The organism is Actinomadura sp. NTSP31, assembly GCF_041951385.1.
In the GTDB taxonomy this organism is placed as follows: domain Bacteria; phylum Actinomycetota; class Actinomycetes; order Streptosporangiales; family Streptosporangiaceae; genus Spirillospora; species Spirillospora napierensis.
This window is the reverse complement of the sequence record NZ_JBGNUT010000006.1, coordinates 235,740-290,388: the sequence shown is the minus strand read 5'-3', so window position 1 is coordinate 290,388 and position 54,649 is coordinate 235,740. Positions and strand designations below refer to the sequence as shown.

The 54,649-nt window shown below is 71.6% G+C and carries 58 protein-coding genes (2 of these 58 only partly in view); 16 read left to right on the top strand and 42 right to left on the bottom strand.

Going from position 1 to position 54,649, the window contains the following annotated elements; genetic code table 11:
* The 9 genes in view from ACA514_RS13265 to ACA514_RS13225 are tightly spaced (at most 10 nt apart) and all read right to left on the bottom strand, a layout consistent with a single transcriptional unit that may run on beyond the window.
* Positions 1 to 67: the 5' portion of a hypothetical protein gene (locus ACA514_RS13265; protein ID WP_375041383.1), read on the bottom strand. It extends 863 nt beyond the left edge of the window; the window shows 67 of its 930 coding nt (coding positions 1–67); its start codon is at positions 65 to 67; the stop codon falls past the left edge of the window.
* The gene (locus ACA514_RS13260) at positions 64 to 1,356 is read right to left on the bottom strand and encodes an MCE family protein (protein WP_375041382.1); all 1,293 of its coding nucleotides are present in this window, start codon (positions 1,354 to 1,356) and stop codon (positions 64 to 66) included. The genes ACA514_RS13265 and ACA514_RS13260 overlap by 4 nt, the downstream gene beginning before the upstream one ends.
* On the bottom strand, positions 1,353 to 2,381 hold the full coding sequence (locus tag ACA514_RS13255) for an MCE family protein (protein ID WP_375041381.1): 1,029 nt from the start codon (positions 2,379 to 2,381) through the stop codon (positions 1,353 to 1,355). The genes ACA514_RS13260 and ACA514_RS13255 overlap by 4 nt, the downstream gene beginning before the upstream one ends.
* Positions 2,382 to 2,389: 8 nt before the next feature.
* Positions 2,390 to 3,430, bottom strand: a complete 1,041-nt coding sequence (locus ACA514_RS13250) for an MCE family protein (protein ID WP_375041380.1) — start codon at positions 3,428 to 3,430, stop codon at positions 2,390 to 2,392.
* Positions 3,427 to 4,506, bottom strand: coding sequence for an MCE family protein (locus ACA514_RS13245; protein WP_375041379.1), 1,080 nt, complete (start codon positions 4,504 to 4,506; stop codon positions 3,427 to 3,429). Before ACA514_RS13245 ends, ACA514_RS13250 begins: the two co-directional genes overlap by 4 nt.
* Complete coding sequence (locus tag ACA514_RS13240) at positions 4,503 to 5,654, bottom strand: MCE family protein (RefSeq protein ID WP_375041378.1); 1,152 nt, start codon at positions 5,652 to 5,654, stop codon at positions 4,503 to 4,505. The genes ACA514_RS13245 and ACA514_RS13240 overlap by 4 nt, the downstream gene beginning before the upstream one ends.
* On the bottom strand, positions 5,654 to 6,718 hold the full coding sequence (locus ACA514_RS13235; RefSeq protein WP_375041377.1) for an MlaD family protein: 1,065 nt from the start codon (positions 6,716 to 6,718) through the stop codon (positions 5,654 to 5,656). The genes ACA514_RS13240 and ACA514_RS13235 overlap by 1 nt, the downstream gene beginning before the upstream one ends.
* A complete protein-coding gene (locus ACA514_RS13230; RefSeq protein WP_375041376.1) occupies positions 6,715 to 7,569 on the bottom strand; it encodes an ABC transporter permease in 855 nt (284 codons plus the stop codon). The genes ACA514_RS13235 and ACA514_RS13230 overlap by 4 nt, the downstream gene beginning before the upstream one ends.
* 10 nt (positions 7,570 to 7,579) lie before the next feature.
* Complete coding sequence (locus ACA514_RS13225; protein ID WP_375041375.1) at positions 7,580 to 8,407, bottom strand: MlaE family ABC transporter permease; 828 nt, start codon at positions 8,405 to 8,407, stop codon at positions 7,580 to 7,582.
* A gap of 474 nt (positions 8,408 to 8,881) precedes the next feature.
* Between ACA514_RS13225 and ACA514_RS13220 the strand changes: the two genes are divergently transcribed.
* Complete coding sequence (locus ACA514_RS13220) at positions 8,882 to 9,520, top strand: TetR/AcrR family transcriptional regulator (protein WP_375041374.1); 639 nt, start codon at positions 8,882 to 8,884, stop codon at positions 9,518 to 9,520.
* Between the two features lie 27 nt (positions 9,521 to 9,547).
* Here the strand turns inward: ACA514_RS13220 and ACA514_RS13215 are convergent, their stop codons facing one another.
* The 12 genes from ACA514_RS13215 to ACA514_RS13160 form a co-directional block, all read right to left on the bottom strand.
* Positions 9,548 to 10,741, bottom strand: coding sequence for a cytochrome P450 (locus ACA514_RS13215; protein WP_375041373.1), 1,194 nt, complete (start codon positions 10,739 to 10,741; stop codon positions 9,548 to 9,550).
* 70 nt (positions 10,742 to 10,811) lie between these two features.
* Complete coding sequence (locus ACA514_RS13210; protein WP_375041372.1) at positions 10,812 to 11,648, bottom strand: mycofactocin-coupled SDR family oxidoreductase; 837 nt, start codon at positions 11,646 to 11,648, stop codon at positions 10,812 to 10,814.
* A gap of 27 nt (positions 11,649 to 11,675) precedes the next feature.
* Entirely contained in the window at positions 11,676 to 12,365 is a 690-nt protein-coding gene (locus ACA514_RS13205; RefSeq protein ID WP_375041371.1) for an SRPBCC family protein, read from the bottom strand.
* Entirely contained in the window at positions 12,362 to 12,865 is a 504-nt protein-coding gene (locus ACA514_RS13200) for a (2Fe-2S)-binding protein (protein ID WP_375041370.1), read from the bottom strand. The genes ACA514_RS13205 and ACA514_RS13200 overlap by 4 nt, the downstream gene beginning before the upstream one ends.
* On the bottom strand, positions 12,858 to 13,733 hold the full coding sequence (locus ACA514_RS13195; RefSeq protein ID WP_375041369.1) for an FAD binding domain-containing protein: 876 nt from the start codon (positions 13,731 to 13,733) through the stop codon (positions 12,858 to 12,860). Before ACA514_RS13195 ends, ACA514_RS13200 begins: the two co-directional genes overlap by 8 nt.
* Positions 13,730 to 16,066, bottom strand: coding sequence for a xanthine dehydrogenase family protein molybdopterin-binding subunit (locus ACA514_RS13190; RefSeq protein WP_375041368.1), 2,337 nt, complete (start codon positions 16,064 to 16,066; stop codon positions 13,730 to 13,732). Before ACA514_RS13190 ends, ACA514_RS13195 begins: the two co-directional genes overlap by 4 nt.
* Positions 16,067 to 16,776: 710 nt before the next feature.
* On the bottom strand, positions 16,777 to 17,097 hold the full coding sequence (locus ACA514_RS13185) for a hypothetical protein (protein WP_375041367.1): 321 nt from the start codon (positions 17,095 to 17,097) through the stop codon (positions 16,777 to 16,779).
* Positions 17,079 to 18,362: an amidohydrolase family protein gene (locus ACA514_RS13180; protein ID WP_375041366.1), complete on the bottom strand. Its 1,284-nt coding sequence runs from the start codon at positions 18,360 to 18,362 to the stop codon at positions 17,079 to 17,081. The genes ACA514_RS13185 and ACA514_RS13180 overlap by 19 nt, the downstream gene beginning before the upstream one ends.
* Positions 18,359 to 18,691 carry a hypothetical protein gene (locus tag ACA514_RS13175; RefSeq protein WP_375041365.1) on the bottom strand — a complete coding sequence of 111 codons (333 nt, stop codon included), beginning with the start codon at positions 18,689 to 18,691 and terminating at the stop codon, positions 18,359 to 18,361. Before ACA514_RS13175 ends, ACA514_RS13180 begins: the two co-directional genes overlap by 4 nt.
* A complete protein-coding gene (locus ACA514_RS13170; protein WP_375041364.1) occupies positions 18,688 to 19,947 on the bottom strand; it encodes an aromatic ring-hydroxylating dioxygenase subunit alpha in 1,260 nt (419 codons plus the stop codon). The genes ACA514_RS13175 and ACA514_RS13170 overlap by 4 nt, the downstream gene beginning before the upstream one ends.
* Positions 19,948 to 19,973: 26 nt before the next feature.
* Positions 19,974 to 20,558, bottom strand: coding sequence for a carboxymuconolactone decarboxylase family protein (locus ACA514_RS13165; RefSeq protein WP_375041363.1), 585 nt, complete (start codon positions 20,556 to 20,558; stop codon positions 19,974 to 19,976).
* Between the two features lie 35 nt (positions 20,559 to 20,593).
* On the bottom strand, positions 20,594 to 21,358 hold the full coding sequence (locus tag ACA514_RS13160; RefSeq protein ID WP_375041362.1) for an SDR family NAD(P)-dependent oxidoreductase: 765 nt from the start codon (positions 21,356 to 21,358) through the stop codon (positions 20,594 to 20,596).
* A 205-nt stretch (positions 21,359 to 21,563) separates the two neighbouring features.
* On the opposite strand from ACA514_RS13160, the gene ACA514_RS13155 reads away from it, so the two are divergent.
* Positions 21,564 to 22,184 carry a TetR/AcrR family transcriptional regulator gene (locus ACA514_RS13155; protein ID WP_375041361.1) on the top strand — a complete coding sequence of 207 codons (621 nt, stop codon included), beginning with the start codon at positions 21,564 to 21,566 and terminating at the stop codon, positions 22,182 to 22,184.
* A gap of 7 nt (positions 22,185 to 22,191) precedes the next feature.
* Here the strand turns inward: ACA514_RS13155 and ACA514_RS13150 are convergent, their stop codons facing one another.
* Genes ACA514_RS13150 through ACA514_RS13140 form a run of 3 tightly spaced genes read right to left on the bottom strand, consistent with a single transcriptional unit; the run spans position 22,192 to position 24,655 of the window.
* Positions 22,192 to 23,037, bottom strand: coding sequence for a TauD/TfdA dioxygenase family protein (locus ACA514_RS13150; protein ID WP_375041360.1), 846 nt, complete (start codon positions 23,035 to 23,037; stop codon positions 22,192 to 22,194).
* On the bottom strand, positions 23,034 to 23,369 hold the full coding sequence (locus tag ACA514_RS13145; RefSeq protein WP_375041359.1) for a hypothetical protein: 336 nt from the start codon (positions 23,367 to 23,369) through the stop codon (positions 23,034 to 23,036). The genes ACA514_RS13150 and ACA514_RS13145 overlap by 4 nt, the downstream gene beginning before the upstream one ends.
* A complete protein-coding gene (locus ACA514_RS13140) occupies positions 23,366 to 24,655 on the bottom strand; it encodes an aromatic ring-hydroxylating dioxygenase subunit alpha (protein WP_375041358.1) in 1,290 nt (429 codons plus the stop codon). The genes ACA514_RS13145 and ACA514_RS13140 overlap by 4 nt, the downstream gene beginning before the upstream one ends.
* Positions 24,656 to 24,792: 137 nt before the next feature.
* On the opposite strand from ACA514_RS13140, the gene ACA514_RS13135 reads away from it, so the two are divergent.
* On the top strand, positions 24,793 to 26,256 hold the full coding sequence (locus ACA514_RS13135) for an aldehyde dehydrogenase (RefSeq protein ID WP_375041357.1): 1,464 nt from the start codon (positions 24,793 to 24,795) through the stop codon (positions 26,254 to 26,256).
* On the opposite strand, the gene ACA514_RS13130 is transcribed toward ACA514_RS13135, so the two are convergent.
* The 5 genes from ACA514_RS13130 to ACA514_RS13110 form a co-directional block, all read right to left on the bottom strand.
* A complete protein-coding gene (locus tag ACA514_RS13130) occupies positions 26,243 to 26,845 on the bottom strand; it encodes a TetR/AcrR family transcriptional regulator (protein WP_375041356.1) in 603 nt (200 codons plus the stop codon). The genes ACA514_RS13135 and ACA514_RS13130 overlap by 14 nt on opposite strands.
* Before the next feature lie 150 nt (positions 26,846 to 26,995).
* Positions 26,996 to 28,693, bottom strand: coding sequence for a nitric oxide reductase activation protein NorD (locus tag ACA514_RS13125; protein WP_375041355.1), 1,698 nt, complete (start codon positions 28,691 to 28,693; stop codon positions 26,996 to 26,998).
* On the bottom strand, positions 28,690 to 29,514 hold the full coding sequence (locus tag ACA514_RS13120; RefSeq protein WP_375041354.1) for a CbbQ/NirQ/NorQ/GpvN family protein: 825 nt from the start codon (positions 29,512 to 29,514) through the stop codon (positions 28,690 to 28,692). Before ACA514_RS13120 ends, ACA514_RS13125 begins: the two co-directional genes overlap by 4 nt.
* Position 29,515: 1 nt before the next feature.
* Positions 29,516 to 30,688 carry a spirocyclase AveC family protein gene (locus ACA514_RS13115; RefSeq protein ID WP_375041353.1) on the bottom strand — a complete coding sequence of 391 codons (1,173 nt, stop codon included), beginning with the start codon at positions 30,686 to 30,688 and terminating at the stop codon, positions 29,516 to 29,518.
* A 136-nt stretch (positions 30,689 to 30,824) separates the two neighbouring features.
* Positions 30,825 to 31,781 (bottom strand): esterase/lipase family protein, encoded by a 957-nt coding sequence (locus ACA514_RS13110; protein ID WP_375041352.1) that lies wholly within the window; start codon positions 31,779 to 31,781, stop codon positions 30,825 to 30,827.
* Between the two features lie 251 nt (positions 31,782 to 32,032).
* On the opposite strand from ACA514_RS13110, the gene ACA514_RS13105 reads away from it, so the two are divergent.
* Together ACA514_RS13105 and ACA514_RS13100 are read left to right on the top strand one after the other, a co-directional pair.
* On the top strand, positions 32,033 to 32,362 hold the full coding sequence (locus tag ACA514_RS13105) for a DUF3040 domain-containing protein (protein ID WP_375041351.1): 330 nt from the start codon (positions 32,033 to 32,035) through the stop codon (positions 32,360 to 32,362).
* 166 nt (positions 32,363 to 32,528) lie between these two features.
* Positions 32,529 to 33,944 carry a GDSL-type esterase/lipase family protein gene (locus tag ACA514_RS13100; protein WP_375041350.1) on the top strand — a complete coding sequence of 472 codons (1,416 nt, stop codon included), beginning with the start codon at positions 32,529 to 32,531 and terminating at the stop codon, positions 33,942 to 33,944.
* Positions 33,945 to 33,967: 23 nt separating this feature from the next.
* Here ACA514_RS13100 and ACA514_RS13095 read toward each other — a convergent pair whose 3' ends face one another.
* Genes ACA514_RS13095 through ACA514_RS13085 form a run of 3 tightly spaced genes read right to left on the bottom strand, consistent with a single transcriptional unit; the run spans position 33,968 to position 36,107 of the window.
* Positions 33,968 to 34,780: a maleylpyruvate isomerase family mycothiol-dependent enzyme gene (locus tag ACA514_RS13095; RefSeq protein WP_375041349.1), complete on the bottom strand. Its 813-nt coding sequence runs from the start codon at positions 34,778 to 34,780 to the stop codon at positions 33,968 to 33,970.
* Complete coding sequence (locus ACA514_RS13090) at positions 34,777 to 35,484, bottom strand: DsbA family protein (RefSeq protein WP_375041348.1); 708 nt, start codon at positions 35,482 to 35,484, stop codon at positions 34,777 to 34,779. Before ACA514_RS13090 ends, ACA514_RS13095 begins: the two co-directional genes overlap by 4 nt.
* Positions 35,481 to 36,107 carry a TetR/AcrR family transcriptional regulator gene (locus ACA514_RS13085; RefSeq protein ID WP_375041347.1) on the bottom strand — a complete coding sequence of 209 codons (627 nt, stop codon included), beginning with the start codon at positions 36,105 to 36,107 and terminating at the stop codon, positions 35,481 to 35,483. The genes ACA514_RS13090 and ACA514_RS13085 overlap by 4 nt, the downstream gene beginning before the upstream one ends.
* A 92-nt stretch (positions 36,108 to 36,199) precedes the next feature.
* Between ACA514_RS13085 and ACA514_RS13080 the strand changes: the two genes are divergently transcribed.
* Together ACA514_RS13080 and ACA514_RS13075 are read left to right on the top strand one after the other, a co-directional pair.
* Complete coding sequence (locus tag ACA514_RS13080; RefSeq protein ID WP_375041346.1) at positions 36,200 to 36,697, top strand: MarR family winged helix-turn-helix transcriptional regulator; 498 nt, start codon at positions 36,200 to 36,202, stop codon at positions 36,695 to 36,697.
* The gene (locus tag ACA514_RS13075) at positions 36,660 to 37,874 is read left to right on the top strand and encodes an epoxide hydrolase family protein (protein WP_375041345.1); all 1,215 of its coding nucleotides are present in this window, start codon (positions 36,660 to 36,662) and stop codon (positions 37,872 to 37,874) included. The genes ACA514_RS13080 and ACA514_RS13075 overlap by 38 nt, the downstream gene beginning before the upstream one ends.
* A 26-nt stretch (positions 37,875 to 37,900) precedes the next feature.
* Here the strand turns inward: ACA514_RS13075 and ACA514_RS13070 are convergent, their stop codons facing one another.
* A complete protein-coding gene (locus ACA514_RS13070; RefSeq protein ID WP_375041344.1) occupies positions 37,901 to 38,512 on the bottom strand; it encodes a TetR/AcrR family transcriptional regulator in 612 nt (203 codons plus the stop codon).
* 231 nt (positions 38,513 to 38,743) lie between these two features.
* Between ACA514_RS13070 and ACA514_RS13065 the strand changes: the two genes are divergently transcribed.
* Positions 38,744 to 40,324: a GMC oxidoreductase gene (locus ACA514_RS13065; protein WP_375041343.1), complete on the top strand. Its 1,581-nt coding sequence runs from the start codon at positions 38,744 to 38,746 to the stop codon at positions 40,322 to 40,324.
* Positions 40,325 to 40,440: 116 nt separating this feature from the next.
* On the top strand, positions 40,441 to 40,725 hold the full coding sequence (locus tag ACA514_RS13060) for a hypothetical protein (RefSeq protein WP_344260392.1): 285 nt from the start codon (positions 40,441 to 40,443) through the stop codon (positions 40,723 to 40,725).
* Between the two features lie 53 nt (positions 40,726 to 40,778).
* On the opposite strand, the gene hpnH is transcribed toward ACA514_RS13060, so the two are convergent.
* Complete coding sequence (gene hpnH / locus ACA514_RS13055) at positions 40,779 to 41,795, bottom strand: adenosyl-hopene transferase HpnH (protein ID WP_375041342.1); 1,017 nt, start codon at positions 41,793 to 41,795, stop codon at positions 40,779 to 40,781.
* A 105-nt stretch (positions 41,796 to 41,900) separates the two neighbouring features.
* Between hpnH and ACA514_RS13050 the strand changes: the two genes are divergently transcribed.
* The gene (locus ACA514_RS13050) at positions 41,901 to 42,515 is read left to right on the top strand and encodes a TetR/AcrR family transcriptional regulator (protein WP_375041341.1); all 615 of its coding nucleotides are present in this window, start codon (positions 41,901 to 41,903) and stop codon (positions 42,513 to 42,515) included.
* Positions 42,516 to 42,524: 9 nt separating this feature from the next.
* On the opposite strand, the gene ACA514_RS13045 is transcribed toward ACA514_RS13050, so the two are convergent.
* Both ACA514_RS13045 and ACA514_RS13040 read right to left on the bottom strand, forming a co-directional pair.
* Entirely contained in the window at positions 42,525 to 42,725 is a 201-nt protein-coding gene (locus ACA514_RS13045; RefSeq protein ID WP_375041340.1) for a hypothetical protein, read from the bottom strand.
* A gap of 158 nt (positions 42,726 to 42,883) precedes the next feature.
* A complete protein-coding gene (locus ACA514_RS13040; protein ID WP_375041339.1) occupies positions 42,884 to 43,828 on the bottom strand; it encodes an alpha/beta hydrolase family protein in 945 nt (314 codons plus the stop codon).
* A gap of 180 nt (positions 43,829 to 44,008) precedes the next feature.
* Between ACA514_RS13040 and ACA514_RS13035 the strand changes: the two genes are divergently transcribed.
* From ACA514_RS13035 to ACA514_RS13020, 4 genes are all read left to right on the top strand, one after another.
* Entirely contained in the window at positions 44,009 to 44,386 is a 378-nt protein-coding gene (locus tag ACA514_RS13035; protein WP_375041338.1) for a MerR family transcriptional regulator, read from the top strand.
* Positions 44,387 to 44,444: 58 nt separating this feature from the next.
* Positions 44,445 to 46,040 (top strand): class I adenylate-forming enzyme family protein, encoded by a 1,596-nt coding sequence (locus ACA514_RS13030; protein ID WP_375041337.1) that lies wholly within the window; start codon positions 44,445 to 44,447, stop codon positions 46,038 to 46,040.
* 176 nt (positions 46,041 to 46,216) lie between these two features.
* Positions 46,217 to 46,894, top strand: a complete 678-nt coding sequence (locus ACA514_RS13025; RefSeq protein ID WP_375041336.1) for a phosphodiester glycosidase family protein — start codon at positions 46,217 to 46,219, stop codon at positions 46,892 to 46,894.
* A gap of 254 nt (positions 46,895 to 47,148) precedes the next feature.
* Entirely contained in the window at positions 47,149 to 48,663 is a 1,515-nt protein-coding gene (locus tag ACA514_RS13020; protein WP_375041335.1) for an acyl-CoA dehydrogenase family protein, read from the top strand.
* On the opposite strand, the gene ACA514_RS13015 is transcribed toward ACA514_RS13020, so the two are convergent.
* The 5 genes from ACA514_RS13015 to ACA514_RS12995 are packed head-to-tail and all read right to left on the bottom strand — an operon-like array spanning position 48,660 to position 52,320.
* Entirely contained in the window at positions 48,660 to 49,241 is a 582-nt protein-coding gene (locus ACA514_RS13015) for a GAF domain-containing protein (RefSeq protein ID WP_375041334.1), read from the bottom strand. The two genes, ACA514_RS13020 and ACA514_RS13015, sit on opposite strands and share 4 nt — an antisense overlap.
* A 25-nt stretch (positions 49,242 to 49,266) precedes the next feature.
* Positions 49,267 to 49,851 carry an ATP/GTP-binding protein gene (locus ACA514_RS13010; RefSeq protein ID WP_375041333.1) on the bottom strand — a complete coding sequence of 195 codons (585 nt, stop codon included), beginning with the start codon at positions 49,849 to 49,851 and terminating at the stop codon, positions 49,267 to 49,269.
* Positions 49,832 to 50,197 (bottom strand): DUF742 domain-containing protein, encoded by a 366-nt coding sequence (locus ACA514_RS13005; protein WP_375041332.1) that lies wholly within the window; start codon positions 50,195 to 50,197, stop codon positions 49,832 to 49,834. The genes ACA514_RS13010 and ACA514_RS13005 overlap by 20 nt, the downstream gene beginning before the upstream one ends.
* Positions 50,194 to 50,628 carry a roadblock/LC7 domain-containing protein gene (locus ACA514_RS13000; protein ID WP_375041331.1) on the bottom strand — a complete coding sequence of 145 codons (435 nt, stop codon included), beginning with the start codon at positions 50,626 to 50,628 and terminating at the stop codon, positions 50,194 to 50,196. The genes ACA514_RS13005 and ACA514_RS13000 overlap by 4 nt, the downstream gene beginning before the upstream one ends.
* A 30-nt stretch (positions 50,629 to 50,658) precedes the next feature.
* Positions 50,659 to 52,320 carry a sensor histidine kinase gene (locus ACA514_RS12995; RefSeq protein WP_375041330.1) on the bottom strand — a complete coding sequence of 554 codons (1,662 nt, stop codon included), beginning with the start codon at positions 52,318 to 52,320 and terminating at the stop codon, positions 50,659 to 50,661.
* Between ACA514_RS12995 and ACA514_RS12990 the strand changes: the two genes are divergently transcribed.
* Complete coding sequence (locus ACA514_RS12990; RefSeq protein ID WP_375041329.1) at positions 52,313 to 52,495, top strand: hypothetical protein; 183 nt, start codon at positions 52,313 to 52,315, stop codon at positions 52,493 to 52,495. The genes ACA514_RS12995 and ACA514_RS12990 overlap by 8 nt on opposite strands.
* A gap of 183 nt (positions 52,496 to 52,678) precedes the next feature.
* On the opposite strand, the gene ACA514_RS12985 is transcribed toward ACA514_RS12990, so the two are convergent.
* On the bottom strand, positions 52,679 to 53,395 hold the full coding sequence (locus ACA514_RS12985) for a TIGR02206 family membrane protein (RefSeq protein WP_375041328.1): 717 nt from the start codon (positions 53,393 to 53,395) through the stop codon (positions 52,679 to 52,681).
* A 90-nt stretch (positions 53,396 to 53,485) separates the two neighbouring features.
* On the opposite strand from ACA514_RS12985, the gene ACA514_RS12980 reads away from it, so the two are divergent.
* Positions 53,486 to 54,649, top strand: the beginning of a protein-coding gene (locus ACA514_RS12980) for a DUF4132 domain-containing protein (RefSeq protein WP_375041327.1). 1,452 nt of this gene lie beyond the right edge of the window; the window shows 1,164 of its 2,616 coding nt (coding positions 1–1,164); it begins with the start codon at positions 53,486 to 53,488; its stop codon lies beyond the right edge, outside the window.

The following is a 54,649-nucleotide window of genomic DNA, read 5'->3' as shown; positions in this document are numbered from 1 at the left end:
GGTCGTATTCGACGACGGCGGGGGCGTCGTCGTCGGCCGTCCGGATGCCGGATGCCTTGGCTGTCATTGGCCTTTCCTCCTCCAGGTCGGGCGCCATGCCACGCCGAGCATGTTCATCAGGACGCGCAGCAGGATCAGGGCCGCCACGAGCGGCGGTATGTAGATGAGCCACATCTTCGGGTCGTGGTGGGAGGCATTCGCGGCGTTGCGCGCCGGCACGGCGGCCGGCGTCGTGGCCCCGGCGGTCGTCTTCGCGCCCGCCTCGTCGGCCGACTTCGTCTTCTTCAGCGGGGGGATCTGCTGCTTCGGCAGGTCCACGCCAGGGCAGGTCGGGATCTTCGGGATCGAGGGCAGCGGGGTCAGGTTGCGGTTCTCGACCGCGCTCTTCACCGGCGTCAGCGTGAGGATGAACTTGATGTTGAGGTTCGGCTCGCCGTTGACGAAGGTGATGACGCCCCGCATCGCGGACGCGAGCTGCGGCGACCACTGCAGGCCCCGGGACAGGGCGTCGACGTTGCCCGTCGTCAGCAGCGCGGGCAATGCCCCGCTCAGCGCGCCGAGCATGCACTGCACGGCGGGCTTGGACTCGCGCAGCACCTTCGCGGTCCTCGCCAGCAGGTCGGGGGTGGTGTCGCGGATCTGCTTCAACGAGTCGTCGACCTCGGCGAGCGAGGACGTCAGGTCGGCGATGCCGGCGATGCCCGTGCCCAGCTCCTCCCGCTTGCCCGCGAGGACGCCGGTGAGGGTGCTCAGATTGGTGATCAGGCTGTCGAGGGTGTCGGTGTGGGCGGCGAACGTGCCGGCGAGCTGGGACGCGCCGTCCACGCTGAGCCGCAGCGTGTCGCCGCGCCCGTCCAGCCCCCGCGCCAGCTCGTGGGTGACGATCTTGAGGTTCTTCGGGTCGAGCCCGTTGATCGCCTTCGTCACGGACGCGAACAGGTCGCCGTAGCTCTCGCTGACGCTGGTGCGCGACAGCGGGATGACGTCGCCGGGCCGCATCGGCGGCGCGCCGGCCCCGCCGTTCGCCGGCTCCAGGTCCACGTACGGCTCGCCGATCGCGGACTTGAGCGCGGCGGCGGCGGTCACGCCCTGCGGGATCCGCCGCCCCTTGTCGATGTCCAGCCGGACGACGACGTCGCGGCCCTTCAGCCGCACCGAGTGGATCTTCCCGACGGCGACGCCGAGGTAGGTGACGTCGAAGTTGGGCTGAAGCCCCGGCGAACCGGAGAAGTGCGCGGTGATCCGGTAGGGGCGCGAGAACGGGTCGAACCCGAACACGCTGCGCACCGACCACACCGTCAGGACGACGGCGAGCAGCACGAACGCGGCCACGTTGATGCTGATGCGGCGGGTCATCCCTGCGGTCCCAGCATGCGGACGAGCGATGCGAGCGAGGTGGGCGACTTCCCGCCGCCCCGGGTGGCCGACCCGTTGAAGTCCATCACCGGGTAGGTGAGCAGCTGCCCGTTGTAGACCTGCCGGGGCATCCGGGTCACGAACTCCTGGACGCGGTTGATGAGGGTGCCGAGCTTGGTCTTGTCGGACGCCAGCACCTGCATCGTGGGGCCCATCTGGTCGATGAGCCGGCGGAGCTGGTCGGTGTGGCCGATCAGGACGGTGTCGTTCACCGTCTTGGCCAGCTCCGACAGCGAGTGCACCGCGGTGAGGATCTTCTGCCGGTCGTCGGCGAGCAGCTGGGTGGCGTCGGCGAGCCGTCCGGGCAGCCGCTTCAGCGAGCCCTCATGGGCGGCGAGCTTGCGGCCCAGGTCCGCGAGGTCGTCGACGGCCCGGCCGAGCTGCTCGCGGCGCCGGCCGAAGGTCTTCAGCAGCGTGTCCGCGTTGGCGATCATCGCGTTGAGCTGCGGGCCGCGGCCCGCGAACGCCGTGCTCGCGGTGTGCACCAGGCCGGGGGCGTCGCCGTCGGCGAGGGCGCCGACCAGCGGGGCCGCCTTGCCGACGATGTCCTCGAAGCCGGGGCTGGTGGTGGTCTGCGCGATCCGGGCGTGGTCGGCGAGGAACGGCCCCTGGTTCAGCGCCCGGCCGGCGGGCGGCAGGAGCTGCACGTAGTTCTCGCCGAGCAGCGACGTCGTGGTGACCTTGGCCGTCGACCCGGTGGGGACGTGCACCCCCTTCTTGATCGACATGACGACCCGGGACCGGTAGCCGTTCCCCGCGTCCACCAGCTCGATCCTCGTGACCGAGCCGACCTCGACGTCCGCCACCTTCACGCTGTGCCCGGCGACGAGGTTCTGCACGTCGGTGAAGTCGGCGGTGAGGGTGAGCGGCCCCTTGGGCGCGTGCAGCGTCTGGACCGAGCAGCCGGACAGCACCGCGCAGACGCAGAGCGCCAGCGTCCCGGCGAGCAGGAGAGGTCGTCTCACGGTGGCTCCTACTGGCAGTTGGAGTAGGGGGGCGGCAGCGGGCACGGCACGTTCTCGTTGATCGTGGGCTCCTTCAGCAGCGCGGCCAGGTAGGAGCGCGCGAAGTTGTCGAGGGTGACCCGCAGGACGATCGCCTTGTTCTTCGGTTCGTAGGCGTTGACGAACTGGAAGCCGAAGTTCGGCAGCGCCTGCAGCACGCCGCCGAGCGTGTTCGCGCTGCCCTTGAGCATCAGGCTGACCTGCGCGGTCCGCTCCAGGTCGGCGGGGATGGTGTCCTGGTGCATCTTGATCAGGACGTCGCCGCGCTTGGCCAGGTCGGCGATCGACTCCACCAGCGTGCGGATGTTCTGCCGCTCGTCCGACAGCATCCTGGACGCCGTGGAGAAGTCGCTGACCAGCGTCCCGAGCGTCTTCTCCCTGCCCTTGACGATGCCGGCGAGCCGGTCGAGGTTCTTCGCGACCGCCAGCAGCTGCTCGTCCTGCCCGGCCAGGTTGTTCACCAGCTGCCCGGCCTGCTGGAACGCCTGGTTGAAGGCGGTGCCGTTGCCGTTGAGGCTGCCCGCGGCGGTGCCGAGGGCGGTGTCGGCCTTGGTGGGGTCGAAGTTGTCCAGCAGCTTGCCGAACGACTTGAGGGCGTCGTTGACCTCGACCGGCACCTGCGTCCGGTCGGTGCGCAGCACGGCGCCGTCCGCCATCTTGGGCAGGCCGGGATGCCAGGCCGGGCTGAACGTCAGCGTGCGCTCGCCGATCAGGCTCAGCGGCACGATCGCGGCGCCGGCCGACGCGGGCAGCGGCACGTCGCCGTCGATCGAGGCGACGACCCGGACCTGCCCGTTGACCGGGGTGACCGAGTCGACCTTGCCGACGTTGACCCCCATGACCTGGACCTGTGAGCCGGGATAGAAGGACACGGCCCGCGTGAAGTAGGCGGTGACGCGGTAGGACGACCCCGACGACAGCGGGCCGCCGAGCACCGAGCAGGCGCTGAGCGCGACGCCGAGGAGGACCGCCGCGAGCGCGGCCGCCGGCCGGCGGAGCGGGCGCCTCATCCGATCTGTCCCGTCGGGACGAGCGGGTAGTTCGGCGGGTTGAAGTTCGGCTGCGGCCCGACCACACCGGGCTGGACCGGGCCGAACCCGACGAAGCCGCCCTCCATCCAGCGGCCCTCGCGGCTGCCGGCGGTGCCCAGCCCGTAGAAGGCGGGGCCGAACCAGGCGAGGGCGACGTTCATGGACGGCAGGTTCTCGCCGGCCAGCGTCTGCGTGGCGAGGTGGAAGTCGTTGAGCACGGTGTTCAGCTGCTTCTGGTGCTTGGCGAGGGTGTCGTCGAGGCTCTTCACGACCCGGCTGCCGCTGCCGAGCGCGGCGGCGAGGTCGTCACGGCGGCGCACCAGCTCCTTCAGCAGGCTGTCGCCGTAGTCGAGCAGTTGCGTGAGCTGCCGGTCCTTGGACGCGAGGGCGCCGCTCAGCTTCCCGCTGTTGGCGATGATCGCGGCGACCTGCGGGAACGAGTCGTTCAGCGCCGCGCTGACCTTCCGCAGGTCGGCCAGCATCTTCGCCGTCTCCCGCTGCGAGGGCAGCTTCACCTTCGCGGCCTCGCCGAGCAGCCGGTCGACCGACTTCGCGTCCAGCTTGCCGGCGATGGTCGCCGCGGAGCCGAGCGTGTTGCTCAGCGTGTACGGGATGCTGGTGCGCTCCAGCGGGATCCGGCGCCGGCCGTCCGGCAGCGTTTTCAGGTAGGGCGCGGCGACCGGTCCCGACAGCCGGACGTACTGGCCGCCCAGCAGGTTGGACAGCCGGATGTCGGCGTGCATCCGCGGCCCGAGCCTGACCCCGGAGTCGACCTTCCAGGTGACGACGACGTGGCCGTTGCGGAAGTCCGGCTCGATCCCGCTGACCTTGCCGACCTTGACGCCCGCGAGCTGCACCTCGGCGCCCTTCTGCAGGCCGCCGGTGCCGGTGAAGACGCCGCTCACGGTGTAGCCGCCCTGGAACAGGCCGAGCGAGCCGTAGGCGTACGCCGCGAGCACCAGCGCCGCCAGCACCGGGATCGACACCGCGGCGATCGCCACGGGATTGCGGTCGCGGAACGACCGCGCGAATCCGTCCTTGATCCGGCCCATCATCGGCCCCCGTTCTGGCCGCCGAGGAACGCCATCTTGACCATGGCCTGGAACACCTGCTGCTGGGCCGGGGTCAGCCTCGCGTCGTTGGAGGTCACCGCGGGACCGCTGGATCCGCCGCCCGAACCGCTCACGGGCGGTGGCGGGAGGTTCTCGGGGAACGGGCAGGTGTCGGAGTAGACGACGTTCATGCACAAGGCGTTGCCGCGCACGAACTTGCCGCCGTCCATCAGGGTCAGCAGCGCCTGCAGCGCCGACGGCAGGCTCTTCACCATCTTGTCGAGGTCGCGCATCCTGCGGTGCGCGATCTCCATCAGGTCGGCGGTGCCGCCGACCAGCCGGCCGAGCTGCGGAGCGGAGCCGCCGAGGACCGTGTCGAGGTTGGTGGCGAGGTCGCCGAGGCGGGTGCTCGCGGTGCCGAGGGCCGCGCGGTCCTGGGCGAACGCCCGGGTGAGGTCGGTGAGGTTGGTGATGGTCTGGGCGATCTGCCGGTCGCGGGCGGCCAGCGCGTCGGTGACCGTCTTGTAGTTGCCGATCATCTGGCGGATGGTGTCGCTGCGGGCGCCGAGCGTCTGCAGCAGCGCGCCCAGGTTCGTCGCCATCTGGTTGACCTTGTCCTGGTTCCCGTCCAGCGCGGTGGCGAACGACTGCAGGATCTTGTTGATCTCGTTGGGGTCGATGCCGCCGACCAGCGGGCCCAGGTCGTTGATGAGCGCGCCGAGGTCGGCGGCCGAGCGGGTGCGGCTGAGGCGCTGCCCGTCCTTCAGCCTGGTGGCGCTGGTCCCGGTCTCCAGATAGATCTCGCGCTTGCCGATGAGGTCCTTCCACCGGATGACCGCCGAGGAGTCGGCCGGGATGTGCAGCGAATCGTCGATCTTCATCGCCACGACGGCGCGCCCGTCCGCCACCTTCACCGAGGTCACCCGACCGACCGGGGTGCCGGCGACCTTGACCTGGTCGCCCGAGCGCAGCCCGCTGACGTCGTCGAAGGTGGCCCGCAGGTGCAGGCCCGCGCCCCAGTTCGTGCCGACGATCCGGAACGCCATGTAGACGGTGAGCAGGGTCGTGACGATGCCGAACACCACGAACTTGCGCGCCGAACGCATGTCCAGGCCCTGCGTGCGCAGCTTGAACCTGTGGGGGCGGGGCATCAGTTCGCCCCCTTCGGCGGGCTGGGCCGGTTGGGCACCGCTGGCTCGATCGGCGCGCAGACGCCGGGCAGCGAGTCGCACAGCGCGGTGCTCGGGTTGATGTGGATGGTGACCCGCGACAGCAGCGTGCCGTGCGGGCCCGGGATGTTGGCGATGCCGGTGAGCTGCGTCAGGATCAGCCCGCTGCTGCTGATCAGGTCGGGGAAGTAGCCGCGGTACCTGTACAGGACGTCGCCGGCGGGCGTGACCGCGTCGATCACCTTCCCGGCGGCCTTCGGGTTCGCGGCGAGGATCTGGGTGAGGGTGCGGGACGACTCGTCCAGGCCGCCGAGCAGCTTGTCGAACTGGGCGGGGTCCCCGGTGATGGCCGGCGCGACCAGGTTCAGGTCGTCGGCGATCCCGCCGATCTGGTCGCCGTGCCGGGCGGCCGTGCCGGCGAGCGCGCCGCCGTCGGTGACGAGGGAGCCGAGGTCGCCGCTGCGCCGCGCGGTCAACCCGAGCAGCTTCGCCGAGTCGTCGACCAGGCCCGCGAGCTCGGTGCCCCGGCCGTCCAGCCCGGCGCCGAGCGTCCGCATGACCGTGGCGATGTCGCTCGGGCCGAGCGCGTCGAGGAGGTCGACGGTGGGCGCGGCGACGTCGGTGAGGTCCTGCGGGTCGATGGTCTTGGCGATGGTGCCGCCGTCGTGCAGGTACGGTCCGCTGCCCTCGCCCTGGCCGGGCCGCAGGTCGACGTATTTGGGGCCGAACGCCGACAGCGGCGAGATCGCCGCCGCGGAGGTGGTGGGGGCGTGGACGCCGTGGTTCAGCCGGACGGTGACGAGGGCGCGGCCCTGGGCGGTGAGCTTCACCGAGGCGACCTGGCCGACCTTGACGCCGCGGATCTTGACGTCGGAGCGGTCGTCCAGGCCCTCGCCGGCCCGGCCGAAGGTCGCCTTCAGGTACGTCGAGCCGGGGTGGGTGTCGCGCGCCGCCAGGTAGGACGCCAGCGCGGAGCCGGCCACGAGGGCCGCCCCGATGGCGCCGAACCGGCGGCGGGTGCGCGGGGTGAGGTCGACGGTTCTCATCCGGTCAGGCTCACTGTTCCGCCGTTGCCCCAGAAGATGTAGGACAGCAGCAGGTTGACCATGACGATCGCCACCATGGACTCGCGGATCGCCTGCCCGGTCGCCAGGCCCACCCCCACCGGCCCGCCGCTGGCGTTGTAGCCGCGGTAGCAGTGCACCAGCACGATGATCACCGTGAACACCACCACCTTCAGGACGCTGTAGAACACGTCTATCGGCGGCAGGTACAGGTGGAAGTAGTAGTCGTAGATGCCGGGCGAGATGCCGAAGAAGTCGATGGAGATGATCCGGGTCGCGAAGAAGCTGGCGAACAGCGCCAGCAGGTACAGCGGCACCAGCGTGATCAGGGCCGCCGCCAGCCGGGTGCACACGAGGTAGGCCAGCGAGTTGATGCCCATGACCTCCAGGGCGTCGATCTCCTCGGAGATCCGCATCGCCCCGAGTTCGGCGGTGAACTGGCCGCCGAGCTGGAACACCATCGCCACCCCGGCGATGATCGGGGTCACCTCGCGCACGTTGGCGTAGCTGGCGATGATCCCGGCGAGGGACTGCACGCCGACCCGCTGCAGGCCGGGGATGGCCTGCAGGCCGACGGTGGTGCCGGTGAAGAACGACATGAAGAAGATGACGACGACCATGCCGAGGCCCATCACGACCGCGCCGACGCCGGCGCTGATGTCGGAGACCTGGCGGATCACGGCCTTCAGGTGCCTGCCCCGCGCGATGTCGACCACCATGTGGTGCAGGACCATGCCGGAGAAGACCAGGAACTCGGTGAACTCGGGGGCGCGCGGACGCCATCGGCGCCTGCGCAGCAGCACGGCCGCGCGGTAGGGGACGATGGAGTTCATCGGCTCTCCGTCAGATCCGGGGCGGGAAGAGGCTGTAGGCCAGCGTCGACAGCACGTAGTTCGCCGCGAACACCAGCATCGCCGCGACGACCGCCGACTGGTTGACCGCGCGCCCGACGCCGCTGGCGCCGTACCGGCAGGTCATGCCCTTCCAGCAGGCCACCGCGGCGGCGATGAAGCCGAACACCCACGCCTTGAACAGGGTGATCAGCAGGTCGGAGAGCTGCAGGAGCGACGTCGCCCCGTCGAAGTAGGAGCCGGGCGTCACCCCTTCCCGGACGACGTTGAAGAAGAAGCCGCCGGCGATGCCCGCCAGGATGATCAGCGAGCAGAGCATCACCCCGACCGTGCTGGCCGCCCACAGCCGCGGCGTGACCAGCCGGTGCACCGGGTTGATGCCCATCACCTCCATCGCGTCCAGCTCGTCGCGGATGCGCCGCGAGCCGATGTCGGAGGTGATCGCCGACCCGCCCGCCCCGGAGATCAGCAGGGCCGCCGCCATCGGCGCCACCTGCGTCACCAGGGCCTGCACGACCGTGGCGCCGGTGCCGGACTCGGCGCCGATCTGCCGGACGATCTGCCCGACCTGCAGCGCGATCGTGCCGCCCAGCGGCAGCGCGATCAGCATCACCGGCAGCGTCGTGACGCGGGCGATGAACCAGCACTGCTCGATCCACTCGGCCCACCAGCGCCGCACGTCCCAGGTCTTGCGGAACCCCTCGAGGGTGATGGCGAACAGCAGGCCGGCCTGCTCCAGCCAGCCGAACAGGAACCGCCGCAGCGGACCGGTCCACGCGGGGCGGGGCCGGCGCAGCCGGGTCTCCACGGCCGCGTTCATGGACCGGCCCCTTGCCGTGCTCGCATCCTGCCTCCCTCTTTCCGGATCCGGTGCGGGCCGCCGGCGCCGCGCCGGCCCAGATCGGACCGGGCCGCCGTCGCCCGCGGTCCGCGGCGCCCGCCATGGCGAGGGCGGCGGCCCCGTGCCGCCGCGAGAATCATCATCGTCGACAATGAGATTGGGATTCTTGTTGCCTGCGAACAAAAATATGCAGGTTTCTCATATGTGACTTACATCTCAGAGAGCGACAGTACACACTCGCGCACACAGTATTGTCAAGTACTCGTCCCGGACGGGCCGGTCACGGTGCGTGGCCGCGGCTTCCCGCGACCGACCGGAGCCCGAGGGCGCGCGGCCCCGGGCGGGCGCGGCGCCGGCCCGCGCTCGTACGGTCGAGGGGCCCGGTGATCGGCCCCGATATCATGGGCGGGTCGGGCAGTGCACCATCCCGGGTGCGGGTCGGAGGCGAGACGCATGGCAACGCGCCGCCGGATCGGTGCGCCGGACGCCAGGAACCGGGGCGTCCTGCTCGACGCCGCCGAGCGCCTCATGCTGGAGGAGGGGTACGCCGCGGTGACCTCGCGGCGCGTCGCCGAGGAGGCCGGCCTCAAACATCAGCTCGTGCATTACTACTTCCGGACGATGGACGAGTTGTTCCTCGAGCTCTTCCGGCGCCGTGCCGAGCAGGGGCTCGACGCGCAGGCGCGCGCGCTGGCCTCCGCACGGCCGCTGCGGGCCCTGTGGGAGTACAGCACCGACCCGGCCACGGTGGCGCTGACGATGGAGTTCGTCGCGCTGGCCAACCACCGCAAGGAACTGCGCGCGGAGATCGCCCGCTACGCCGACCGTTTCCGGCAGGCGCAGGCCGAGGCCATCGCCGGCCTCGCCGGCCGGTACGGGATCGACGTCGAGGAGTTCCCTCCGCTGGCGCTGTCGGTGCTCATGACGAGCGTGTCGCGGGTACTCGTCATGGAACGGGCGGGCCTCGGGATGTCCGCCGGCCACGCCGAGACCGTCGAATTCGTCGAACGCTGCCTCCGGCGCTACGAGGGCGACCCGGGAGCCGTGCTGGACACGGCCCCCGGACCACCGGAGCCGCAGGAGTCGCGTTAGCGCCCCGCCTCGCCGACTCCACCGCGATCAGCCGAGGACGAGCGGCAGGGTCTCCCATCCGCGGACGGTGGACGTCTGCGCCAGCTTGGCGTTGTCCCAGTCCACGTCCCACCGGGGCCAGCGCCGCAGCATCTCCTCCAGCGCCACCCGTCCCTCCAGCCGGGCCAGCGCGGCGCCCAGGCAGTAGTGGATGCCGACGCCGAACCCCATGTGCTGCCCGATGCTGCGATGGATGTCGAAGCGGTCCGGGTCGGGGTAGCGCCGCTCGTCGCGGTTCGCGGAGGCGACGATGAACATCAAGGCGCTGCCCTCGGGCACCGTCCGGCCGTGGAACTCCACGTCCCGGGTGACGTGCCGGGCGATGTAGGGGCCCGGCCCCTCCAGCCGCAGGACCTCCTCGACGGCGTTGGTGATCAGGGACGGGTCGTCGACGAGCTCCTGGCGCTGGTCGGGGTTCTGGGCCAGGACCGATCCGATCCATGCGATGAGCCGCCCGGTCGTCTCGTTGCCGGCGCCCGCGACGACCGTCACGTAGGTGAGCACCTCGTCGCGGGTGAGCGTGCGCCGCTCGCCGTTCTCGTCCTCGAACTCGGTGGTCAGCAGCTGCGTCATGAGGTCGTCGGACGGGTTCTTCATCCGCCAGTCGATGTAGTCGCCGAACATCTCGTTGCTGAGGATGGCGCCTTCCTTGAGGTCCATCTGCCCGCCGGCCTCGGTGCGCAGGCTCTCGTCGGCCGAGTCGCGCAGCGCGGGCAGGTCGGCCTCCGGGATCCCGAAGAGCATGCCGATCACGCGCATCGGCATCTGGGCGCCGACCTCGGCGGCGAGGTCGAAGCGGTCCAGGCCCACCAGCGGGTCGAGGGTGCGGACGCAGAACTCGCGTACCCGCGGCTCCAGCTCGGCGATGCGGCGGGGGGTGAAGACGCGGACCAGCAGCCGGCGGTGCACGGTGTGGATCTCGGGGTCCTCGAAGATGAGGGTGCCCGGCGGCAGCTCGATGCCCGCCTTGACGAACTCCAGGATGTTGCCGCGGGCCGAGGAGAACGTCTGCCAGTCCGGCAGGCCCCGGTCCATGTCGGCGTACCGGCTGACGGCGTAGAAGTCGTGTTTCTCGTTGTGGTACAGCGGCGCCTCGTCCCTGAGCCGGCGGTAGGTCGGGTAGGGGTCCGCGGTGAACCTCGGGTCGTAGGGGTCCCAGTACAACGAATCGTCGGTGGTCACGTGCGTTCCTCCCGGTCGTGCTTCTGCGTGAGGGGACGGCGGCCCGCCCGCCGGGCTCGGATCGGTCGGGTCACTTGAGCATCGAGCCGGCGTCGATCGGGAGCGGCACACCGGTGATGTAGCGGCTGTCGTCCGACACCAGGAACAGGACCGCGTTGCTGATATCCTCCGCCTCGACCCAGGGCACCGGCAGCAGGTTCATCATCTGGGAGATCGGCGCCATGTCCTCCTGGGTCGGGTTCTCCAGGTCCGGGCGGAACATCCGGTAGGTGAGGTCGTTCATCAGCATGGGCGTGTTCACCTGCGTGGGGTGGACGGAGTTGACGCGGATGCTGTGCTGCGCGAGCTCCACCGCCAGGGAGCGCATCAGGCCGACGACGCCGTGCTTGCCGGCGATGTAGTTGGCGACGTTCGGGTGCGCCTTGAGGCCCCCGACGGAGCTGGTCAGCACGATGGAGCCGCCGCGCCCGCCCTCGATGAGGTGCGGGACGGCGGCCTTGGCGGTCTGCCAGGCGCCGGTCAGGTTGACGTCGATCGAGTCGCGCCACAGCTTCTCGTCCAGGTCCTGGACGGGGGCGCCGTCGGCGGCGAGGCCGGCGTTGGCGACGACGATGTCCAGCCTGCCGAACTGGGTCACGCCGTCGTCGACGACGGCCTTCAGCGCGTCGTAGTCGCGGACGTCGGCCTGGGCCGCGATGATGCGCCGGCCCGTCTCCTTGACCTGGGCGACGGTCTCGTCCAGGTCCTCGGGAGTGGACATGGGGATCGGCACGCTGTCGAGCTGCTTGCAGATGTCGATGGCGATGATGTCCGCGCCCTCCTGCGCGAGACGCACGGCGTGGCTGCGTCCCTGGCCGCGGGCCGCACCGGTGATGAACGCGACTTTTCCTTCGACTCGTCCGGGCATCGCTTCCTCTTCTCTGTGGTCGGTTCGCTACGGGCGTGCGGCCTTCCGGCGGCGCCGGACGGCCAGGAGGAGCATCAGCAGGGCGGCGGCCGCCGCGATCGGGACGGCGCGCCGGACGGTCTCGGGGCCGCCCGGCCGCAGCAGGTCGATGGGCTCGGCCGGCCGCCGGGCGGGCGGCGGCGCGGCTGGCGGCGCGGCTGGCGGCGCGGAAGCCGCGGGGGGTGGTGCGTCCTCTGCCTCAGAGGAGGCTTCCGGGGCAGAGGACGCCGCCTCGGCGGGCGCGATCTCGTCCGCGAGGTTCGCGGCGAACCGGCCGATGATGGCGGCGGCGACCTCGGCGAGGGCGCCGCGGCCGAACTGCGCGGGCTTGCCGGTGATGGCGAGGTCCGTCTCGACCCGGACGTCGGTGGCGTCCCCGGCGCCGATGAGCCGGCAGGTGACGACCGCCTTCGCGGTGCCGCCGCCGCGCGTCTCCCGACCGGCGGCCTCCATGACGGCGACCTTCGCCGTCTCGTCGAGGGACACGAACGCGACGGACCCGCTGTAGGTCAGGCCGATGGGCCCGAGTTTGACCTTGACCTTCCCGTGGTAGCGGTCGCCGTCGCGCCCGGTGAGCGTCGCGCCCGGCACGCACGGCGCGATCCGCTCGATGTCGAGCAGGACGCGCCACGCCTCGTCCGCGGGCACCGGGATGCTGAGGGTGTTCTCGAGTCTCATCCGGACTCCTCCGATCCGGACGCTTCGGAGGGCGCCGTCCGCGCCGCCGCCCGGACGGCGTTGAGGATGCCCTGGTATCCGGTGCAGCGGCACAGGTTGCCCGACATGGCGTCGCGGATCTGCTCGTCGGTGGGGCCGGGGTTGTCGCGCAGGAACGCGGTGGCCGAGACGACGAACCCGGGCGTGCAGAATCCGCACTGCAGGCCGTGGTGGTCGCGGAACGCCGCCTGCACCGGGGACAGCTCGCCGTCGGGCGCGGCGATCCCCTCCACGGTGGTGATCTCGGCGCCGTCGGCCTGGACCGCGAGGACGAGGCAGGCGCGGACGGCCTCCCCGTCGACGAGGATCGTGCAGGCGCCGCACACGCCGTGCTCGCAGCCGAGGTGGGTCCCGGTGAGCCCGCACCGCTCGCGCAGGAAGTCGGCGAGGGTGAGCCGGGGCGGGACGGTCGCGCGCCGCGGCGCGCCGTTGACCAGCATCTGGACGGTGACATCAGGCATGTTCGGCCTCCCGGGCGGCGCGCCGCCACGCCTGCGCCACGACGGCGGCGCCGACGTGCGCGCGGTAGTCGGTGGACGCGTGCAGATCGGACGGGACCGATTCGAGGGCCGCCATGGCGGTGCGTCCCAGCTCGCCGGGGTCGACGTCCGCGAGCGCGCGGCCGGTCGCGGCCGCCTCCGCCGCCGCGGAGCGCAGCGCCGTCGAGCCGAGCCCGAACAGCCCGATGCCGCAGCGGCGAATCCGGTCGTCGCCGTCCAGCTCGACGGCGACGGCCGCGCCCGCGATGGCGAAGTCGCCGCCGCGCCGGGCGAACTCCTCGATCGCGAACCCGCTGCGCCCCTGCCATGCCGGGAACGTGACGGCGGTCAGGAGCTCGTCCTCGTCGAGCGCGGTGCTCCACAGGCCGGTGAAGAACCGGCCGGCCGGGATGGTCCGTTCCCCGCGCGGCGACACCGTCTCCATCCGCGCGTCGAGCGCGAGGGCGACCGCGGGGTACTCGGCCGCGGCGTCGGCGTGGGCCAGCGATCCGCCGATGGTGCCGCGGTTGCGAATCTGGAAGTGGCCGATCAGCGGCGTGGCACGGGCGAGCAGCGGGACGGCCCGCGCCACCGTCGCGGACCGCTGGACGGCGGCCTGGGTGGTGCACGCGCCGATCCGGACGGATCCGTCGCTCTCCTCGACGCGGCGCAGGCCGTCCAGGCGGCGCAGGTCGACCAGGTGCTCGGGCGCGGCCAGGCGGAGGGCGAGCATCGGCACCAGGCTCTGCCCGCCGGCGATGGCCTTGGCGTCGTCGCCGAGGTCGGCGAGCATGCCGACGGCCTCGCCGACGTCGCCCGGGACGTGGTACTCGAACGACGGCGGCTTCATCGCGGCACCGCCCCGTCCGCGCCGCGGGCCAGCGCGACGACCGTCTCGGGGGTCAGCGGCAGCCGGGTGATCTCCGCGCCGAACGGGGACAGCGCGTCGGCGACGGCGTTCGCCACCGCGGGCGGCGCCCCGATCGCGCCGCCCTCGCCGACCCCCTTGTAGCCGCCCGGGCCGGGCGAGGGGGTCTCGATGTGGCCGTACTCGATGTCGGGTATCTCGGCCGCCGTGGGCAGGAGGTAGTCCATGAAGGTGGTGGCGACGGGGTTGCCTTCGGGGTCGTAGGCCAGATGCTCGTACAGGGCGCCCCCGATGCCCTGGACGACGCCGCCCGCGATCTGCCCCTCCACCACGTTCGGGTTGATCATCGGGCCGCAGTCCTCGCTGACGATGTAGCGCAGCAGCCGCACCCGGCCGGTCGTGACGTCGACCTCGCAGGTGCACAGATGCGTGGCGTTGGCCCAGATGAGCGGGCTCTCCGGCCGGTACCGGCCGCTGGCCTCCAGCCCCGCCGGCACGCCGGGCGGCAGCGTCTCGGGCTGGAAGTAGGAGGCGGCGGCGATCTCGGCCAGCGAGATCCCCACCTCGGGGACGCCGCGCACGCGGGCGTGCCCGCCGGCGAGCTCGATGTCGTCCGGGGCCGCCTCCAGCCGGTGCGCCGCGATGGCGGCGATCCGCTCGCGCAGCACCGACGCCGTCTCGGCGATGGCTCCGGCGGTCATCGAGCCCGACCGGCTGCCGGCCGCGCCGCCGCCGAACGGGGTGATCGCCGTGTCGCCCTGGATGGTGCTGACGTCGGCGATGTCCACGCCCAGCGCGTCGGCGGTGAGCTGGACGACCGTGGTCTCGATGCTGTTGCCGCTCGACCCGCCCGACACGTACACGTTGACCTTGCCGGACGGCTCGATCCGGATCGTCGCGCCCTCCGTGGCGTGCAGCGCCATCGCCGCCGTGGTGGGCTCGACGTAGGTGCAGGTGCCCACGCCCAGGTGGCGGCCTTCCGCGCGGGCCTGCTCCTGCTCGTGCCGGAACGCCTCGTAGTCGAGCATCTTCAGTGCCTGCTCGAACGTCTCCAGCGGCGTGATGTCGCTGTAGGGCATGCCGTTGGGGTTGGTGTACGGCAGCTCGTCGCGGCGCAGCAGGTTCTTGCGGCGCAGCTCGGCCGGGTCCATGCCGAGGCGGCGCGCCGCGGCGTCCAGCAGCAGCTCGCGCGCCACCGACTCGAACTGCCAGGGCCCGCGGTAGGCCGTCCGCCCGACGGTGTTGGAGAACACCGACGTCGTCGACCACGCGGCCTTCGGGACGCGGTAGGGGCCGGGGAAGAACATGCCCACGGCCGCGGACGTCCCGACCGGCCACGGCACCGGGTACGCGCCCACGTCCTGGACGTGGTCGATCGCGGCGGCCAGGATCGTCCCGTCGGTGTCGAACGCGATCCGGGCGTCGGCGTGCTCGTGCCGCGACATCCCGGCCGACATCAGGTTCTCGCGCCGGTCCTCGATCCACTTCAGCGGCCCGGGCACCTTCCGCGCGGCCAGCATGACGCACATGTCCTCGCGCTGCGGGACGACCTTCTGGCCGAACCCGCCGCCGGTGTCGCGCATCACCACCCGCACCCGCTGCTCGGGCAGCCCCAGCAGCCGGGAGCAGAACAGCCGCACTTCGTGCGGCGACTGCGTCGCCGCCCAGATCGTCAGCTCGCCGGCGGGCGCCGACCATTCCGCGACGAGCCCGCGCGTCTCGATCGGCACCTGCGAGCACGCCTGCTGGTGGATCGTCCGCCGCACGGCCAGCGGCGCCTCGTCGAAGACCGCCGCGTCGAGCGGGGCCGAGGCCATCTCCCCCGCGACGTTGGCCGGGTAGCCGTCGTGGATCAGCTCGCCGGACTCCCGCGCGGCGGTGTAGTCCGCGACCGGAGGCAGCGGCTCGTACTCCACGAGCACGAGCTCGGCGGCGTCCTCGGCGATGTAGCGGTCGTCGGCGACCACCATCGCCACCGGGTCGCCGACGAACTCGACCTCGCCCCCGGCGAGCGGCGGGCGCGGCGTGTCCGGGACGTCCCGGCCGATCAGCGTGTACCACTGCTCGCGCACGTCCGGATTGAGGTCGCCGGCCAGGAACACCGCGTGGACGCCCTCGACGGCGAGCGCCTCGGCCGCGTCGACGCTCACGATCCGCGCGCGGGCCAGGGGGCTGCGGACGAAGCAGACGTGCAGCATGCCGGGCCGCACCACGTCGTCGACGTAGGTTCCGTGACCGGTCAGCAGCCGCGGGTCCTCGACGCGCGCCACGCGGGTCCCGGCGTAGCGCGCCGCGGCCGGTTTCAGGCCGTTCACCCGTGCACCGGCCCCGGCGCCCTCGCATCGGCGCGGGACGGGTCGAACGGAAACAACTCACCCAACGTAAGGCCTCCCTGTGCCATGTGCGCGGCGCCCGCACCCGTCGCCGCGTCGCGCTATCCGTGGTGCTGGTCAGTCGCCCAGCAAATGCTAGGCAACTGCTTAGCAGCCGCTTTCGAACCGGGTCAATACCGCTCCGAGCAGGGCATATCCCGCTCCATTCGTGAATGACGGCATGCCGACATGGCCTCCCCGCGCGTCCTGCGGGAACGCCCGACCGGGGCCGGCCGCACAGAATGCGGACGAGTTCCGGATCAGTTCGTCACGGCCACCCGCTCCCACTCGAACGTGTGGCACTGGCCGAGAAGTGCAACTCTTTCCACAGCAGTAGCGTTCTACTTATTCGGTAATGTGCTTACCGACGGAGGTCACAGGTCGGCCGGCACTCGGCTTGGGGGTCCGGGCGCGACCAGGGGCCGCGCTCGCTCGACTGAACAAAACAGAAAAACCTGTACGGTCTCACTGTGAGTTCACCTCATCGGCGGGCGAAACGCAAGAGGTGAGCGGCCGCGCTCTTGCGCGAGCCACTAGAACACGCTCTGACCAGCGGAAACAGCGGACGCCAGACGTCCGAGGCCGCCGCGCCGGGGGCGCGGCGGCCTCGGGTGTGCGTCAGCCGCGGGGCGGCGAAGCAGGGCGACGAGACGTCAGGCGTCCTCGCCCGCCGCACCGAGCAGGCGGAGGTAGCGGACGCTCGGCGGCGGGTCGAGCAGAACCCCCTCCGGTCGCGACAATGCTCCGGACGACTGCGCCTCGCGGAGCGCCGCCTGAGCCTTCTCCAGGTCGCCTTCGATCTCATAGATGACGACGAAGGTGTCTCCGCCGAGAGGCTCAAGGCGCCGCGCGGAGACGAATCCTTCCAGTTTCAGGATTTCGGGGATGTGCTTGTTGTCGTACCAGTCGTGGTAAGCCGGGGCCTCCTCGGCGGAGGCGGGACGCGATTCGACGATCATGACGCCGCTGGCCATGCCTGATCCTTTCCCTGCTGGTCGGACATCTTGTGGACGCGCCCTTCCTTCATGACGAACCGCACGTCCTGGGTGACGGAGATGTCCTGGGACGGGTCGCCGGGCACGGCGATGATGTCGGCGATGTCGCCTTCTCTCAGCCGGCCGAGTTCGTGGTCCAGTTCGACCAGTTCCGCGCTGGTGAGCGTCGCCGCCCGCAGCGCCTGCATCGGCGTCATTCCGCGCGACACGAGGGCGAGGAGTTCCTTGGCGTTGTCGCCGTGCGGGACGGCGGGCGCGTCGGTTCCGCAAGCGATCCTGACCCCGGCGGCGATCGCCTTGGGCAGCATGGACCTGGCCTGCGGAAAGACCTCGGCCGCCTTCTTCTGCAGTTCCGGCGCGGCCCGCCCGATGTCCATGGCGTCGGTCAGATAGGTCGTCGAAACGAGGAACGTCCCGTGCTCGGCCATCATCCGGAGGGTCTCCTCGGTCGCCAGGAAGCCGTGTTCGACGCAGTCGATGCCGGCCCGGACGCAGGCCCGGACCGCCCGGTCCCCCACCGCGTGCGCCGCCACCCGGATGCCGGACCGGTGCGCCTCGTCGGCGATCGCCGCGAGCTCCTCGTCGGAGTACTGCTGGGAGCCGGGGCCGGTGCTGTGCGACATGACCCCGCCCGACGCCGACACCTTGATCACCTTGGCGCCGTGGCGGATCTGGTACCGGACGCAGGCGCGCACCTCCCCCACCCCGTTGGCGATGCCCTCCCCGATGCTCAGCGGCATGATCCCCGGTGCCAGCCGCTGGAAGACGGTGGGGTCGAGGTGGCCGCCGTACGGGGTGATCGCATGGCCCGCCGGGATGATGCGGGGTCCCTCCACCCACCCCTGGTCGATGGCGCGCTGCACCGCGACGTCCAGGAGGTAGCCGCCCGTCTTGACCATCAGGCCGAGGTTGCGGACGGTCGTGAAGCCGGCGAGCAGCGTCTTGCGGGCGTTGAGCGTCGCGCGGATCGTGCGGTACGCCGGATCGTCCTGGACGCCGTGCATCGGCAGGGGCAGGCCCGTCGGGGTCTCCGGGCCGCCGATCAGGAGGTTGAGCTCCATGTCCATCAAGCCGGGCAGCAGCGTCACATCGCCCAGGTCGATCTCGGTCGCCCCGGCGGGGAACTCGGCGGGGTTCATCGCGGTGATGCGGTCGCCCTCCACCACGATCGCCGCCGGGGACCGGACCTCCCCCGCGTCGACGTCCGCCCAGCGCCGGGCCCGCAGGACGATCGGCGCCGTCACGGCACGGGCTCGACGACGCAGTCGAAGCTCGACGACCCGCTGTCGGGAACGCGCGGCTGGCGCCACACCTCGACCGGGAACGACACCTGGATCATCGAGTACAGCAGGTGCAGCAGGTTCACCGCGTCGTCGGGCAGGGCGTCGAACGGGAGCCCGTCGAGGTAGGACATGGCCTCCTCGGCGCGGGGCACGACCGCGTCGTAGAACGCCTGCATCTCCTCGGTGGTGCTGGCCAGCCGGGAACCGTACCGCTCGTGCTCCGTGGGAAGGCACCATTTCTCGGCGAACGGCTCGAGCTCGGCGAATTCCTTGGGCAGCAGCGCGCTCACTTGTGCGCCCCCTCGTAGTCGTCGACCCAGTCGCCGACGGCCTTGTGCAGGTGCCGGCAAAGGATCTCCTGGTCGTTGAGGTGGAAGCGGTCGACGTACCGGTTCTCCAGCATCATCTGCGTGGCTTCGAGCGTGTTGGAGTCCTGCAGCGCGAACTCCTTGAACGTCACGGCCGCCATTTCCTGGGCGATGCGCTCGCGGACGTTGGTGGCCGGCATGAAGTAGACGCTGCCCTCGAAGATGTGCGTGTTGTACGACGTGGGCCAGTAGTGGTAGGTGAGATACCAGCCCTGGCTCCAGATGAGGATCACGAAGTTCGGGAACAGCTGGAAGGAGTCCAGCCCCCACGGGTCGCATTTGGCCGGGTTGACGCCGGGCGGCATCTCCCCGAGGTCGACCTCGTCCCAGGGCCCGAACAGCCCGCTGCGGGTCAGGATCTCCATGGGCTTGACCAGTTCGGAGTCCATTTCCCAGAAGCGGACGCCGGACGTGCTCACCATCCGGTGCGGCCCGTCGATCTGGTAGTGCGGCGCCTCGAAACCGGCCTGCTGGGCGGCCGATGAGTACTTCTCCGGCGACTGCTTCGCGTGCAGGACCGGAGCGTGGTAGAACTCGGCGAACGCGTCCATGTACAACTTCCAGTTGGCATGGATCGTGGTGCTGTAGCCGAAACGCGCGGTCTGCTTCTCGAACGGGTAGCCGTCAAGGGCGGTCACCATCGGGCCGAGGAAGTCGTGCAGCGACTGCTCGGGTTCCGGGGCGAAGTTGACGAAAATGAATCCGGCCCAGACGTCGCAGTGCACCGGCGCGAGGCCGTTGCGGCTCTTGTCGACGTCGAAGAACTCGCCCTCCTGCTGGATGAAGGTCAGCGAGCCGTCGAGATCGTAGCGCCAGCCGTGGTATTTGCACGTGAACTGCCGGCAGAAGCCCGCGGTGTCCTTCTTGGGGTCGTCGGTCCAGGCGAGCTTGTTGCCGCGGTGGCGGCAGACGTTGTGGAAGGCGCGGACCTGGCCCTGCTTGTCGCGCACCACGAGGATTGCGGCGTGGGCGGCGGCGACGTCCTTGGTGAAGTAGCTGCCCTTGCGCGGAAGCTGCTCCACCCGGCCGACGTTGAGCCAGGCGCGCTTGAAGATCGCTTCCTTCTCGCGTTCGTAGAATTCCGGTGTGATCGAGTCCTCGTAGGACACCGGGTCCGTGCCGAGTTCGGGGTAGTGCTGGGTCCAGCTGCCTTCCGGTGGCTTGGGGAAGCGCGGCATGGTCCTCCTCCTTCGGGGTGGTGGGGTCACTGGGCGGGCGGTCCCGCGGGGCCGGGAACGGGCACGGTCTCCGGGTCGGGCCCACCGGCGGGCTCCAGCCCGACGCTGTTGAGCACAATGGCCAGGCACGTGTAGCCGCCCACGGCGAAGAGCAGTTCGAGGAGCCGGCGCTCGTCGAAGTGGCCGGCGAGGCGCTCCCAGGTGGCGTCGTCGACGGTGTGCCCGTCCACGAGCTGGTCCACGGCGCGCAGGATGTCGCGGTCGCGCTCGGTCCAGATCTCGGCCGCGGCGCCCTCGGGGACGGCGGCGACCTGCTCGGGCGCCAGCCCGGCGGCCTGCGCCATGCCGACGTGCTGCGCCCACTGGTAGCGGCAGCGCGTCCGCCAGCCGACCCGCAGGATCAGCAGTTCGCGGTCGCGGGGGTCGAGGGTGCCGTCGTCGAGCAGCATGCCGCTGAACGCCAGCCAGGACGCGCCCAGCCGGGGGTGCCGCGCGAACAGGCCGAGGATGGACGGCAGCGGGGGCGCGTCGGCGTCTCCGGTGAGGTACCGGTCGGCGCGGGCCATGTTGCCGCGGAGCAGTTCGCGTTCCTCCTCCGCCCACTCGGCCACCGGCAGGGGCGCCATCCTGGCCGCGGCCGCCGGCGTCACAGGACCGACCCGCCGTTGACGCCGAGGACCTGGCCGGTGATGAAGCCGGCCTCCTCGGAGGCGAGGAAGGCCGCCGCCGCGGCGATGTCGTCCGGAGTCCCGAGGCGGCCGAGCGGGATCGTCGCGGCGATGGTCTCGTTGGAGGGCAGGTCCCCCTCGGCCTGGGACCGGTGCTGCATCGGTGTCTCGATCCCCGATGGCGGAATGCTGTTGACCGTGATGCCGTGGGACGCGTAGGCGCGGGCCAGCGACTTGGTCAGCACGATCACTCCGCCTTTGGCCGCCGCGTAGTGCGCCATGTCCGGCGAGCCGCGCTGGGCGCTGGACGAGGCGATGGTGACGATGCGGCCCCACCGCGCCGCGACCATGTCGGGCACGGCCAGCTGGCAGCAGTTGAAGGTGCCGGTGAGGTTCACGTCGATGAGGCGGTTCCAGCGTTCGGGCGTGATCTGCTCGAACTGCTCGAACGCGACGAGGCCGGCGCTGGTCACGAGGATCTCCGTCGGCCCGAGCGTCGTCCGGACCGCGGCGAAGGCCGCTTCGAGGCCGGGACGGTCGGCGACGTCTGCGGCGAGCCCGAGCGCCTCGGCCCCGTCCGACCGCAGCTCCTTGGCGACCCGGTCGGCGCCGTCGCCGTCGAGGTCGAGCACGGCGACGCGATGGCCCCGCCCGGCCAGGTGGCGGCAGGTGGCCTCGCCGATGCCCGAGGCTCCGCCGGTGACCACGGCCACCCGGGACCTGCTTCCCCTGTCATGCGGCATCGCTCCGTCCTTCCTCGTGGTGCTGATGGTGCTGGTGGTGATCGATGGCGAAGCGGTCCGGGCACGGTCCCGGCGGGATGCTAGTCAATCGACTAACATCCTTTGTGCACATGACTAACACGGCCCCCGGGCCGAGGGCAAGACCGGGGTCCGGCGGACTGCGGCCATACTGGGGAGGCATCCGAAGCCGAAAGGAAGGACGCGCATGCCGGCACGGCGAAGCCCGGTCGACGACTCGGCCACCCGCACCGCGCTGCTCGACGCCACCGCGGAGCTCATGCTCGAGGAGGGCTACGCCGCCGTCACCACCCGCCGGCTCGGCGCGAAGGCCGGGCTCAACAACGCGCTGGTCTTCTACTACTTCGGGACGATGGACAACCTGTTCACCGAGCTCTTCCGCCGGGGCGCCGAGCGGAGCCTGGAGCGGCTCAAGCGGGCGCTGCGGTCGCCCCAGCCGCTGTGGGCCGTCTGGGAACTGACCCACGACTACTCGAGCAACGCGCTCACCATGGAGTTCATCGCGCTGGCCAACCACCGCAAGGCCATCCGTTCCGAGATCGCCGCGTATTCGCGGAAGTTCCGGATGCTCCAGCTCGAAACGCTCTCGGACGTCCTCGAAGGCTACGGCGTCGATCCGCAGCGGTGGCCGCCCGTCACGCTGATCCTGTTCATGGCCGGCATCTCCCGCTTCCTGCACATCGAAGAGGGGTTCGACCTCGACATCGGGCACGCCGAGGCGGTCGCGGTCATCGAGCGGGAGATCCGCGCCCTGGAGGGCGACCGGCGGCCGGCGCAGGACGAGGCCGTCGCCGGCCCCGCCGAGTGAGCGGCCCTCAGCGGATCGGCTCGTCCCCGAAGACGGTCGTGCGGAGCAGCTCGCGGGGCGAGTCCGGCGGATAGGGCGCGGCGCGATGCACCACGCCGGTGTTGTCCCAGATGACGGTGTCCCCCACCGACCACCGGTGACGGTAGACGCGACCGGGCGCCGTCGTCCGGTCGAGCAGTTCCGCGAGCAGCGTCCGGCCCTCGCCGGTGCCCATCCCGACGACGTGGTCGGCATGGGCGCCGACGACGAGCGACCTGCGGCCGGTGCGGCGCCTCCAGACCAGCGGATGGGTCGAGGAGGGCCGCTTGCGCCACCGTTCGAGCTGCTCGGGCGCGGGATCGGGATGGACCCGCCGCTGGGACGCCTCGAGCGTGTGCACGACGTGCAGGGACCCGAGCCGTTCCTTCTCCTCGTCGCCGAGCAGGTCGTAGGCGGCGTAGGTGCTGGCGAACTCCGTCTCCCCGCCGCTGGCGGCGACCTGCTTGGCGCTGAGGACGGTGGCCTTCTGCGGCGGCTCGCCGTGGAGCGGCGTGCAGCCGTCCATGTGCCACTCGAAGGTGGCCTTCAGGTAGTCGGCGGAGGAGTTCTTGGCCTTGTCGAGGGTCACGCGGTAGATCCCGCGGACGGGATGGTGCCCGGGTTCGTAGTCGATCTCGCCGAGCCGCCGCGCGAAGGCGACCTGGTCCTCCGGGCCGAGGTGGAGGCCGCGGAAGACCAGGACGCCGTACTGCTCGAGCGCCTCCATGACGGCCCCGGCCACCGCGTCGTCCCGGGCCAGCCGGCCGGCGTCGAGGCCGCCGACCTCGGCGCCGACGGTGGCGGCGAGGGGCCGGCAGGCGAGCGTCGCCGTCACGGCGCGGGCTCCAGGTAGCGGTCGAAGTAGGCGGTGCCGGAGTCGATGACCTTGGGCTGGTGCCAGACCTCGACGGGCAGCGAGACCATGATCAGCGAGTACACGAGGCGGAGCAGGTTCAGCTCCTGCTCGGGCAGGTCGTGCAGGGAGAACTTGTCGAGGTGCGCCATGGCGTCGCGCACGCGGGGGTACATCGCGTCGTAGAACGCCTGCATCTCCTCCACCGTGCTGTTCAGCCGCTCGGCGTAACGGGCGGGCTCGGTCGCGATGCACCATTTGGCGGCGAAGGGCTCGCATTCGGCGAACTCCTCCGGAAGCATCCGGTCGCTCATGCCGGCACCGTCTTCCCGCCCCGCAGGTAGGACTGCACCCAGTCGTCGACGACCTTGTGCAGGTGCCGGACCGTCACCTCCTGGTCGCACAGCGGGTACTTGTCGATGACCCGCGACTCCAGGCCCATTTGGGTGCCGTCGAGGGTGCCCGCGTCCTGGAGGCCGGCCTCCTTGGACACGACCGCCGTGACCTCGTGGCGGATCCGCTCGCTGGCGTTGCGCGACGGCGGGAAGTAGTACGACATCTCCCACATGTGCGTGTTATGGGACGTCGGCCAGTACTGGTACGTGAGGTACCAGCCCCGCTCGTACACCAGGATCACGAAGTTGGGGAAGATCTGGAAGTTCGAGATCGACCACGGGTCGAGCCCGCCGGGATTGAGCCCGGCCGGCAGGTTCACGGGGTCGAGCTCGGGGATGTCCGGGCGCTCCCACGGGCCCATGAGGCCGGACTCGGTGACATGCTCGATCGGGTACATCTGGTCCGGCGGGGTCATGTGCCGGGGCACGCCCTTCCAGCCGCCGGTGCTCATCAGCCGGTGCGGCCCGTCCATCTGGAAGTGCGGGACCTTGAAGCCGTTCTGGAGGCTCCGCAGGGCCGGGACCTGCTGCTGCGAGTGCAGGATCGGCGCGTGGTAGTACTCCTGGAACGCGTCGAGGAAGATCTTCCAGTTGCTGAGGAGGTCGGCCTTGAACGCGTACCGCTCGGTGAGCAGGTGGAACGGGTAGCCCTCCAGCCCGCGCACCATCGGCCCGAGGAACTCCAGCAGCGACTGGCTCGGCTCGTCGGCCAGGTTGACGAAGATGAAGCCCTCCCAGACCTCGCAGTGCACCGGGACGAGCGGGAACGCGGACTTGTCGAAGTCGAAGTACTCCTCTTCCTGGAGCACGAACTTCAGCGAGCCGTCCAGGCCGTACCGCCAGCCGTGGTACTTGCACATGAACTCGCGGCACACGCCGCTGGTCTCGTCCCGCGGCGTCTCCCCCCACAGCAGCTTGTTGCCGCGGTGGCGGCACACGTTGTGGAAGGCGCGGACCTGGTCGTCGAGGCCCCGCGTGACGATGATGGAGGTCTTGGCGACCTCGAGGTCCTTGGTGAAGAAGCCGCCCTTGCGGCGCAGCTGCTCGACCCGGCCGACGTTGAGCCACGCCCGCCGGAAGATCGCCTCGCGTTCGAGCTCGTAGAACTCCGGCGAGATCGAGTCCTCGTACGACACGAGGCCGGTGCCCATCTCCGGGACCCGTCCGGTCCAACTGGCCTCCGCCGGTGCGTCCGCGCGCGCCATGGCCGATCCTCCCGTTCTGAGGTGCCGTCCGATGACATCTGGTCACGATGTTCATCGACTGACTAACATGACCTGAATAACACGTCGCGGACCGGGACCGCAAGGCGCTGCGAGCCCGGCGGCACGAGGAGCGATCCATGAGCGAGCGGAAAGAACTGTTCATCGGGAGCGAGTGGGTCGCCCCGAGCACCGGCCGGCGCATCGAGGTGATCTCGCCCGTCACCGAGGAGCCGATCGCCCGCGTCGCCGCGGCGGGCGTCGCCGACGTCGACCGCGCCGTCGCCGCGGCCCGGCGGGCGTTCGACGAGGGGCCGTGGCCGCGCACCGAACCCGCCGAGCGGATCGGGGTGATCCGCCGGCTGGCCGCGCTCTACGGCGAGCGGCGCGACGAACTCGCCGAGCTCATCACAGCCGAACTGGGCGCTCCGATCTCCTTCGCCAAGCGCGCGCAGGTCGCCCTGCCCTGGTCGATGATGAGCGCGCTCACCGACATCGCCGAGAAGCATCCGTGGCGGGAGTGCCGGCCCGGCGTGTACGGGCAGGACATCGTCCTGCGCAGGGAGCCCGTCGGCGTCGTCGCCGCGGTGGTCCCGTGGAACATGCCGCAGTTCCTGACGGTCACCAAGGTCGTCCCGGCGCTGCTCGCCGGCTGCACGGTCGTTCTCAAGCCCGCCCCCGAGGCGCCGCTCGACGCGCTGTTCCTCGCGGAGCTGTTCGAGCGGGCCGGCGTCCCGCCGGGCGTCGTGAGCGTCGTCCCGGCCGACCGCGACGTGAGCGCCTACCTCGTCGCCCACCCCGGTGTCGACAAGGTCTCCTTCACCGGCTCGACGGCGGCCGGCCGGCAGGTGGCCGCGGCGTGCGCGGCGAACCTGACCAGGGTCGGCCTCGAGCTCGGCGGGAAGTCGGCGGCCATCGCGCTGGACGACGCCGACCCGGCGGCCGTGGCGACCGCCGTCCGCTTCTCGGGCATGGGCATGGCCGGTCAGATCTGCAACGCCCTCACCCGCGTGCTCGTCCCGGCGCGCCTCATCGACGATCACGCCGAGGCGCTCGCCTCGACGCTGGACGCCATCAGGATCGGGGACCCGGCCGACCCGCGGACCGAGATGGGCCCGCTCGTGACCGAGCGGCAGCGGCTGCGGGTGCGCCGGTACATCGACAGCGGCCTGCGTGAAGGCGCCCGGCTCATCGCCGGCGGCACCGACCTGCCCGAGGGCGTCCGGCGCGGGTGGTACGTGCGCCCGACCGTGTTCAGCGACGTCGACCCCTCGATGACGATCGCGCGGGAGGAGATCTTCGGGCCGGTGATCGCCGTGATCCCGTACCGGGACGAGGACGAGGCCGTCCGCATCGCCAACGACTCCGAGTACGGCCTCGCCGGCGCGGTGTTCACCGCCGACACCGGGCACGGGCTCGACGTGGCCGCCCGGGTGCGCACCGGGACCTTCGGCGTGAACCAGGGGTACTCGATGGACCCGGCGGCGCCCTTCGGCGGCGTCAAGGCCAGCGGCTACGGCCGCGAACTCGGCCATGAGGGCCTCGACGGCTACCTCGACACCAAGTCGATCTCGGTCGCGCCGCCGCCGGTCAGGGCAGTTTGATCACCGACAGGTACATCTCGAGGATCGGCCGGTACAGGTCGACGTCGTCGAGCTGGCTGCCGAGGACGACGGAGTCGCTGGTGGCGATGAGCACGTGCGCGAACGTCGCCGGCGGGATCAGCAGCGTCCCGCCGACGTGGTCGACGCCCTCGACGATGAACCTCGCCAGCTCCTCGACGACCTCCGACCTCTTGCTCTCCACCCGTTCCCGGGCCTCGGGATTGCGGAGCAGGTACAGGGTGAACTCGTGGCCCAGTGCGGCGTGCTCGGCGCCGCGGTCGCGGCTGAGCTCGCGCCACCGCCGCGCGACCTCGTCGAGTTCGCGCGCCCCGACCTCGGTCACCGCCGACACCACTTCGGCGAAATTGTCGAAGTAACGGCGCCAGTGCCGGTCGCTGACCGCCAGGAAAAGGTCTTCCTTCGTGCCGAAATGCTTGTAGATGGCGCCCTTGGTGAAGCCGGCCGCATGAGCGATGTCATCGAGAGTCGCCTGCGTGAAGCCCTTTTCGGCGAACACCTCCTCCGCGGCGTCCACGAGCAGCGAACGGGTGTGGTCGCGGCGCCGCTCCCTCGTCCAACGCTCAACCATGTGGGCAATTATGCCAGCACAGGCGTGCGCGACGCCCACGGTGCGCCGGGGGGCCGGCGCCGGTACGCGGGCACGGACGTCCCGCACGGGCGGGCGGGCCGGGCACCTCCGGACGCGAAGGAGCCCAGGCCCGCCTCCAGGTGCAGATGCTCATGTCCTGGCCTGCGCCACTGGCACGGCGAGTCGCCGGAGGGCGGACAGGAACAACTCGTCCATTCGCGGGCTCAACTCGGCGAGCGCCGCGGCATTGGCGTAGCTCGCGGAGCCGAAGACGCGTTCGAGGGCATCGACGGTCGTGGCGGTGCCGATGGAAAGGCAGAGGCATGCCATGCCGTCGGCGTGGAGTTCTTCTAGCGCCTTGCCGACATCGGCTTCCGCGTAACGCCCTTCGTAGCCGTTGTCATAGGGAAACCCGTCCGAAAGGACGATGAGCAGTCGATTCGGCGTACCGGCCTCCCTTTTGAGGATTTCCCCCGCACCGCGGATACCGGCGCCGAGGCGCGTATAGCCGGAGGGTTGGAGCTGATTGAGCCGGGCGCGCCCGAGAGCGTCGAAACGCTGCCCGAACGCCTTGATGGCCGGGAGATGGACGGCGTTCCGGCCTTGCGAGCGGAACGCGTAGACGGCGACGCGGTCGCCGAGCTGTTCGAGCGTGGCGGCCAGTGTCGCGGCCGCCCGCCGCTGGTGGTCGTGGACGGCGAGGCCGGCCTGGTCGGCGTCGGTGACGGACCCGGAGGCGTCGAGCAGGATGAGGACGCCGAGGTCGCGCGCACGTTTGCGCCGGTCCAGGTAGACGTTCTCGGGCGGCGAGTGTCCGGAGCGCACGTCGACGAACAGCTCGATCAGCGGCTCGATGTCGATCTCGTCGCCGTCGGGACGGCGGCGCAGGACCTTGGGGCCGAGACCGAGGCGGGACAGGCGCCGCCGGAGCACGTCGTCCTGCGGAACACCGGCGGCGGCGATGTCGGCCGCGACGGTCAACGGGAAGTCGAGGACGCGGCACCAGTCGGGCCGATACCGATTCTTGTGCACGTCCCATTCCGGATGCAGGGCTCCACCGACCCCGATGGCGGCTCCGGGCTTGCCGTCATCGGTGAAGTGGATCCGCGTGGGGAGGGGCCGGGCGTGTTCCCCGATCTTGGACACCCGCCGCACGGCGCGGACCTTCGCCTCCGCGCCTGCGGCGCCGTCCGCGGAACCCCGCGAGCCGCCGAGCATCTTGCGGAGGTAGTCCGTGAGGGCCCGCGACGCGAACAGCGGATTCTCGAACAGCTTGAGGGCCTTGCTCTCCGCGGGCTCCTCCTCGTCGCCTTCGTCATCGGCCTCCGGCAGGTCGAGGGGGTCGAACTCCAGGCGCAGTTCCTGGTCGGTGGCCCGCGCGCCCGGCCCCGCGGAGGGAGCCAGCAGCCGGGACGGTTTGACGACGCCGAACCACTCCGGCGGGTCGGGCACCTCCGCTCGGCTCCTGGCCAGCTCCAGTGACTCGCGGGCGGTCGCGGTGCCCGGTTCCCCGTCGACGCCGAGCGCGGCCGCGAGCGGATACCGTCCGGCGAGGTCGGCGAGCACCCGGCGGCCTTCGAGCGCCAGGTAGCGGCGCGCCACGGAAGGACGCGCCCACAGGCCCTTCACCCATCGCTGGTCCAGGCTCCCCGCGCCGAGCAGAGCGCTCTGGACCACGACCTCGCTGCGCTGCCGGGCGACGGAGCCGCCGGCCGACACGAACACGACCTGGCCGTTCGTGTGAGCGGCCTCGCCGTCCCGCGCCTCCGCGACATCGACGGACCTGCCGGCGATGGAGGTGGCGAGGAGGCGGAACCGGTGCGGGCCGCCGGTGTCGGACGCGGTCATGCCGGGGGCAGGACGGCATCGGCGAGCTCGCCGAGCGCGCGGACGACGTCCGGGTCGTCGGAGAGGGTCTGGACGACGGCGGACTGGACGGCAACGCGCAGGCTCAGCCCCTGTGCGACCAGGCAGCCCGCGAGGATCAGCATCCGCGTGGACGACACTTCGCGCAGCGGTGAGCCGTCCAGGTTCCGGATGGCGTTGCCGAGCCCGACCAGGGTGCCCGCGGTCCCGGCATCGATCCCGGCCTCGTGCGCGACGACCTGCTCCTCGATCTCGGCGGGCGGGAAGTCGAGCTCGATGGCGACGAAACGCTGCCGGGTCGACTCCTTGATGTTCTTCAGGACGCTCTGGTAGCCGGGGTTGTAGGAGATCACCAGCTGGAACCCGGGCGCCGCCGACAGCGTCGTGCCGAGCCGGTCGAGGGCGAGCTCGCGGCGGTGGTCGGCGAGCGGATGGATGACCACGACGGTGTCCTGGCGCGCCTCCACCACCTCGTCCAGGTAGCAGATGGCGCCCTCGCGCACGGCGCGGGTCAGCGGGCCGTCCACCCAGACCGTTTCGCCGCCCTTGAGTAGGAACCGGCCGACCAGGTCCGCCGACGTCATGTCCTCGTGACCGGCGACGGTGATCAGCTCGCGGCCGAGCTCGTGGGCCATGGCCTCCACGAAGCGGGTCTTCCCGCATCCCGTGGGCCCTTTCAGCAGCACCGGCAGGCCGCCGCCGGCCGCGGCGCGGAAGACCTCCGCCTCGTCGCCGACGGCCCGGTAGAACGGCGCCTCCGAAGCCGGCTGGACGGCGACGGATCCGGATCCATTGGTCAGCATCTCAGCGGCTCCTGTCGAAGGGAACGATCGTCGGGAGCTCCTTGCCCTTGGGAGGGACGACCTTGCCGTCCGGGCCGATGGTGGCGGAGCCCTTGCCGGGGACCGGCAGGGCGGGGTCGGGGCACAGCCGTCCCGTTCCCTCGCCGCAGATGCCCATCAGGAAGTACGAGCGCTTCTGGACGTCCTTCGGCCAGGGATCGGGGTGCAGCGCGAACCACTGCACGGGGACGTTGTAGAACACGAAGAAGAACGCGCTGCACGCCGCGAAGATCGCCAGGAAGCGGGTGAACTGCTGCCGCACGAACCCGCCCCGGACGCGTTCCAGTCCCCGCTCCACGAACGTCCGGCCGCGGTCGTCGGTGAAGTAGCGCAGGGCGCACAGACCGGCCTGGACGCCGCCCCACATGAGCCCTTCGTAGATCGGCCACTGGTAGTAGGTGCCGGCGTTGATCGACACGGACCTGATCGCGCCCGGGTAGGTGAACAGCCCCATCGGCATCAGGAACAGGCCCTCGATGACGAGGTCGAAGAAGAACGACCACACCACCAGGACGCCGATCAGCCCGGCGTTGCTGATCCCCGGCCACCGCGCCTTGGCCCGCCGCATGATCCAGCAGCCGAGGATCGTGCAGATGAGGACTCCGTAGGAGTAGCCCGGCGCGTTCATCAGCAGCGGTTCGGCCATCATGTGGCCCGGTTCCCCGAACGACTGCCAGCCCGGGACGTCCTGCGTCCACGAGCCGAGGTTCCACATCCAGGTGTTGTAGGTGCTCCACGTGTTGAAGTAGTTCAGCAGTGGATCCTGGAAGAAGAGCAGGCCGCAGGAGACCAGGAGCATCCCGTCCAGCGTGATGCGGCGCTCCCGCCGCCACGGCCTGACGATGAAGTAGTAGATGCCGACCGGCAGGCCGAGGATGATCACGGCGGTCCAGACGATCAGGACCGCCTTCATGAGCGTCGGCGGATCGCTCGGCCCCTGGGGCACCCGCTTGAGATGGGGCCCGGTGAGCCAGCGGATCCACACGTAGAGCTGGAAGATCAGGATCGCGCCCCCGATGACGGCCCAGATCCGGACGGGTTTGGTCGTGGACTGCGTCTGGGCGCCGAGCGAGGCCGCCGAATCGAGCGACTCGGTGACGGCGGGCGTGCTCGTCTTCTCCGACTGTCCGGCCACGGCACTGTCTCCTTCTGAGAGGCCTCTGCCGGCGGGACGGGCATCGCCCGCCGACCGTCGGCAACCGGTCGGACACTAAGATACTCATGGGAATCTAAGAGGGGAAGGGGTATCTCGATGTCGCGCCGCCGGCCGGTCAGATGTTCGGGCCGTAGCCGGTGCAGCTCGGGGTGAAGCCTGGTTCGTCGGGGCCGACGGCGTTGAGGATGAGCTGCATGACCGGCCCGTCGAGCGTTATGCCGGAGTGGCTCACGGGGTCGTCGGGACACAGATCCTGCAGCAGGATGTTGCTGGAGTCGCCGCCGTGCAGGAACGAGTTCGTCAGCGGGGTGACGGTGGTGTCATGCGAGGTCGCGATCGTCAGGTAGCGGACGCCGGGGACGGTGTCGCCGTCGGCGAACAGCGCCTTCTGGAAGTCGGACCCCTCCTCCTGCTCGGGGTAGGTGGGCGCGCCGGCGAACCGGTAGAGGTCGTTGACCAGCCCGAGCACGTGGAGCGACCGGCCGATGTCGACCAGGCCCCGCATGGTGGTGCCGTGGTTGGTCGGCGCGAGCCCGATCATCGTGCGCACCTTGGCGGCGCCGCCGAGCCGCTTGATGTAGTAGTTCGGCATCATGCCGCCCTGGGAGGCGCCGACCACGTCGACCTCGGCGGCGCCCGTCGCGGCGAGCACCCTGTCGACGAACGCGCTCATGGTGCGGGCCGACTCCGCGACCTCCCCGAGCCCGTAGACGTGGCCGAGGGTGAGGGACGTCCCGCCGTAGTTGAACCCGTAGACGCAGTACCCCGCGTTGGCCAGGGTGGGCGCGATCATGGCGCCGGCCGAGCCGAGGTTGGACGTGGTGCCGTGCACGATCACCACCGGGCGGGGGTGGCCGGCGGACGGGCGGCACGACCAGTCGTTGGCGCCGGGCGCCGCGTCCGGGCTGAAGAGGAAGTTGCTGACGGAGGTCGCCAGGTCGCCCACCGGATAGGTGGTCCGTGCGGCGGCGGAGGCGGGCGCGGGCCCGGTGGCGATCATGGCGGAGCAGACCGCCAGAGCGGTCGCCGCGAGGCGTCGCCGCAGAGGCGGCTTCCCTAGGGCTGGTTTCATAAGAACAACGGTATCTATTTGAGGTGCGCCCGGCTGCGCAGAATCGTGACAACCGGCCGGGCGCGCCTTCGTCGCCGGCGACGGCACCGGGCCGGAACACACCTCACCGCCGGAGCAGGCTTGCCTGCCCTCCCCCCGTTCACCTGCGCCAACGTCTTTGCGCGATGCAATGGTTGCCCTATCTTTGGGCCTCATGAGTCAGGACGGCGCCCGCCGGCGGCGCCTGGCACCCGAGCGAAGGCACACCGGTCATGAACCTGTCGATTCGTGAACGCCTCATCCTGCGAAGGATCGAACGGGACCTGCGATCCCGTGATCCCGTGCTGGCAGCGCTGTTCGAGCGGCACGGGGCCGAATCGCCGGCGGAGGGCGCGCCCGCGGGGCCGTCGCCGCAGGAGCTGCCCGCCTGGTGGCTGATGGGCTTCGCGTTGTGCGTCATCGCCGCGATCGTGCTGCTCGGCCGCTACTCGCCGGTGCCGCCGGGCACCTGGTACCCGCCCTCGGCGCCCGACAGCCCCGCCGCCCGGGTCGGGCCGAACGGCCAGCGGCAGGCGCCGACGCTGAACCTCCGTCCCGGCTGAGGCCGGCGGTGGCGGCCGGCGGTGGCGGCCGGCGGTGGCGGCCGTCACGGCCGTCCGGTGAACGCAGGGCGAATCACCGGCGCCGGGAAGGGGAAGGAGAGCTACGCCTGATCCCCTACCAGAGACCCGAGAGATGCAGCTGATCAAGTCCGGTAAGGATCGGACGGTGACCGGCCGCCCCGGGCCGTCGTCCGGCTGGCGCCGCCGGCTCAGGATCCTCCTCAACGCGGTGGTCTTCCTGTTCCTCTGCGGCCTGTCCATCTGGCTGGCCGTGCTCGTCACCCCCATGCAGACGGTCGAGGCGGCCGGGCAGACCGTCCAGGTCGGCGCGGCGTCCCCCCGCCTGTCCGGTTCCGGCCCGGGAGAGGTGGACCTGTTCGGCCAGACGATCTCGACCCGCCCGCAGTTCAGCGGCCCCATCCGGCCCCGCCTCAAACTCACCCACATCACCCTCAACGCCCAGGTCAGCCAGTTCGCCCGGGACGGCGACCACGGCACCCTCGAGCTGAGCACCCGGCTGACCGGCGGATGGCGCCGGTACCTGCTCTGGGAGACGCTGATCGCGGCCGGCTTCGCGGCGCTGCTGATCGCGGCGGCGACGGGCTGGCAGCGCCGGCCGGGCGGGACGAAGGTCAAGGTGCTGGCGGCGGGCGTGCTGTGCGTGGTCGGCGCGAACGCGGTCTGCGTGTACCTGCTGGCCTCCAGCACGCCGAAGGTCCTGAAGAGGGTCGACTCGGTCGAGGACCTCGTGGGGCGGGCGCCGTCCTCCCCCGTCCGCCCGGCGCGCGGCCCGGTCCTCGACGACGTGAACGCCGTCGTCATCGGCGACTCCACGGCCGCGGCCATCGGCAACCCCCTCGTCGACGACCCGGAGGCCCTCGACCGGGCGTGCAAGCGCAGCCGCGACTCCTACGCCGTCTACCTCGCGCAGACCAACCGGTGGAACGTTCTGAACCTGGCGTGCAGCGGCGCGACGGTGGCGGCCGGCGTCCTGGACGTCCAGAACGTCGGCGACCAGGTCGCTCCGCCGCAGCTGGCGGTCGCCCAGCGGGCGATGAAGGCCTCCGTGGTCATCGTCAGCATCGGCGCCAACGACGTGCGCTGGGCGGAGCTGACCAAGCTCTGCCTGGCCGCGAAGGCGTGCGACGACCGGGCCTCCACCGCCTACTACCAGCAGCGGCTGGACGCCTTCGCCAAGGACTACTACGACCTGCTCGGCCAGTTGAACCAGTTGCCGCAGCACCCGACCGTCCTGGTCAACCAGTACTACGACCCGTTCGGCGACGACGCCGGCTGCCTGAAGCCGCAGGGCGTCGACCAGAGGATGGCCGACGCGCTCCGGGGCCGCCTGGCGGACATGAACGCTCTGCTGGACAAGGGGGCCCGCGCCTTCGGTTACCGCTCCGTGCCGCAGCACTTCTCGGGGCACGGCCTCTGCTCGCAGCGGCCGTTCGTCCAGGGCACGGGCGCCGAGGCGCCCCTGCATCCCACCGCCGCCGGCGAGCTGGCCATCGCGCTCGCCGACCAGCAGGCCCTGACCTCGTCCACCCCGCCGGCCGCCCCCGCCTCGCCCAACCCCTGAGCGGCCTTCGCGCAGGTGCGGAGTCAGATGGTGAAGGCCAGGTTGTCCACGACGCGGCGGCCGAGTTCCCGGTCCCCGCCGACGTCGACGGAGTCTGACGGGGCGGGACGGCCGCCGCACAACCGCAGGAACAGCGTCGACGGAAGACGCAGCGTCGTGGTCGCCGGTCCCGTCGAGGCGGGCACGAGCCGTGCGCGGCCGTCGACCTCGACGGTCAAGGTCCGCCGCACGGGTCCGGTGAGGTCGATGACGACGGTGCTGCCGTCGGGGGCCGCGGCGCGCTTGCCGACGACGTAGCCCATGGTGCGGGCCGCCTCGTCGAGCGCCGCCTCGGCCGCCGGACCGTCCTCGTTGCCGGGCTCGCCGACGGCGGCGCGGACGTCCTGCTCGTGCATGTAGCAGTCGTAGATCCTGATCTGCATGAACCTGCCGTAGGTCGCCTGGCCGGCGGGAGTCCAGCTCGGCGCGGCGAAGTCCGCGTCGGTCATCCGGGCGAGCATCCCGGCCCGGCGGGCGGTGACGTCGCGGAACCGCGCCAGCATCGCGGCGGGTCCCTCCTCGCGCAGCGCCGCGACCCATTGCTCGTTGAAGGCCGCGATGTCGTTGCGGACGTGGGGCAGCGCCGCGACGTCGACGCCGCAGTCGGGCGTCGCCTCACCGGCGAGCATCGCCTCGGTCCCGATCAGGTGGGATACCACGTCGGTCACCCGCCAGCCCGGCAGGCAGGTCGGGGTCTCCCACTGCCCGCCCGGGAGGCCGGTCAGCAGCCGGTCGAGCTCCTCCCACTCGCCGACGAGGACGTCGGTCACCTGTTTCCTGTCGGGATCCGTGCTCATGCCTGGCCGCCTCTCCGGGGGTCGTCGGGGAACTCGATCACTTCGCCGCGGTCGATGCTGACCCAGTCGCGGCCCGCGAGGTAGGGCCGGATCGCCCGGTGGATCCGCTGCTGCTCGGCGGCGCCCTTGGGCCGCTGGATCTCGTACAGGTCGGGGAACTCCAGCATCCCGGTGACGACGTCCCAGAGCCGGACGGCGCGTTCGCCCGCGGGCGGGTCGATCAGCACCGGTCCGAACAGGCATTGGCCGCCGGGGAAGAACAGCGTGGGCACGCCGTAGCCGCCGGCGTCCACCACCCGCCGATGGTCGGCCCGCACGTCCTCGTGGGTGCCGGCGTCGGCCAGGGCCTCGTCCAGCACCGGCGCCCCGAAGCCCAGCTCGTCGAGCAGCCGCCGCGCGACGTCCGGGTCGTGCGGCTTTCCGCCGCGCTCGTGCAGTTCCGCGCCGATCCGGGCGTACCAGGCGTCGAGGGCCGCCATGTCGCGCCGCCGGAGCAGCGCGCCGATCCGCATCAGCGACCACCCGTACGACCACGGCCGCTCCCACGGATGCTTCTTGCCCTCCGCCCGGTTGACCTCCTCCAGGCTGAAGAAGCGCCAGTTCACCTCGACGCCGAGGCGTGCGCGCACCTCGCGCAACCAGACCGAGGTCGCGTAGGCGAACGGGCACATCGGGTCGAAGTGGAAGTCGACGGCCGCGGTCATGGGCCCTCCCGGAGATTGGCGGCGATCACCTGGTGCAGCGCCCGGGGGATCTGCGACGCGTCCGACCGGCCGGTCTTGGCCAGCAGGATCATGCCCTGGAACTGGGCCACCAGGATCGTGGCGAGAAGGCCGGGGTCGGCGCCGTCGCGCAGCACGCCCTGGTCGGCGGCCACCCGGCACAGCACCGCGAGGCGCCGCTCCCACTCGGCGAACACCGTGGCGAGGTGCTCGCGGAGGACGTCGTCGGTGGTGGCCAGCTCGGCGGCCAGGTTCCCGAACGGGCAGCCGACGACCCGTCCGAACCGGGCCTCGAACCCCGCCTGGATCTCGCCGACCGCGTCGGCCATCGCATGCAGTTGCGCGGCCGCGTCCATTGCATCGCCGGGAGCCGCCGCCGTCCCGGCGGCGGCTTCGTCGAGCCGGGCCCACAGCGCCGCGGCGTGATGGTCGACGACCGCCTTGGCCAGGTCGGACTTACCCGGGAAGAAGTGGTAGAAGCTGCCCCGGCGCACGTCGGCCGCCGAGCACAGCTCCTCCACCCCCACCGACTGGTAACTGCGGGTCAGGAACAGCCGCGCGGCGCTCCTGACCAACCGCTCGCGCGCGTCGCTCGTCCTGGGCACGGCCCCACGGTCCCCGATAGTTGACCGGTCCGTCAAGTATTCCGGCCACCGGCCGCTTGCCGATTTACATCGATATTCGATATGAATGCGGGATGGCGTCGACTCCTCCGCCGGACGGCGGGCTGGACGTCGATGAGCTGGCCGCCGCGATCGTGGACTTCAACGGCCACTTCATCCGGCTCCCGGCCGTCCGCAGGCTCAACTTCTCGGCCCTGTCGGTCCTGCACATGCTGGCGCACCGCGGCCCGCTGCGGCTGACCGACCTGCTCTCGACCGAGCAGCTCAAGCAGCCCGCGCTCACGAGCCTGGTGGCGAAGCTGGCGGCGGAGGGACTGGTGGCACGCCGCGCCGATCCAAGCGACGGCCGCGCCGTCCTCCTCTCGCTCACCGAGGAGGGCGAGCGGATCGTCCGGTCGCGGCACGAGGACCGGGTCGCGCGGCTCGCGCGCCTCGTGGCGCACCTGGACGAGCGCGAACGCCGGGCGCTGGCCGATGTGATCCCTGTACTGGTGCGCCTGACCGAAATAGCGGCGAGCGGAAACGAGGAGGAACGTGTCGTCCCTGAAACCGGCACCGATCCATGTCCCTGACGACCTGCTCGACGACCTGCGCCGCAGGCTGACGGCGACCCGGTGGCCGCTGGACGAGGGCAACGACGACGGCCACTACGGCGTCCGCCGCTCCTACCTCCAGGAGCTCGCCGAGTACTGGGCGGACGGCTACGACTGGCGCGCCGCCGAGCGCGCCATCAACGCCTACGAGCACTACCGCGTCGAGATCGACGGGGTTCCCGTCCACTTCATGCGCCGGCCGGGCGCGGGGCCCGCCCCGACGCCGCTGATCCTCAGCCACGGCTGGCCGTGGACGTTCTGGCACTGGTCCAAGGTCGTCGATCCGCTCGCGGACCCCGCCGCGTACGGCGGCGACCCAGCCGACGCGTTCGACGTGATCGTCCCGTCCCTGCCCGGCTTCGGCTTCTCGACCCCGCTGACCCGGCCCGACATGAACTTCTGGAAGATCGCCGACCTCTGGCACGAGCTGATGACCGGCGTGCTCGGCCACCGCAGGTACGCCGCCGCAGGCTGCGACGTCGGCGCCCTGGTCACCGGCCAGCTCGGCCACAAGTACGCCGGCGAGCTGCACGGGATCCACATCGGCTCCGCGTTGCGGCTCGACTTCTTCGAGGGCGACCGCGCCTGGGACTTCACCGGCGGCCGGCCCCTGCCCGACGACCTGCCGCCCGCCGTCCGCAAGCGGGTCCTGGAGCTGGAGCGGCGGTTCGCCGTCCACCTCGCGGCGCACGTCCTCGCCCCGTCCACGCTGAGCTACGGGCTGGCCGACTCCCCGGCCGGCATGCTCGCCTGGATCCTGGAGCGCTGGATGAAATGGTCCGACAACGGCGGTGACATCGAACGGGTCTTCAGCAGGGACGACCTGCTCACCCACGCCACGATCTACTGGGCGGGCGGCGGCATCGACACCTCGATCCGCACCTACGCCAACAACAACCGCTACCCCTGGACGCCGTCCCACGACCGGTGGCCGGTCGTCGAGGCCCCGACCGGCATCACCTTCGTCGGCTACGAGAACCCGCCCGGCGTCGCCACGAGCGAGGAACGGGTGGCGAACTTCCTCGAAAGCGACCGCGCGGCCTGGTACCGGCACGTGAACATCACCGCGCACGACCACGGCGGCCACTTCATCCCCTGGGAGGTCCCGGACGAGTGGGTCGGCGACCTCCGCCGCACCTTCCGTGACCGCCGCTGACCGCCCGATACCCGGCCGAGGTCAGCTCACGGCGGGCGGACCGGCGGCAGCCCGAGGGCGGGGGCGACCACGTGGTCGATGTAGCCGTCCAGGAAGTCGAGGTCGACGGTGTCGCCGAGGTCCATCTCGGTGCCCAGCGTCCCTATCAGCATGTACTTGACGTAGGGCAGGGCCGGGCAGCCCGCGGCGACCTCGCCGCGGCCGACGGCCCGCGCCAGGATGGCGTCCAGGGCGGCGAGGCCGGGTGCGACGACGGTCTGGCGGACGGCCTCCATCAGCCGGGGGTCGCGGTGGACCGCATGGACCATCGCCCGGTTCATCCCGCGGTCCATCGCGGTCATGACGTGGTACTGGGCGACGTACGCCTTCAGGTCGCCGCGCAGGTCCCCGGTGTCGATGCCGTCGACGTCCAGGGGGCCGAGCGCCCGCACCGCCGCGATGACCAGCTCGGGCTTGCCGCCCCACTGCCGGTAGATGGTGGCCTTGCTCATCCGGGCCTGGGCGGCGACCGCCTCGACGCTCAGGGCCTCGTACCCGACCTCGCGCAACCGGTCGAGCACGAGCGCGAACAATTCGGCCGCGCGCTCGGACGAGATACGGCTCCGCCGCTTGGTCGCGCGGTTGGCATCCGGGCTCACATTCTCTCCGGCGGATCACTCAGTTCGGTTAGTAAACACGGCGCGCCCCGCTCCCTACCATAGGCACACCTTAAGAGAACGGTGGCGTTTCGCTAAGGAGCGGCACCGCACGCACGCTCCCCCGAGACGGCACGCGGCGACGAGGCCGCGGGTCCCCTCCCCCGGCCGACGAAGGAGCGTACGCCACGGGAGGCCGCCCGTGAACCCCCCGCTCGACCGAACGGAGTGACCATGCCCGAACTGAGCCGCCGCTCGCTGCTGACCGGCGCCGCCGCCACCGCCGGACTCGCCCTCACCGGGACGCCCGCCCGGGCCGCCGCGCGGCGCCGCACGCCCGTGACGCGGTCGGAGGAGCGCGCCGTGATCATCGGCTCCGGTTTCGGCGGCGGCGTGGCCGCCCTCCGCCTCGCGCAGGCGGGCGTGCGGTGCCTGGTGCTGGAGCGCGGCGTCTGGTGGCGCACCGGGCCGAACGCCGAGACGTTCCCGCACCCCTCCTCCCCCGACAAGCGGATGTTCTGGCTCGGCTCGACCCCGACCATCTTCGGCATCCCGGCGGACCCGTTCCCGCACTACACCGGGCTGCTGGAGCAGGTGCCCGGAAACGGCATGGACATGATCGTGGCCGCCGGGGTCGGCGGCGGGTCGCTGGTCTACCAGGGCATGACCCTGCAGCCCGCCGAGAACGTGTTCAACGCCAACCTGCCCGAGCAGCTCGACTACGCCAAGATGGACCAGGTTTACTACCGGCGGGTCGCGCAGATGCTGCAGATCGAGACGGCGCCGGACGAGCTGGTCAACAGCACCACCTACAAGCCCGCGCGGGTCTTCGCCGACCACGTCCGCAAGGCCGGCTACGACGTCACGAAGATCCCGATGCCGATCGACTGGACGTACGCGCTGCGCGAGCTGAAGGGCGAGATGAAGCCGTCCTACACCAACGGCGACTGCGCGCTCGGGGTCAACAACGGCGGCAAGCACTCGGTGGACGTCACCTACATCGCCGCCGCGCAGGCCACCGGCCGCGTGACCGTCGCGACGCAGCACAACGTCACCGACGTCGCGATGGCGAAGGACGGCCGCTGGGAGGTCCACGTCGACCGGATCGACACCGACGGGACCGTCCTGGAGAAGAAGATCATCACCGCCGGGGCGCTCGTCATGGGGGCCGGGACCGCCGGCACCACCAAGCTGCTGATGCGCGCGTCGGCGAAGGGCCAGATCCCCGACATGCCCGACGGCCTCGGCGCCGGCTGGGGCTCCAACGGCGACCGCATCTACCTGTGGAGCGACTTCGCGGACGAGTTCGGCTACCCGCAGGGCGGCCCGGTCGTCTACGGCACCCTGGAGTGGGACGACCCGGCCAACGCCAACACGATCATCCAGGCGTCGCTGCCGCCGATCGGCGGCGACATCCGGTCGACGATGATGGTCGGCTACGGCGTCAGCAAGGGGCGCGGCGCGTTCGTCTACGACTCCGGCAAGGACGACGCCGTCCTGCAGTGGCCCAAGGGCGCCGACGACACGCTCTACAAGCGCATCAACGCCCGCGCCAACAAGATCGCCGGCCAGGGGTCCGTCCTCACCGACACCACCGGCGTCTACCCCTCCACGTGGCACCCGCTGGGCGGCGCGTCCATGGGCGCCGTCTGCGACCTCTCCGGCCGGGTCAAGGGCCACCGCGGGCTCTACGTGCTGGACGGCGCGCTGCTGCCCGGCACCGCCGCGGCCTGCAACCCGTCCATGACCATCGCGGCGGTCGCGGAGCGGGCGACCGACGACCTGATCGCCAAGGACGTGGGCACGGTGTTCTAGGGCACCGGGGGCGGCGGCCCGCCGGGCGGCGCGGCGCGGCGCCGCCATCCGGGGACTTTCCCAATCCGGGAACGCCCTTGGAACTGTCACAGGCCTTCCCTGGGAATCACCCCGCGGTGGCCACACCCATGTACACCACCGACCGGATTCCCGACGACCAGAAGGGCGTCACCACCCTCGCCGTCCGGGCCGGCCGGCCCGGGGCGGACCCCGCCACCGCGCTGGACAACCTCGAGCGCGCGGCCGCCGACCTCCGCCCCGACGCCGTCCTCGGCGTGCGCCTCCTCATCGTCCCCGAGGTGACGGGCCGCACCGACTTCACCTCGGAGGACGTCATGCGGGTGAACACCCAGGTCTGCTACGTCGCCTACGGGACGTGCGTCCGGCTCGAAAGCGAATGAGCCCCTCGCGTCGCTGACCCGGCCGGTTCGCGGCCCGCCTGACCGCCGCCGGCTCAGGCGCCGGGGGTGGGCACGCCGACCGCGCGCAGCGATTCCTTGAGGGAGCCGAGCGTGGCCAGGACGGCGGAGGGCTCGTAGCCGCAGTGCGCCATGCAGTTGTCGCAGCGGGGGTCCTTGCCGCGGCCGAACCGGTCCCAGTCGGTGGTGTCGAGCAGTTCCTGGTAGGTCTCGGCGTAGCCGTCGGCGAGCAGGTAGCAGGGGCGCTGCCAGCCCAGCAGCGAGTAAGACGGGATGCCCCATGGGGTGCAGGCGAAGTCGCGCCTGCCCTCCAGGAAGTCCAGGAACAGCGGGGAGTGGTTGAGCCGCCAGCGGTCGCGGCGTCCGCCGGCGAAGGCCTCGGCGAACAGTTCCCGGGTCTGCTCCACGCCCAGGAAGCGGTCCTGGTCGGGGGCCTTCTCGTAGGCGTAGCCGGGCGAGATCTCCATCCGGTCGACGCCGAGTTCGTCGTTGAGATAGTCGAGCACGTCGATGACGGTCTGCGGGGAGTCGGTGTTGAAGAAGGTGCTGTTGGTGTAGACCTGGAAACCGGCCTGCTTGGCCTGTTTGATCGCGGCGACGGCCTGGTCGAACACGCCCTTCTTGCTCACCGCCTCGTCGTGGCGGTCGGCCAGCCCGTCGATGTGCACCATCCAGGCGAAGTCGCGGTGCGGCCGGAACTTGTGCAGGTGCTTGGGCAGCAGCACGGCGTTGGTGCACAGCACGATGAACTTGCGGCGGGCCAGGAGCTCCTCGACGATCCGGTCGATCTGCGGGTGCATCAGCGGCTCGCCGCCGGCGATCGAGACCATCGGCGCGCCGCACTCCTCCACCGCGCCGACGGCCTGCTCCACCGGCATCCGCTTCTTGAGCAGGTGGGCCTCGTGCTGGATCTTGCCGCAGCCGGCGCACTTGAGGTTGCAGGCGAACAGCGGCTCCAGCTCCACCAGCATGGGGAACTTCTTCCGGCCGCGGATCTTCTGCTGGAGCAGGTAGCGCCCCAGCTTGATCGACAGGTGCAGCGGCAGGCCCATGGTCTCCCAGCTCCTTCGGCGAGACGGCGGCCGCGGACGGCCCCGATGAGCGGACACCAGGCCTCGTACCCCGTACATACAGCTTGTATGTACGAGGATGCCTGTATGACCAACTCGCGCCGCCAGGAGCACACCGCCGACACCCGCGCAGCGCTGCTGAGCGCGGCGCGGCGGCTGTTCGCCGACCAGGGGTACGCCGGGACCGGCACCGAGGAGATCGTGGCCCGGGCCCGGGTGACCCGGGGAGCGCTGTACCACCACTTCCGCGACAAGGCCGACCTGTTCGCCGCGGTCATGCGCACGGTGGCCGGCGAACTCGCCGAACACCTCATCCAGCAGCAGCTGGCCCGGCCCGGCGGGCGGCCCGCGGGGCCGCTGGACGAGCTGCGCTCCGGGTTGCAGGCCTACCTGGACGCCTGCCTGGACGGCGACTTCCAGCGCATCGTGCTCGTCGACGGGCCCGCCGTGCTCGGCCCGGCGGCCTGGAACGAACTGATCGACCAGCACGGCCTGCACCTGCTGCGCGACTGGCTGCGGCAGGCCATCGCCGACGGGCAGATCGCCCCGCTGCCGGTGGACGTGCTGGCGCGGCTGCTGGCCGCGCTCATCGCCGAGGCCGGTCTCTACATCGCCCACGAATCCGACCCGGCGGTCGCCCGCGACAAGGCCGGGGTGGCCCTCGACCACATCCTCCGAGGCCTGGGCCACACCCCGGAGTAAGGGCTGCCTCTACGGAGTGGCCTCGTCGGTGGCCCTCCGCGCGCCCTTCTCCTCGATGCGGCGCCGTTGGCGCTCCACGTTCTCCGGCGTCGGATCCTGCCCTTTGGCCATGGCGAGATCCTCCGGATCGACCGGCGTCTCCGAACCGGTCCGCAGCGTCGGGCGCTCCGGCCGCCGTCCTTCCGGCTGTCCTTCGGTCCTGTCGGTCATCGGACCCACTCTCCTCAGCGGTCGTCGGTCGCGATCTGTCCCGCCCTACCCGCCGGGCCGCCGCCGACACACCCTGACGGCCGCCGCCTCGCAGGCCAGGGGGTGTGCGGCCGTCCGCGCCCGGGGCCGACCGCCGCATGGTCGCGGGCGCCGCTGTTTCACTTGGATTCGATGCGGCCCAACGGCGCGGTGCTCTCCGAGAGTTCCTTTCGCACCGCCGTCCAGGCGGCGTCCTCGATGCCGAGCGCATGGCGGAGGTAGGCCCACGTGGCCCGCTGGACGAGGGCGACGCGCTGGGGGTTCTCGTCCGTCGTCTCCCGCGCCTCGTATCCGGCGATGCCGCCGAGCGAGTGCTCCCCGCCGAACACGGTGAGCAGGCTCTTGTCGCCCGGGCTCAGGAAGTACGGGTCGGTGAGCCATTCCGGCCCCCGGACGGACAGCGGGAGGTCGTCCTTGTCGCCGGCGACGACGAGGGCCGGCGTGGTCATGTTCGCGAAGTCCGGGTTCATGAAGGGGAAGTGCTCGGCCGCGTACGGGGTCAGGTCGGCTCCGCCCTTTCCGGCCGTGGCGATCAGCACGCCCGCGCCGATCCGCGGGTCGGACAGGTCCTCCCCCTGTCCGCTCACCGGGTCGAGGACGCGCAGGCCCAGCAGGTTGCCCGCCGTCTGGCCGCCGAAGGAATGCCCGGCCGCGGCGATCCGGCCGCGGTCGAGGCGGCCGCTCAGGCCGGGAACGGCGGATTCCAGCAGATCGAGCCGGTCGAGAATGCGCTTCATGTCCTCGACGCGGTAACGCCAGATCCGCGGCGTCCGGGGATCGTCCTGCGCGAGTCCCACCGTCCTGGAGTCCAGATGGGTGGGCTGGATCACCGCGAATCCATGCGCGGCCCAGAAGTCGGCCAGAGGGCCGTAGCCATCGAGCGACGAGCCGAAGCCGTGCGACAGGACGATGATCGGCAGGTCGGACCCGGTCACCGGCGCGGAGACCCTGACCCGCAGGTCATCGCCACGGCCCGGCGCCTCCAAGATCACCGGCTTGACCGACACGACAGGAGCGGGCGCGGTCGCGACGGCGCCCGGCATCGCCATTTCTCGTTCGTTCATGAATTCTCCTCGATGTTTTATAAATACCCTTGAGGCGACTCAAGCGAATGGCACAGAAAGCCGGTCAGGGTCGGATCCTTTGCTTCACCTGAAGGCGTTGGGCCGCTCGTGGACTACGCTAAAACCTGACGTTGACGTGAGAGGCAAGGGCTGTGGCGCGGGCCACATCGGGGAGGCGCGATGCGCATCGGCGAACTCGCCGCGCGGACGGGCGTCAGCGTCCGGGCGCTGCGGTACTACGAGGAGCAGGACCTGCTCGCCTCGCGGCGCAGTCCGAGCGGGCAGCGGCACTACCCGGACGGCGCGGTGGACCGCGTCGAGCTGATCCAGGAGTTGTACGCCGCCGGGCTGTCGAGCAGGTCGATCCTGGAGCTGCTGCCGTGCGTCATAGGCGGTGAGGCCACACCGGAGCTGCTCGACCGGCTCTCGACGGAACGCGATCGGATCGACGGCCAGATCGGCGATCTGGTGAGCGCCCGCAACAGGCTGGACACCGTCATCACCGCCGCCACCGCGAACCTGCGCACGGGACGGCACTGCAAGAACCCCGAGGGCTGACCGCTCCTAGAATGGCCGACTTCGGGCCGCCGGCCCGCCGGACCGCGAGGAGGCGCCCGTGACCCGTCCCTTCGACCGGGAGACCGTTTCGGCGTACCGGGCCGCCGGGTGGTGGGGAACCGAGACCGTCGCGGACCACGTCCGGCGGCAGGCGGCGCGGCGTCCCGGCGGCGCCGCCTACATCACCGCGGACGCGATGCTGTCGTGGGCGCGGTACGAGGAGAACTCGACGCTGCTGGCAGGCCACTTGGCGGGGCTGGGCCTGGCGCCGGGCGAGCGGGTGGCGGCGCTGCTTCCGGACGGGCCCGCCTGGCACGTGACGGCCGTCGCCGCGGAGAAGGCCGGGCTCGTGCTGGTCGGTGTGGGCGCGCGGGCGGGCCGCCGCGAGCTGCGGTCCCTCCTGGAGCGGACCGGCTCGCGGGCCTTGGTGACGCCGCCAGATCACCGCGGCGGGGCGGCGCCGGACCTGGTCGCGGAGCTGCGCGCGGACGGCGCCGACCTCGCCCACCACGTCGTCGTGGACCGGCTCGGCCTTCCCGATGACCGGCGCGAGGGCGACCTCACCGGCCGCGCGCTGGGCCCGGACGACCTCGCCATCATCAACTCGACCTCGGGCACGACCGGGCTGCCGAAGTGCGTGTCCCACACCCAGAACCGCTGGTTCTACTTCCACGAGCTGGCGCGGCGGGCGGGGGCGCTGACGCCGGCGGACGTGTTCCTGGGGGCCGTCCCGTCGCCCTTCGGGTTCGGGCTGTGGACGGCGCACTTCTCCCCCGCGGTCCTGGGAGTCCGGACCGTGCTGATGGAACGGTTCGACGCGCACGCCGCGCTCGACCTGATCGAGCGGCACCGGGTCACCGTCCTGCACTGCGTGACCACGCAGTTCATCATGCTGCTGAACGCGCAGCAGGAGAAGGAGCGCGACCTCGGTTCGCTGCGCTGCATGTTCACCGGCGGCGAAGCCGTCCCGTACGAGCGCGCGGCACGGTTCGAAGAGGCCACGGGCGCGAAGGTCCTGCAGTTCTACGGCTCGAACGAGACCGGCGCCCTCAGCCGCACCACCCTGGACGACCCGCGCGACGTCCGGCTCCGCACCGCCGGGCACGTCATCCCGGAGATGCGGGTGCGGCTGTTCGACCCGGCGGACGGATCCGACATCACCGGCAGCGGCCGGCCCGGGCAGCCCGGCTGCAGGGGGCCCGCGGCCTCGCCCGGCTACTACGGCGACCCGGACGCCGACCGCGCGCTGTTCACCCCCGACGGCTGGATGCTGATGGCCGACATCGTCGAGATCGACGAGGCCGGCCGCCTGCGCGTGGTGGGCCGGCAGAGCGACCTGATCATCCGGGGCGGCAAGAACATCAGCGCGGCCGCCGTCGAGGCCGAGGTGGCCTCCCATCCGGCGGTCGCGCTCGCCGCCGCCGTCGCGATGCCGGACGAGGTGTTCGGCGAGCGCGTGTGCGTCTACGCCGAACTGCGCCCGGGGACCGCCCTCGACCTGGAGGGGCTCACCGGGCACCTGGCGGAGCGCGGCGTCTCCCGCGAATGGCATCCCGAACGGCTCGTCGTCCTCGACCGGCTGCCCCGCTCGTCCGGCGGCAAGGTGGCCAAGGCGGAGCTGCGCGCCGACATCCGCCGCCGCCTCTCCCGCTGAGCCACGCGATCGCGGCGGCGCCCGGGACGCGAATGATCATTCGCCGTCCACTCCCCGACCGGCCCGTGGCGCCTGCACGTGATCACCGTCGATCCGCGCCGGTTCGGGGGCCGCGTGGTCTCCTCCGTCGGCGGCACGCTCACCGCCACGGACAGGCTGTCGGACCTGGCGCGCTCGTGACCTGCACCGATCCGGAGGAACTGGTCGCCTTCACCCCGGTGTACGGGGCGTCGAGCCCGGCCGGGGCCGGCGCCGAGGCCGTGCTGGACGCCTCTGGGCGCGTGACGGAGCTGCGCGGGTCGCGGGGCACCGCCATCCCGGCGGGCGGCCGCACCGTCCAGGCGACCGGGACGGCCGCGGACTGGCTGCGCTCGCACGCCCGTCCCGGCACGAGGCTCGCGATCTCCGAGCGGGTCCTCGACCGCAGGCGCCCGCTCCGGCTCGCCCCCTGCACCTCGATCCTCGGGGCCGGGCCGCGGCTCGTGCGGGACGGCCGGGTCCGGGTCGGCGCCTACGCCGACGGGCTCGTCCACACCGGCGACGACCGGTCCTTCTACTACAACTGGGTGCTGCGCCGTAACCCGCGCACCATGGTCGGCGTCGACCGGCACGGGCGGCGGCTCCACCACCATGGCCACGGCGGGCGGCGCCCTCGTCAACCGCCCGTCCGACGCCGCGGGCGAGCGCGGCGTCGGCGACGGGATCCTGCTCCTCCCCGGCCGCGGCTGAGCCCTTCCGCGAGACGGCGGTCCGGCCGTTCCCGATCGCGCCGGCCGGATCCGCCGAAGGCGCGGATGTTGTCGCACCCTACAAGATTCATTGGTTCCCGATCGGAACGGCCGGGCCGCCGGTAGCGTTGTCGGCGGCCTCAGCAGAAAAACCCGCGCCATGAGTTCACGCAGGTCCCTCCCGCCGACCCGGTTTCCATGGCGACTTACGGTAAGCCATATGTTCCTTGCGCCTGGTGACCGATCGATTAACGATGACGTGAACCGCATGGAAGGGGACGAATCGAGCGGCGGTCAATGGTCTCCCGCCGCGCACGGAAAGCGGACGGCGGCGTGCGCCAGACCGCAGGAAGGGCACGCCGGCACCGACGGATCGACCCATGAGAGCCGACGCCATGATGAATGATCTCCTGTCCCTGTCGACGAACGCGTTCATCGCCGGCATCGAGGGGGTCGCCCGCCGTTTCGACACGGCGACCTACCCGCAGCAGAACCTCCCCGCCGACGACTGGACGCTGCTGACCAGGGCCGGTGTGCTGCTTCCCACGCTGCCCAAGGAATACGGCGGCCGCGACGACCACCTCGAGATGTGCCGGGTCGTGGAGGCCGTTTCCGAATGGAACCTGCCGCTCGGAATGTACGTCACGGTCATCACGGCGGTGGCCTTACGCCCCATCGTGCTGTGGGCGGGCGAGGAGGCCAAGCAGGAGGTGCTGCCGCACTACGCCGGCGGCGACCCCGCCATCTGCGGGTTCGCCTCCACCGAGCCGGGCTGCGGCTCGGCCATGTCCGGCATGGCCACCACCTTCGAGGAGGTCGAGGGCGGCTACCGGATCCGCGGACGCAAGCACTGGCAGGCGTTCAGCATCAGCGCCCACTGGTGGCTCGTCAGCGCGAAGAACGACGAGAACGGCCGCACGTACGGCTACTTCATCGTCAAACGCAGCGAAGGATTCCGCACCCTGCGGCCCTACGAGCCGCTCGGCCTCAAAGTGATCGATTACGGCCTCAACGAGATCGACGCGGTCGTCCCCCGGCACCGGCGAATCCCCGCCGAGGGCAGGAATCTGCGTCCCATGGTGGAAATGCTCATGGCGTCGCGGGCGATGATGGCGGCGATGGGCTGCGGTTTCCTGCGCCGTATCAGCCGCGAGGCGCACGCCTACGCCGATCACCGCAGAATCGGCCCGGGACCGCTTTCGGAGATACGGTTCGTCCGCTACCGGCTGGCGGCCATCGACGCCTCGTACACCGTGTGCGCGGCGCTCAATCACTACCTCCGGACCGCGCTGGACATGAAGGACGCCATGATCGGCGCCTTTCCCGCCGTCCAGGCCATCAAGACGGTCGCGACCGAGCGAATGCTGAGTTCGGCGCACCATTACCAGCAGCTCGCCGGCGGTGAGGGATACCGCTGCGGGTCCCCCACCAACATCTCCGCCCAGGCATTCCTGGACGCCCGCGTCTACACCGTTTTCGACGGCACCAACGACCTGCTCAGCCAGCAGCTCACCGAGTACTGCCTCGCCAGGACGGCCGGCCGGACGCTCAGCCGGTTCCTGGCCGAATGGCCGCTGACGGCGTCCGCGGTCCGCGCGCAGCGGCTGGACCTGGGCTTCCTCGACCGGGACCTGCGGCAGGAGCATCTGGTCCTGGCCGGCCGCGCGATCGCCTACGCGTTCACGATCGGCCAGGTCACGAGGTGGGCCGCCGAGACGGGCGCCGACCCCGCGCGGGCTCGCGCGGCGATCGAGTTCCTCAAGGCCGACATCGCCGGCGTCGCCACGGAGTTCGGCCTGCTCGCCACGGGCGTGCTCGACCCCGACGCGCCCCCGGCGCGGGCACCGGCCTCGCGTTCCGTCCCGGTCCCGTCCGCGGCGTGGCGGGACGCCTAGGCCTGACGTTCCTCGCGGCGGCGGATCAGCTGCATCAGGTCCGCCGCCCGCTCCTTGATGAGGCCCAGCCCGGGATGGCCCCAGGGACGGGGCTCGCGGTCGATCACGCAGATCGTCCCGAGCACCGTCCCCGTCCGGTCGATGAGCGGCGCCCCGACGTAGGTGCGGATGCCGAGCTTGTCGACGACCGGGTTGCCGGCGAAGCGCGGGTAGTCGCACACGTCGTCCAGGACCAGCGCCCGGCGCCGCACGACGACGTGCGGGCAGTAGCCGTGGTCGAGCGGGACCTCCCGGCCGAGCTCGACGGCGCCCGCCGCGTCGGCGCCCGGCGCCTGCGGGGCGTACAGGCCGCCGAGGTACTGGTGGTCGGTCACGAAGTTCACCATCGCGAACGGGGGCTGGTCGGTGCCGGCGAGGTGGCGGGCGGCCTCGGCCAGATCGCGGGCGAACGCGTCGAACTCGGCGTCCGGGGCCTGCCCGAGGCGCAGTTCCCGCAGCCGCGCGGCCCGTTGGGGCACCTCCGGGTCGACGGGCGTCAGCAGGTGTCCGGCGGGCTCGTACAGCGGGTCGTGGATCACGGAGGCTCCTGTGGGGCTGGTCTCGTCAGGCGGAGGCGGTCGGGACGGCGTCGAGCAGATGGCCGATCAGCGCCCTCAGCACCGCCGCCGCGGAGCGGCCGTCCCGCGCGTCGCAGACGACGACGGGCACGCGCCCGTCGAGGCCGAGGGCGGTGCGCACCTCGTCCGGCGCGTAGCGGAACGCGCCGTCGAACTCGTTGACCGCGACGAGGAACCGGGTGCCCCGGTTCTCGAAGAAGTCGACGGCGTCGAAGCAGTCCTCGAGGCGGCGGGTGTCGGCGAGCACGACGGCGCCGAGGGCGCCGGCGGACAGCTCGTCCCACATGAACCAAAAGCGCTGCTGGCCGGGCGTGCCGAACAGGTACAGCACGATGTCGTGCTGCTCGATCGTGATCCGGCCGAAGTCGAGCGCCACGGTGGTGGTGGTCTTGCGCTCCACCCCGCCGAGGTCGTCGAGGCCGGCGCTGGCCGTGGTGATGAGCTCCTCGGTGCTCAGCGGTTCGATCTCGCTGACGGCGCCGACGAACGTGGTCTTGCCGACGCCGAACCCGCCGGCCACCAGGATCTTGACCTGGGTCGGGGGCGGCGCGTCAGGCTCGTTGCAGGCCATCGAGCAGTTTCTCCAGGAGGGCTCGGTCGGTCGGGTCGGCCGCGGTGCGCCGCGCCCGGGTGGCCAGCGCGCGGCAGGCCACCAGATCGGCGAGGACGACCTTGGCGATGGTCACGGGCAGCCGCAGGTGCGCGGCGACCTCGGCGACCGAGGTCGGCGCGCGGCACCACTCGAGCGCCTCGGCGTGCTCGGGGTCCATGCCCCGCGCGGGCCGGCCGGTCGCCACCACCAGGGACAGCAGGTCGAGGTCGACGGCCGGCCGGGTGCGGCCGGCGGTCACCGTGTACAGGCGCACGAGGGGGCCGGCGGCGGCGTCGACCCAGACCTCGTCGTCGCCGGCCGTCATGTCGACGCGGCTCGGTCGCCCGCCGTGGGCGCCGGGCGCGCCGCGGTGTGCAGGAACGGCCGGACCGCCCTGATCAGCCGGGCCATCTCGAAGCCGACGAGGGCCGGGTCGGCCTGCGCGTCCGCGAGCACCGCGAGCACGGAATTGAAACCGGCCCACGAAATGAAAAGCTGGCTGGATTTCAGCTCGGCGACGACCTGCCGGACCTCGCTGCTCCCGTCGAAACGGGCCCCGGCGCTGCGGGTGATGGAGAACAGGCCGGAGGCGAGCGCCGCCATCTGCTCCGCGCCGGCGCGGTCGAGGCCGTGCGCGGCCTTCATCATGCCGTCGGCGGACAGCAGCACGCTGCCGCGAATGGCCGGAACCTCGTCGCTCAGCCCCCGCAGCAGCCAGGCGAGGTCTTGCGCATCGTTCGGGGACGCCGCAGTCAATGGGAGCTCCTCGTCATTTCCGATGCCTCGTCATTTCCCGTTGTCCATGCCGTCCGCGGCGTCGTTCTCCAGGGCGCTGCGCATGCCCCGCTGGAATGCCGCCATCAATCCCGGATTGTGCTCGGCCTCGTCGTCGGCCTCCTGGCGCACGGGCGCGCTGGCCAGTTCGGGCGTCAGGTGCGTCTGCGCGCGGCGCCGCGGCAGTTGCGGACGTTCTCCGGCGGGCGGCGGGGCGGCGGGCCCGCCGCCCTGCGCCGGCACGGCCGGCTGCGGGCCCGTCTCCCACGTGGGCGCCGCGGGGCGCCGGGCCGGCCCGACCGCGTACGGCTCCTGGAAGGCCGTGGGTGCGCCGCGATCGTCGTCGACGCGCGTCATGTCCAGCGGATCGTCGGCGACCCGCCGGGAGCCGGGCGCCGGCCCGGGCGGCGGGGCCGGGACCTGCCCCGACGGCACCTGCACGGGTGAGGCCTGCATGGGTGAGGCCTGCGCGGGCGGGGCCTGCGGGGCCGGGACCTGGCCCGCCTGCGCGGGCCGTGGAGTGCCCGCCTCCTCCTGGCCGCCCGACAGTTCCGTGGGGACGACGACGACGGCCTGCGTCCCGCCGTACACGTTGCTCTGGAGCTGGACGCGGACCTTGTGCCGGCCGGCCAGCGCGGACACCACCAGGAGCCCGATGCGCCCCTCGCTCAGCAGTTCCCCGGCGCGGGCCCGCTCGTGGTCGGCGAGCAGGTCGTTCAGCCGCAGCCGGTCCTCGCGCGGGATGCCGAGGCCGCGGTCCTCGACCTCGATGGCCAGGCCCGCGGCGACGCCCTCGACGCGGACCAGGACCTGGGTCTGCGGCGGCGAGTACTTCGTGGCGTTCTCGATGAGCTCGGCGAGCAGGTGGATGACGTCGGCGACCGCGCTCCCGTGCACGCTGCCGTCGACGGGCGGCACCACCTTGACCCGCTTGTAGTGCTCCACCTCCGCGATGGCCGAGCGCAGCACCTCGTACACGTTCACCGGCCGGGTCCACTGGCGGCGGGACGCGGCGCCGCCGATGACGGCGAGGCTCTCGGCCTGCCGGCGCGTGCGGGTGGCGAGGTGGTCGACCTTGAACAGCCCCTTGAGCAGGTCGGGGTCCTCGACCTGGGCCTCCAGCTCGTCCAGCCCGAGGATGGCCCGGTGGGACAGCGACTGCATCCGCCGGGCGAGGCTGACGAAGACGCCCACCCGCTCGTCCCGGCCCTGCGCTCCGCGGCGCGCGGCGTCGACCACGGCGTTCCACGCCTCGCTCTGCGCCCGCCGCAGCTCCCGCACGAGCCGCGCGACAGGGTCGCCGGGGTCGGCGGCCGGGCCGTCCTCGGTCCACGGGGCGACGGCCTCCCCGGCGGCCAGCCGCCCGGCCAGCTCGGCCAGCTCCCGCCGTCCGCGGCCGATCAGGAACCCCAGCTCGCCCAGCCTGCGGCTGAGGTTCTCCTGGTCGCGGACGACGCACCGGGCGCGCTGCCGGTCCACCCGGCGGGTCGCCGCGTCGGCCCCCCACACGGCGGCCACCAGGACGGCGGCGGCGCCCACGGCGGCGACGGTCAGCACGAGCCGCGTCTGCCGGGGCAGCGCCGCGCCGTCGTAGAGCATGGCGACGGCGACGACGCCCAGGAGCGCGACAATGGCCGCGGGAAGGATGGAAATGGACAGGTGAACAATGCGCATGCTGCTCTGGCGATGCCTGCCGCAGGCGGCCGGGGCCCTGTCGTACCGCCGGACGTCCTGGCGGTCGGCACCGGCGGCGGGTTCGGAGAAGTCGGGCATCGGCGTCCTCGGCGTGTCGGACAGCAAGATCGAAAAACTGAGCAATACGGACTCGTATGCCTACAGCCGTATCTAGGCTGACACAACGCCACGCCAAGGACGCACGGAATGCCGAGATTCCAGGGATCCACGGCCATTATGCCATTATTAGTCCATTATGTCCGCATCACCGAATGGTGGAGGATTCTTATCCCGGACGGCGCCATTCCGCCGTATGCGGCGGACCGGAATTCGCGTAACGGGCGGGCCATTCGAATGATCATTCCGACCGGGTCCACGGCCAGGTGATCAGCGCCCAGCCGAGCAGGATGACCACGACCTCCACCAGCACGTACCAGGGCCAGGGGCCGAGCACGTCCAGCACCGAGCCGGTGACGGGCTTGTCGTTGAGGTACCCGTAGTTCGTCCCGGCGATCTCGTTGAAGGCGAACGTGCCGACGGCCCACACCACCGTGACGGCGACCGCGAACCGGTAGCAGCGCCAGTCCGGCCGCATGCCCAGCCCCCAGGTCAGGTACACCGCGGCCCACACGATCATCAGGTGCATCGACCAGAACGCCAGGTAGTCGATGTCGGGGTAGTCCCCGCCGTTGAGGGCCGGCGTGAGGAGGCCCTGGACCGACAGGGTGAGCCCCCAGTAGTACGTCAGCGCGTACCAGCGCCGGCCGAACGTCCACAGCGCGCCGGCCGCGGTCAGCCACGCCACGTCGCACAGTTGCAGAGGCAGCGACCCGCCGAGGTCCCACTCCCGGGGCAGCAGGGTGTGCGCCTGCGTACCGACCATCACGAACAGGACCGCCAGCGCGTACGCTCTGCCGAAGCCCTTCGCCTGTTCCCCGGCGCCCGGGCCCGGCTCCGGCGTCCGCTGCGCGCGGCCGAGCGCCACCAGCGCGGCGCACCCGACCGCGAACAATCCGAGGGCCGCCCAGTGGGACGGCCCGTACGCGGCGAATCGACCGGCGGCGGTCAGGGGCACCCGGTGATCGTAACCTCCGTGCCCGGCGTCCGATCGGCGCGCATCGCGGGGTGGCGGAAGTGTCGGCGGCGGCCGTTAGGTTGCGGTGCCATGGTCGAGACGGTGGACATTCCGGTCGAGTGGCACGAGCACCTTCATCCCCGGCGCGGCGGCGTCGCCGGCCCGGAGGTCGTCCTGGACGAGGCGGCCGCGGGGCGGGCGCGCGAGTGGGACCGCACGGCGCGTCCGATCGCCGAGGAGATGGCGGAGCACGACCGCACCGACCCGGACCTCGGGAAGGCCGTGCGCGCCTGGCTGGGCGGCGAGGCCGACCCGATGGGGGCCGCGGCGGTCGCCACCATCGCGGTGAAGTACCTGGGCGGCACCGACGGCGCGGCCTTCGTGGACGCCTGGGCGCTGGACCACGGGCCGGCGTTCGCGGCCTGCGCGGTCACCGAGGCGTCCTCGCTGGAGCTCGGCCCGCCGCCGAAGCCGGCGACGCGCGGCCCCGACGGCGTCCTGCGGGTCGAGGTCGTCATGTACACCAATCCGCCGAGGGGATGGCGCGGCGAGATCAGGCGCGCGACGCTCCAGGAGCAGTCGTTCGGCGCCGGCCGGTGGATCGCCGACGACGCGGTGGCCAAGCGCGTCCGCGCGCTGCTGGCGGCGGCGCCCGAGGCCGAGTACCGCGACGCGGTCGCGCGCCTGGCGGCGCATCGCGGCGACGAGGCGAGGCGACGCACCGCCTCCTACCTCGTCCCGACCGAGACCGCCTGGGTGGACGAGTCCCTCGCCGACACCGCTGGTCCGAACGTTCTGGGTCACGAGCACGTGCTCTGCTCGCTGTCCACCGCCGCGCAGGCCGAACGGGTCCGGTGGGTCTCAGAGACGCCCGCCGTGGTCGGGTCGCTGCTCGACGGGCTGGGCGCGGACGCCTTCCCCCTCCTCGAAGCCGCGTTGAGGTCCGGCCTTTTCCGGGCCGACCCTGAGCGGCCCGCGATCGCGCTGAGAGCCCTTCAAGAGATCGGCGACGAGCGGACGTTCCGCCTGCTGCTGAACCACATGGGCGACCAGGGCGTGCCGGCCGCCCTGGCGGAGGCGGCCGTGCGCCATCCGGCGCAGGCCGTCCAGGCGCTGGCACCGCTGGCCGACGACGAAACGGTCCGGGGCCTGCGGGCGGCCGGGCTGGTGCGGAGCCTGCTGTACGCGGCTCCGGAACTGGCACGGGCGCTGCCGCCGGGGGCCGGTGAGGACCTGCTGCCGCGTCCGGCCGTC

Excerpts from the sequence above, each read along its gene's own strand:
- ACA514_RS13260 (WP_375041382.1), bottom strand. The coding sequence starts at position 1,356 with ATGACCCGCCGCATCAGCATCAACGTGGCCGCGTTCGTGCTGCTCGCC.
- ACA514_RS13250 (WP_375041380.1), bottom strand. The coding sequence starts at position 3,430 with ATGAGGCGCCCGCTCCGCCGGCCGGCGGCCGCGCTCGCGGCGGTCCTC.
- ACA514_RS13245 (WP_375041379.1), bottom strand. The coding sequence starts at position 4,506 with ATGATGGGCCGGATCAAGGACGGATTCGCGCGGTCGTTCCGCGACCGC.
- ACA514_RS13240 (WP_375041378.1), bottom strand. The coding sequence starts at position 5,654 with ATGCCCCGCCCCCACAGGTTCAAGCTGCGCACGCAGGGCCTGGACATG.
- ACA514_RS13235 (WP_375041377.1), bottom strand. The coding sequence starts at position 6,718 with ATGAGAACCGTCGACCTCACCCCGCGCACCCGCCGCCGGTTCGGCGCC.
- ACA514_RS13230 (WP_375041376.1), bottom strand. The coding sequence starts at position 7,569 with ATGAACTCCATCGTCCCCTACCGCGCGGCCGTGCTGCTGCGCAGGCGC.
- ACA514_RS13225 (WP_375041375.1), bottom strand. The coding sequence starts at position 8,407 with ATGAACGCGGCCGTGGAGACCCGGCTGCGCCGGCCCCGCCCCGCGTGG.
- ACA514_RS13220 (WP_375041374.1), top strand. The coding sequence starts at position 8,882 with ATGGCAACGCGCCGCCGGATCGGTGCGCCGGACGCCAGGAACCGGGGC.
- ACA514_RS13210 (WP_375041372.1), bottom strand. The coding sequence starts at position 11,648 with ATGCCCGGACGAGTCGAAGGAAAAGTCGCGTTCATCACCGGTGCGGCC.
- ACA514_RS13205 (WP_375041371.1), bottom strand. The coding sequence starts at position 12,365 with ATGAGACTCGAGAACACCCTCAGCATCCCGGTGCCCGCGGACGAGGCG.
- ACA514_RS13200 (WP_375041370.1), bottom strand. The coding sequence starts at position 12,865 with ATGCCTGATGTCACCGTCCAGATGCTGGTCAACGGCGCGCCGCGGCGC.
- ACA514_RS13195 (WP_375041369.1), bottom strand. The coding sequence starts at position 13,733 with ATGAAGCCGCCGTCGTTCGAGTACCACGTCCCGGGCGACGTCGGCGAG.
- ACA514_RS13185 (WP_375041367.1), bottom strand. The coding sequence starts at position 17,097 with ATGGCCAGCGGCGTCATGATCGTCGAATCGCGTCCCGCCTCCGCCGAG.
- ACA514_RS13170 (WP_375041364.1), bottom strand. The coding sequence starts at position 19,947 with ATGCCGCGCTTCCCCAAGCCACCGGAAGGCAGCTGGACCCAGCACTAC.
- ACA514_RS13160 (WP_375041362.1), bottom strand. The coding sequence starts at position 21,358 with ATGCCGCATGACAGGGGAAGCAGGTCCCGGGTGGCCGTGGTCACCGGC.
- ACA514_RS13155 (WP_375041361.1), top strand. The coding sequence starts at position 21,564 with ATGCCGGCACGGCGAAGCCCGGTCGACGACTCGGCCACCCGCACCGCG.
- ACA514_RS13145 (WP_375041359.1), bottom strand. The coding sequence starts at position 23,369 with ATGAGCGACCGGATGCTTCCGGAGGAGTTCGCCGAATGCGAGCCCTTC.
- ACA514_RS13140 (WP_375041358.1), bottom strand. The coding sequence starts at position 24,655 with ATGGCGCGCGCGGACGCACCGGCGGAGGCCAGTTGGACCGGACGGGTC.
- ACA514_RS13135 (WP_375041357.1), top strand. The coding sequence starts at position 24,793 with ATGAGCGAGCGGAAAGAACTGTTCATCGGGAGCGAGTGGGTCGCCCCG.
- ACA514_RS13130 (WP_375041356.1), bottom strand. The coding sequence starts at position 26,845 with ATGGTTGAGCGTTGGACGAGGGAGCGGCGCCGCGACCACACCCGTTCG.
- ACA514_RS13125 (WP_375041355.1), bottom strand. The coding sequence starts at position 28,693 with ATGACCGCGTCCGACACCGGCGGCCCGCACCGGTTCCGCCTCCTCGCC.
- ACA514_RS13120 (WP_375041354.1), bottom strand. The coding sequence starts at position 29,514 with ATGCTGACCAATGGATCCGGATCCGTCGCCGTCCAGCCGGCTTCGGAG.
- ACA514_RS13110 (WP_375041352.1), bottom strand. The coding sequence starts at position 31,781 with ATGAAACCAGCCCTAGGGAAGCCGCCTCTGCGGCGACGCCTCGCGGCG.
- ACA514_RS13105 (WP_375041351.1), top strand. The coding sequence starts at position 32,033 with ATGAACCTGTCGATTCGTGAACGCCTCATCCTGCGAAGGATCGAACGG.
- ACA514_RS13095 (WP_375041349.1), bottom strand. The coding sequence starts at position 34,780 with ATGAGCACGGATCCCGACAGGAAACAGGTGACCGACGTCCTCGTCGGC.
- ACA514_RS13090 (WP_375041348.1), bottom strand. The coding sequence starts at position 35,484 with ATGACCGCGGCCGTCGACTTCCACTTCGACCCGATGTGCCCGTTCGCC.
- ACA514_RS13080 (WP_375041346.1), top strand. The coding sequence starts at position 36,200 with ATGGCGTCGACTCCTCCGCCGGACGGCGGGCTGGACGTCGATGAGCTG.
- ACA514_RS13065 (WP_375041343.1), top strand. The coding sequence starts at position 38,744 with ATGCCCGAACTGAGCCGCCGCTCGCTGCTGACCGGCGCCGCCGCCACC.
- hpnH (WP_375041342.1), bottom strand. The coding sequence starts at position 41,795 with ATGGGCCTGCCGCTGCACCTGTCGATCAAGCTGGGGCGCTACCTGCTC.
- ACA514_RS13050 (WP_375041341.1), top strand. The coding sequence starts at position 41,901 with ATGACCAACTCGCGCCGCCAGGAGCACACCGCCGACACCCGCGCAGCG.
- ACA514_RS13045 (WP_375041340.1), bottom strand. The coding sequence starts at position 42,725 with ATGACCGACAGGACCGAAGGACAGCCGGAAGGACGGCGGCCGGAGCGC.
- ACA514_RS13040 (WP_375041339.1), bottom strand. The coding sequence starts at position 43,828 with ATGAACGAACGAGAAATGGCGATGCCGGGCGCCGTCGCGACCGCGCCC.
- ACA514_RS13035 (WP_375041338.1), top strand. The coding sequence starts at position 44,009 with ATGCGCATCGGCGAACTCGCCGCGCGGACGGGCGTCAGCGTCCGGGCG.
- ACA514_RS13020 (WP_375041335.1), top strand. The coding sequence starts at position 47,149 with ATGAGAGCCGACGCCATGATGAATGATCTCCTGTCCCTGTCGACGAAC.
- ACA514_RS13010 (WP_375041333.1), bottom strand. The coding sequence starts at position 49,851 with ATGGCCTGCAACGAGCCTGACGCGCCGCCCCCGACCCAGGTCAAGATC.
- ACA514_RS13005 (WP_375041332.1), bottom strand. The coding sequence starts at position 50,197 with ATGACGGCCGGCGACGACGAGGTCTGGGTCGACGCCGCCGCCGGCCCC.
- ACA514_RS12990 (WP_375041329.1), top strand. The coding sequence starts at position 52,313 with ATGCGCATGCTGCTCTGGCGATGCCTGCCGCAGGCGGCCGGGGCCCTG.
- ACA514_RS12995 (WP_375041330.1), bottom strand. The coding sequence starts at position 52,320 with ATGCGCATTGTTCACCTGTCCATTTCCATCCTTCCCGCGGCCATTGTC.